The following is a 55,277-nucleotide window of genomic DNA, read 5'->3' as shown; positions in this document are numbered from 1 at the left end:
CGTCCCGCCCCAAGGCTTGAGCTTTCTTTCCAAAAAAGAGTTGGCCACCGCCAACTCTCCGATCTTGGCATGCAGATCCCTGACCTGATCCTCATCGATCACCGGCGCCTTGCGGCCACCGCGTTCAAAGACACCAGACGCGCCATCGAGCAGTGCGCGTTTCCATTGATTGATCATCGTCGGATGCACGCCGAACCGGCTGGCAAGCTCCGACACAGTCGCCTCGCCTTTCAGCGCCTCAAGTGCCACCTTCGCCTTAAACTCAGGCGCGTGCTGCTTTCGTTTCGACATCGTCGATCTCCTTCGGGATGAAGATCAGCAGACAGCAAATCCGAGCTTATGCCAGTGTCCAGTTTTCGGGGACTACCTCACAGGTCCCGCCGCCGTTCGACCTTGGCTAATTGGACAAGGCTAGCAGACAGGAGCAGAGCTGCGTTGAACGGATGAAAGGCGAGTGGCACAGGCTTGGCCTCCGCCGCCAGTGCGAGTTGCACTCCGTAGAGGGCCAAGATCACACCGGCCCACCAGCCAAAACCCCTCAGACGTCGAATGACGATCGCCCCGACCATTCCGATCAGCACTGGAATGGCCAGCAGTCCACCAAGCATACCATGCAGGTCCCAGAATCGTGGATCCTGAAACATGGCTCCTCCGGCGATGAGAAACTGCGCGCCAATGCCGGCCGGAAGCATCCAAGCCGCAAGCGTGAACCAGACCGGCGTGCCGTGTTTCAGATCACAAAGCGTGTCATGCCATTTCATCATCGTCTAAACCTCCACCAGAGCAGTGGAGGCAATCCAGCATTCCAGTGCTCCCAAATAGTCGGCTGCTGCGACGTCACGCTCGGCCGGGGTCAGCTCATCGGCTTCGTAAAGCAGAAACGGTTCCGCCATGACCAGTCCGCAGCGGTTGGCGGTAGCCCAGAGTGGAGCAAGAAGATCCCTCAGCGGCATCAGGTTCGCACCACCCCTTTGATACGAGCTGGCCCTGTTCCCCGCCGTGGCGGCGATCATCAACGGCTTGCCACGCAAATGCCGCCCCTCCTGATCGAAGGCCAGATAGACCATCCGTGTCAGGACCACGTCCATCCACTCCTTCAGCAACGGAGGCGTAGAATACCATTGTAGGGGAAACTGAAGGACAATTCGGTCGGCAGCCAGCAGCAAGGCGGCTTGTGCCGCTGTATCCGGAAAGGCGTTCGGCCCTTCTGATCGCGTCGCGGTCATGTCGATGACGGTAACGCCCGGCACCGTGGCGGCTGCACGCACCAGCGCCGCATTTGCATGCGAGCGCGCCAAATCAGGATGAAAGACAAGCACAAGGGTCGTGGTCATGTTTACCTCAAGAGTTCGAGAATGGCGCGATCATGGCGCAAGGCAAAAAATCACTCCAATCGATTTACGATATGGTCTATTATCACCGTCATGAATTTAAGATCCATCGACCTCAATTTGCTGGTGATTCTGGAAGCGCTACTCGACGAAGCGCATGTCGGCCGTGCTGCAGATCGTGTGGGGCTGTCGCAACCTGCGGCCTCCGCAGCACTGCAACGCTGCCGTCACCTGTTCGACGATCCGCTGCTGGTACGTGGACGCGGCGCCATGCACCTGACCCCCAAAGCGCAATCGCTGCGTGACCCGCTCAAGTCTGCTCTCGCGGCGATCGGGCAGCTGGTCGATCCCCCCAACACTCCGATCGCGCAGATCTGCGCAACTCTACGCATCACGATGGCGGATTATCCTGCCGCTCTGCTGACAACTGTTTTGCAAGCCAGGCTGGCTGAGACCGCTCCAGGGATAGATCTGGTGATCCAACCCTGGCAGGGCGGCCGCTTGGCCCGCGCGGCTCTGATCGACGGGACTACAGATATGGCGCTGTCGGTTTTCCCCGGGGACGATCCCGACATCTGTCGCACAGAGATCCTGCACGAGCATTATGTGATCGCACTGCGCACCGGGCATCCGGCCATCAACGGCTTTGACATCGCCCGTTGGCTGGAATGGCCGCATATCGTCGTTTCGGGGAAGGGTGAGGCGCGCAGCCCGCTGGACCTGCAGTTCGCTGAGCGGGGTCTCAGTCGCCGTGTCGGGATGGTAGTTCCGGCCTTCGGCATGGTCCCGGAACTGCTGCGCCAGTCTGACCGGATCGCAATGCTACCGTCGCGCGTGGCAGAGGCGGCGCCGGGGCTGGTCATGCTGCCACCGCCGATCCCGGTCGCGGGTTTCACCCTGCATCTTGCCTGGCACCGGAGGCGGGCAGGGGACCGCGCCCTGCGCCATGTCGCGGCCCTGCTTGCTGCCCAGTCCATCGACGCGGCCGCTTGCTGAATCAGAGGTAATTGGCACGCGCTGGTTCCCGGCTGACGCCTAATCCATGGAAGTGACGTCGAGACCAGTCCAACGAGCCGCGAAGGCCCACTGCTCAGCCGTCTGCGCGATCTGCATGGTCAATGGCGTGCCCTGCCCGTGGCCCGCGCCGGTAGCGACTCGCAACAGATGCGGCCGATCGCCGATATCTGCATCTTGAAGGGCCGCTGTGTATTTGAATGAATGGGCCGGAACGACGCGGTTGTCGGTGTCAGCGGTGGTGACAAGGATCGCGGGATAGTCCGCGCCCTCGCGGATCGTGTGCAGGGGCGAGTAGGCCAGAAGGGTGCGGAACTGATCCTCGACGGCGGGACTGCCGTATTCCTCGATCCACATCGCTCCGCCGGTGAAGCGGTCGAACCGCAGCATGTCCATCACCCCCACGTCGGGCAGGACGGCGGCGAAGAGGTCGGGCCGCTGGTTGGCGACCGCCGCGACCAGAAGCCCGCCGTTCGACTGCCCCTGGATGGCCAGCCCGTCCGGCGCGGTGATGCCTTCGGCGATCAGATACTCGCCCGCCGCAATAAAGTCGTCGAACACGTTCTGCTTCTGCTCGCGCCGCCCGGCATGGTGCCAGGCACTGCCATACTCCCCGCCGCCACGGATGTTAGCTACTGCATAGACGCCGCCTTGTTCGACCCAGGCAATCGCTGCGGGCAGGTAAAACGGGACCATGCTAATGCCGTACCCGCCATAGCCGGTCAACATCGTCGGGGCGGCACCCGTCACGTCGGCGCGGCGGATGACGAACATCGGGATTCGGGTGCCGTCGGCCGAGGCGTAAAAGCGCTGCTCGACCATGACATCGTCGAGCGTCACCGGCAGGTTCGAATCTTCCCAAGGCGTCACGCGGCTCTCGGCCACATCCAGACGAAAGACCGTGGGCGGAACGTCGTGGCTGGTGAACAGGAAGTAGGCGTCGTTCCGGCCGGGCTCGCCGTGGAACAATGCCGCCGTCCCGGCACCGGGCAGGTCCACCGACCCGTCGGGCGTGCCGTCCAGGCGGAACCGCTCCAGTTCCATCTTGGCATCGACCATGTAGTTCAGCACGATCCGATTGCCCAGAATACCCGTGCCGTGGCGCAGTACGGCGTCGGGGCGCTCGGGAATTAGTTCTGCGAAGGCGGGCTCGGGATCGGCCAAATCAATGCTCATCACTCGGCCGCGCGGCGCGCCCATTTGCGTCGAGAAGATCAGCCGCGTGCCCTCTGTGCCCACCAGCGCCCATTGATCGTCATGGCTTTCGACTAGGGTCAGCGGCTGCCCGCCGTCCTGTGACAGGTCCGTCACTGTCACGGCCACGCCGCCCGCCAGAGCCGAGGTGTAGATCACCAGAAAGCGCCCGTCGGCCGAAACGGTCGCTGTATGCAGCAGCGGCTTTTCCGACGCTCCGCCATGGACCAGCCGATCGTCCGACTGCGGTGTTCCGAGCCGGTGGAAGTAGACCGCGTGATCGCGTACTGCTTCGTTGAAGGAGGCGCCCTTCTCTCCGGCGGGGAAGCGCGAGTAGTAGAACCCTGAGCCGTCGCCGGACCAGGCGATCGTCGTGAAGCGCGCCCATTCGACATGATCGTCAAGAACCTCCCCGGTGACGGTGTCGATCACGCGGATGCTGCGCCAGTCCGAGCCGTCCACCTGCACCGCATAGGCCACGAAATCACCGTCGGGCGACACGTCCCATTCGGCCAAGGCCTTCGTGCCATCGCCTGTCCAAGTGTTGGGGTCCAAAAGCACGCTTTCGGAGCCGTCGTCCCCCTCGCGTACGATAAGGCGCGGCTGGTCATCACCCGCGCTTTGACGCTGGAAGATGTATCGCTCGCCGCGCCGGACGGGCGGCATCACAGTGTCGTGCTGGTTCAACAGGGCCAGCCGCTGTTCAAAGATCGACCGGCCAGACAGCGTCTCCAGATAGGACGACGCGACGGCGTTTTGCGCATCGATCCATTCGGCGACAGTGGAATCCTCTCGTGGGTCGGCCTCAAGCCAGCGGAAGGGATCCGCGATCTGAACGCCGAACAGCGTTTCGACATCGTCGGTCCGGGGGGTCTCGGGATAGGTCAAGCGCATCTCCTCAGCTGCGGACGCCGTGACGGCGGACAATATCAACGCGACAGCCGCGCTACGAATCGCACGGATCGACCAAGGCTGGGCAATGGGCAACACCGACATGCCGCGTCCGCCGGGCGGGCATGCGGTGCCGCCTGTCAGATGAGGTTTCACTTCGCTTCTCCTTAGGGATTGTCTCGGTCGCCCTGCGGATGATCGGCATCCGCAGGGCTGTCGTTCGCATAGCGAGGGAATTAGGGGCGCGGTCCGCATTCGCGGCGCGACGGATCGCGCTGGCAGCGCTGGTCGCGCGCCCGGTCGCTCATGATTTGGGCGTTCAGAGCGGTCTCGCTGACCATGTTCTGCCGGTAGAGGCTTTCCGTAGAACTCTGTTCGGATACGCATCCGGCCAGAAGACCGGCCGCGAGCAGGGCGACGCTGACACCCCTGGAACCGCCACGCGACCGGAGGGAGAGAATTTTACGCATTTCGATAGCCTTCATGTCATTGCCATTTTCACGCAGACGGGTCGCATTCGCGCCGCCTGCGTCGCGGAACCTCTGCGCCATAAAGGTTGTGCGAACATGGCGTCGCTAAGCAGGGACGACAAAAAATCCGCTTACTTGAGAGCGTGGGTTTCAGTCACATTCCCAAGGCCCAGTTCCACCCGGACGATGGTTCCGCGGCCTGGCGCCGCACGGATCGTCACGCGACCGTCATGCCGGGCCACGACCTCGGCCACCAAGTTGAGGCCGAGACCGCTGCCGCCACCCTGCGGACGCAGCCTGTAGAACGGCTCGAAAACACGTTCGCGTTGATCGGCGGGGATGCCTGGACCATCATCCTCTACCTCCAAGACCCGACCCATCACGCGCAGCACAACATGGCGCCCTCCGTGATCGAGCGCGTTCCGAAGCAGATTCATCAGCACCCGCTCCAAGGCGGCCGCATCGCCGAGGCATGTCTCGCGTGACCCGACCTTGACCTCCATCGTCCGCCCTCCGGCGATGGCAAGGGGCGCCAGATCCGCGACGACACCGCGAGCAAGGGCCGCCAAATCGACCGGGGCAGGGGTGCCGCCCTGTGCCATCCGCGTCAGATCCAACAGCTGTTCAGTCAGGATCGTCAGACGCTGAATATCGTCACCCAAGGCCCGCACGGCAGGGTCTCCGGCATTCTCGACCTTGGCCTGCAGCACTGCGATGGGCGTGCGTAACTCGTGTGAGGCCATCGATATGAACCGCTGCTGGCGCTCATGCCCTTCGTCCAGCCGCCGCAGGGCATCATTCATCGCCCGTACCAAGGGTGCGATTTCGCGTGGGACATGGGCCTCGCTCAGACGCCTGCCGCGGCGGTCGGGGTCGATCCGTTCGGCTTCGAGCGCGATCCGTGCGATGCCCGTCAATGCGCGTCTCACAATCCAGGGCGTGATCGCGAAAGAGGTCAGAGACAGCAGCAAGATGATCGGCAGGAAAACCACCGTGGACGCCAGAAGCACGATCAGGTTCAGCTCCAACAGCGGACCGTGCCCTAGAATGGTCAGCGCCCCGATATCTGCTGTCTCTCGCCGCAGAATCGCGGTCATCGGATGGGGCGGCGTACGGTCGCGCAGCTGTGCGAAGGACAGACCTGCCAGCCGCCCCCGGAACGCCTCGAAGACCGGGGGCACCGCCCCAAAGTCGACGCTGTTTCCGGCATCGTCCTCTACCAGAAACCACAGCTGCGGCGCCTCGGTCTGCAATGCCGACAGCGCCTCGGTCTGGCGGATGACCAGCCCGCCGGCCGGGTCGCGGTCGATCGCGGCCGCAATGACAGGGGTTATCTTTTCGTCTGCATATGGTCCGCCGCTGTCAATACGCAGCGCGCCACCGATTAGTATCAGGACCGAGACCAGCAGTGTCACGAGATGGACGATCAGCGGATAGACGATCAGCGGCCGTTTGAGCGAGGGGCCGCGCATCACGCTACGGTGCGCAGCAGATAGCCGACCCCGCGGATGGCATGGATCTCGACCCCCGCATCCGCCTCACGCAAGCGTTTGCGCAAGCGCGACACGTGCGAATCCAGCGTGTTGGACTGGATCTCGTCGTCGAAGCCAAAGACCGCCTGCTCAAGCGCCTCGCGCATGACGGTGCGTCCGCGCCGACGGATCAGCGTCGCCAGGACGCGCAACTCACGTCGCGGCAGAATGATGGGCTGTCCGCCGATCTCGACCGTGTCATGGACAGGATCGAAGATCACTGCGCCCGCCCTGATCTTGTCGTCCTGCACCTGCGCGGGACGACGCCGCACGGCGCGGATGCGGGCCAGCATTTCGTCCAGGGCAAAGGGTTTAACAAGGTAGTCGTCTGCGCCCTGATCCAGCCCTGTCACGCGATCTTCGACCTCGCCAAGGGCACTGAGGATGATAACATGGATGCCAGGGTTGCCAGTGCGCAGGTCCGGCAGCAGCGTCAGTCCGTCCCCGTCCGGCAAACTCCGGTCAAGTAGTGCGAGATCGTAATCAACCATCGCCGCGGCCTCCCGTGCGGTTGCAATGCAGTCGAGCTGATCGACCACGAAACGCTCGCGTTGCAGGAACCCCGCCAGCATTGCGGCAAGCCCTGCCTCGTCTTCCACAAGCATGATGCGCATGATGCCTCCTGGCCGATGCTGGAGATGAGCCCCTGGACTTGATTTTAACCCGGCAGGGTGACGATGACGGGACCGCGTCGGGTGGCTATGACAGTATGCTCATATTGCACGACCGGCGCGGCCGGGCTGGCATAAAGCGTCCAATCGTCATCCACTCCCTGCACGGCCCAAGTACCGCCCCGGGACAGGAAGGGCTCGACGGTCAGGACCAGGCCGTCATGGATCTTGCGCCTGTCGTGCTTGGTTGGCCAGGTTGGCACTTCCTGCGGGGCCTCATGAAGTGCTCTGCCGATGCCGTGGCTGGCCAGGTTGCGGATCAGCGTGTATCCGCGTCGTGCGGCAAACGCGCCCACGGCATTGCCGATCCCCGCCAGTGGCTTGCCATGCCCGACCTGCGCGATGCCGATCTGCGTGGCACGGCGCCCGTCGCGGCACAGCCGGTCGAGCGATGGCGGCACCGCGCCAAGCATGAAAGTCGCTCCCGTATCTGCAAAATAGCCGTCAAGCGAAGCTGAAACATCGATGTTGACCAGATCGCCCTTGGACAGACTGCGCGCGCCCGGAACGCCATGAGCGATCTCCTCGTTTACGCTGATGCAGCTGTCGCCGGGAAATCCATATGTGGCACGTGGAGCAGAGACCGCCCCTTCACGGTCCAGGAGTTCGCGCCCGATTTTGTCCAGTTCCCGGGTTGTCATGCCGGGCTCCATTTTCGCAGCCATGGACTGCATGGTGTTTGCCACGATACGGCCGATCTTGCGCAGACCGTCCAGTTCATCCTGATGTGTGATCGTCATGTTTGACCTTTTGGACTGAGAGTGCCCTGCCAACAGCAGAGTTGTTCTGGTTCGGCAATAGGATGATGACGCGGGGCTAGAGGAACGTGGTATCGCATGAGCTTCGGAAATGCCGGGGTCACTCCGCGCCATCCAGCGCGTTTGCCACGAAGCGGGCGACGTCGCGGGAGAGCTCTCGGTCTTCTGGAGAGCCGCCGAATCCTCCGTGGGGACATCGCCTCGAAGACATGCAACTCGGTCGGAGCGCCCGCTTCGTGCTGGATCCGGTGCAGCCGAACTGCATTTGACAACACTAGATCCCGCGTGCCGGTCTGAATAAAGCTCGGCGGAAAATCCGCCGAGAAAGTGCCGAAAAGCGGCGAGAGACGTGGATGCGTCAGGTCGGCACCGGCGGCGTAGAGAAGGTTTGGCGGCATAAGCGGATCGGGAAGGTTGAAGTCGATGCCTTGGTTGGTTTGGAAACTGTCTCCCGACTCGGTCAGGTCGATCTCAGGAGACAAAAACACAAGCGCCGCAGGCAGCGGCAGCCCTTCACCGCGCGCCCGCAAGACTGTGGCTAGCGCCAGGTTGCCGCCTGCGGAACGCCCGCCAATCACCACCCCGCGATTGTCGCATCCGGCAAGCACGTGCCGATAGGCAGCGAAGCAGTCGTCCAATGCGGCAGGATAGGGATACTCGGGCAGCATCCGGTAATCGACCCCGTCACAGCGCGCGCCATGGAGGCTAGCCGCGGCACAGGCCGCCATGCGGCAGGCCTCACCCCCACCAAAGACGAAGGCACCGCCGTGGATATCGATATAGACGGCATCGTTTGTTACCAGGTTCGGGGGCATTGCGATATGAACCGTGCCTGTCCCGACCTGGACTGTCCGCAGGTCTGCAAGGTTTTTCGAACCCTGCGTCGCCAGCGCCGCCCGATAAGCGGTATCTGCTTGCAACCGTAGGGCGCGCTTGGCCGCGTGATCCTCCGGTTTCGGCAGGACATGTGCCGCATTTGCCGGAATACCGTTGTTCAAGGCGGCGCGCAGCCGCGCCTGTGCTTCGGTACTGATCGAACAGGGCAAGGGGATTACAAGTTGCCCAAGCCTGATCCCATTTACAGATTGTTCCGTCGCCAGTTTTCTCAATGCTTGCTCCATGAGGATTGGTCACACAGATGGTCGGTACCCGGTTGCGTAGCTTGGGGTCACCCCATATCAGATCAGCGGTGTCGCTTTACGTTGGCGTTTTAAGTTACGCATTGGTGGCCACCAAGCCACAAATTCCATAGCGTTGGATTAGCTGATCTTATGGGGCAGTCAGCGCAGATGTTATAGCCAAGCAGGTGCGACGCCACAGTTCGTTTCAACATGTCATGCTGGCGCAATGTAGTGACGCCAAGAGGCTTTATGCCCATGCCTCGGCAGGTGGGGTGACAGCAAGTGTGGCTGGCCATCCCTTGAGACTAAGAGAAAATGAACGATCGTGACTGTCAAAAGCGCACCATGCCCCAACCATTACAACAAATTGGCCCAAGTCCGGTCATGAAACGATATCCTTTGTCTGTTCTCGCCATCATGGGGACGGGATTCTGGTCGTTCGTCGCCGCCGCTGCCGAAGCTACCGAGCCTTGGGACGCTAGTGCATACTGGACATTGGCCTACCCACTGTCGCTCATGGCCGCCGTGGTCGTCAGCTTCGGTATGGAACGACGCGCATGGATGGTTGGGCTGGTTTTGACGATGAGCCAGCTGCCGGTGATGCTCGTCCTTGGGTTGGCGGGATCCATGACCGCTTTCGGCCTGGTGTTCCTGATCACACTGGCTGCTCCTGCAATGGTCGTCTCGGCGCTGTCCGGTTGGTTGGCTCGATCTTGGTGCAGCTGACATGCTCCGCACACTGCGATAGCCAACAGTCGCGCCCGGCAATGGAAGGTGCGGCGTTACGCTCATTCGTCATTGAGCAGCAGCAGTTGGGCGGATGGTGATTTCAGTCGTATCGACACTGGCCGGAGCTTCGATCAGGTGGCGGACCGCGCGGGCAATATCGGCCGGCTGCAAGGCGATGGCGCGATAGCCCCGCATCATGGACCGGGTTTCTGGATGGGTGATCGTGTATGCCAGATCGCTTTTCACCACACCGGGATTCACGCGGGACACACGGATCGTGTTGGTTTCCTGACGCAGACCGTCCGAGATTGCCCGAACGGCAAACTTGGTGGCGCAATAGACTGACGCCGTCGGCAGGGACTGCAATGCCCCGATCGAGCAGCAGCACCTTGGCCTCTGCTCCGGCTAATTCTCGTGCCAGCCCTTGGCCGATTCCCCCCGACGCCCCGGTAATCAAGATGACTTTGTCCATGATACATCTTCCTTCTGTGGTCTGTTGCACCTGAAGGATGGACGCATTGCCGGCGGTTGAGTATTGCCTGCCTTATGGACGCAATGGTTAGTAGCGCTGGACAATGGACCTGAATCTCTTGCCCATTCTGCTGGCCGTTGCCGACGAAGGGAGCTTTCGCGCCCCGGCCGATCGGTTGGGCGTAACGCGATCTGCCGTCAGCCAAGGCATGCGCCGTCTTGAGGATTCGCTCGGCCAGCAGCTGGTGGCGCGAACTACTCGTTCCGTCAGGCTGACCGAGGCCGGAGAGCGGCCGGTGGGCGCGGTACGAGGCCCTGTAGCGGTGATCCAGGATGCACTTGAGGCGCGTGACGATGTGCCCCGTGGCCGGTTGCGGTTGGCCGTGACGTCGATCGCCGAGCCGTTCCTCTCGGGCCCGCTGCTGGCGCGCTTTGCAGAGGCCTGTCCCGAAGTGATCGTGGATGTGACTGTGACGGATGAGGAACTCGACATCGTCGCCCATGGTTTTGATGCCGGCATCCGGTTGGGCGAAGTCATCGAGCGGGACATGATCGCTGTTTCAATAGGTGGACGCCAACGAGAGATTGCAGTGGTGACATCAAGCTATCTTGCGCGTCATGGTACGCCCGCACACCCACGTGACCTTCTAACCCATCGTCGCATTGGCTGGCGTCCCACCCCGACGACGGCACGTTGGCGGTGGGAGTTCGTCGAAAATGATCGGCCCTTTGATGTTGCGGTCAGGCCCGGCGTAACGACCAACGACCTCCGCCTGATGCTGCGCATTGCCTTGGCAGATGGGGGCATCACCTTTGGCCCATGGGACTGTTTCCAGGCGCATATCGAGACCGGCGCGCTGGTGCCATTGCTTAAGCCCTACCTGCCCGACTTTCCGGGGTATCTCCTCTATTATCCCCAACGCCGTCACATGGCTCCAAAGCTGCGTACCCTGGTAACACATTTGCGTCGCTGGCGGTCATCGCCGCCAGCCGCAATCATTTGATCGAAGGAGCGGCCTTTGGTGATGCGACACGCTCGACGAAGCCCACGACCGCCCGCACAACGCCTGGAGCAATGGGCATATCAGGGTCTGCATAAGTGGAAAGATTTTCTGCGAGATCATCTGAGGGCACGACCTTTAGCACATGGTTCACGTCAGCGAGCACGGACAGCTCAGCATAGGGGGCCGCATTGGCAAGATGGCGGGCATCGCGCTCACCGACCTGAAGGTCGCGCGCCCCTTGGACAATGAGGACAGGAGCCCGAACCTTGGAGATCAGTACAGCCGGATCATACCTGAACGCATCGATAAGGAAACCTTGCACCTGCGGAGCAAACAGCAGTTGCAACGCGGGATCAAGCGATGCGGCGTCAACCCGTTCACCTCGCTCCAATGACAGGAACGCCGCCTCGGCTTGCTCCAGAAGGGCGGTATTGGCAGGATTGTCACGCAGTTGCTGGCGCATGATATCGGCCAATGGGCGACCCGGCGCGCTGACAAGCACTAACCCGCAGGGAATTGGAAAACGCGTCATCGCAGCAAGCGCGACCAGGCCGCCTTCGCTATGGCCCAGAGGTATCACGCAACGCTTGCCGCTCTCCGTCGGAAGTCGCGTGCGGATCGCCGTCGCCCAAGCCAGCACGTCGTCGCCGTAATCGGCGATTGTCACTGAGTTGACATTGTCCACAGCGTCAACTGAAGCAAACATGCCGCGCTTGTCGATGCGCACAGAAGCGACCCCGTTTTGGGCCAAAGCCTCTGCAAGCATCGCGTAAGACGCCGCCGAAATACCGAGGGGCGAATTCCCGTCACGGTCAGTTGGTCCGGAGCCTGGCACGATCAGTACCACCGGGGTATCGTCGGTGAGTGCCAGTTCCGGCAGAGTCAAAGTGCCAGTGAGTGCGCCCTTCGGGCCCGAAGCCGTGATTTGGTGCTGAATTGGCAAACCGTATCCTCCATTTTCAGCTCTTCCCACATCGGATGAAGCCAAAAGCACACCATAGAACAGTGTCGTTGTCCAAACGGTCAATTGACCATACGGATCTACTCTCTCCCGCCACATAACTTGGTTTGCAGGGTAATGCTTCTCTCGAACGCTCATTCACAACGAGCAAACTCCATATCAGTGAACTGCTGACCATCTCCTCTATCCCTAAACGGTATACCAAGATGGCATATGCTTTTGCTTGGCCTGCTGACCGATTGTGATGCTGCTGAAGGTCACGACTTCTTACGCTTTCAATTTCAACCATCTGATAGCGTTTTCGAATAGCTTGAACGTTTTTCATCGAGCGACGCTGTCCATCCGGCGCCTTACATCCGCCTCGATCTGAGACAGGCGCAGGGTGCTAAACTTGTCCAGAATGGCATCTTTGGCTGTTTCGATCGCCCCCTTGATAGTGGCATTCACGGATTGCTCGACCAGACATGCGGGGCTGGGTTTCGAAAAACCGAAGGCAAACAGGTCCGGCTCGTCCAGGGAACGATAGACATCCAGAACCGTGATCTCGTCTGTCCGTTTCGTAATCCGCCAGCCACCGCCATGTCCACGCTCGGCATCGACATAGCCGCCGTCGCGCAGCCCAGCCATGATCCGTCGCACCACCACCGCGTTCGATCCCAGCATCACCGCGATCTGTTGCGAGGTCATGGGTGCCTCCGTCTGCGCCATGTGCAGAAGCACATGCAGTAGACGGGAGAGGCGGGTGTCTTGGCGCATCAGCAATCCTCAGCTTGTGTAACTTTACCTATTACATTATTACTTTGCCGCGCGCTATCAAGATACTGATGAAGTTACATGAGTTTGAAGTCATGCAAGATACGGATCGCGCACCACACGCGCGAGGCTTTACCGCTTTGCTGCTGGGTATGGCGCTGACCATCGTCGACGTGCCGATGTTCGCCATCGCGATGCCCGGCATCGGTGCTGATCTGGGGTTAAGCACACAGGACTTGGCACTGATCGCCGGATGCTATCCGCTGGTCGTGGCGATGCTGCTGCTTCCGGCAGGGCGTGCGGGCGACTGGTTCGGGCGCCGCCGGATGTTCCTTGCCGGAGGACTGCTATTCTTGTTCGGGGCGGTGCTGTCAGCTGTTGCCTCGGGGCCCTTGTCCCTTGGCGGTGCGCGGATGCTGCAGGGGGCAGGCGGCGCTGCACTGGCCCCGCAGGCCATGGCGATGATCCCGCGCCTGTTTCTACCGGCATATCAATCCAGGGCCTTTGAAAGGTTTGCCATGACGGCGTCGCTTGCTTCAGTCTGCGGCCCACTCGTTGCAGGCATTCTGCTGGTTCTGTCACCCGTTTGGCTCGGCTGGCGGACAATCTTTCTGACCGAGGCGTTCATCGTACTCTTGGTCATGCTGATGACTACTCGGCAGCTAGCCCCCGACAAAACGGAGTCAGCAACGTCAAGCAGCTTCGCCGAAGTCATTAGTTTTGCGACACTTATCCTCTGTCTGGTTGCGCCGCTTTACGTCGGCCCTGCCTTCAGTTGGCCTGTCCCTACTGTCGTGATGCTGGTTGCGGCATTTCCCTGCGCCGCATTGTTCGCGCGACTGTCAGCAAGGGCCGGGCAGGGATCGCTAGTCCCCTTTGGGCTTTTGCGGCTGCCATCACTCCGTTGGAGCTTGGCATTCGTCTTTCTTGCTGTCTCAGCGCCGCCGGGCTTTTTCGTGATCCTGTCGCTGATGCTTCAAAGCGGGTTGGCGCTGAGTGCACTGCAGACGGGGCTCGTGACGGCAGGCTTTCCTGCAGGTGTGGTGATCGGCTCCTGGATCTCAGGGCGCGTCTCACTGCAGCCGCTGGCACGCGTGGCGCTCGGCGTCGGGCTGTTGTGCGCCAGCTTCGTGCTGATGCACTTTCTTTTGCCGCAAGTGACGGCAGGGCGCCTTATGCCATTGCGCATGGGGATGATAGGGGCCGGGTTGTCCATGGGCCTGACCGTCACATCGGTGATGCAGCTTGGCATGTCAGGCCTGCCAAGGGACCTTACCGGTTCGGGCGCCGGTACCATCCAGACCATGCAGCAGGTCAGCATGGCGGCCTCCATCGCGCTCAGTTTCGCTATCTATGGCACCATGCTGACGACACGCCCGGCGGTCGAAGCCGCCGCTGCGATGCTGTGGCTGCAGATCGCCTCTACGGGGGCAGCCACGCTTCTGGCAGGGGCCTTGCTGTGCTTTCCCATATTTCGTGATCGAAAGGTCCACACATGACGACCGACCCCACCCAAGATCCGGCGTCGTTCTGGGAGGAGTTCTATCTCACCCGGCGCACATCCTCGAATGGCAGGGTGACCGGTGCCCTTCAGCAGATTGCTGCAGGCCTGACGCCTGGTACGTCCCTCGACCTCGGGGCCTCGCATGGCGATGACGTGATCTGGCTGGCCCGGCATGGGTGGACTGCACTGGGATGCGACATCTCTGCCGTCGCCGTCGAACGGGCACGCATCCGCGCGGCTGAGCTTGGCTTGGCAGAGCAGGCGGCGTTCCAGTGCTGCGACCTGTCGTTGGCAATGCCCGACGGCCCGTTCGACCTTGTCACCGCATTGTACCTCCAATCGCCGGTGACATTGCAGCGTGCGCTCATCCTGGGACAGGCGGTGGCGCGGCTGCGCCCGGGCGGACATCTGCTCATCGTCTCACATGCCGCACCACCCCCATGGACCCCCAAGGCGACACCATCGACCGTATTTCCCTCGCTGGACGATGAACTAGTGTCCATCGCGACCTCTGATGTACCCTTCGACGTCATCGAGGCGCGTGTTGTCATGCGGAGTGCCAAAGGGCCTGACGGACAGCCGGCGTCCCTGAAGGACAACTTGGTGCTGGTTCGCAGATCCCAGACCTGATGCGCTAGCCTTGCCTCGCGGACGGAACGGCACTTGCAGGCTTCTAAAGTGTAATGTTATCACTCATCGAATCGCAAGGGCATTCCGTGCAGCGTAAACCATCATCCAGTCCGCTTTCAGTGATCGAACTGAACGATCTGACCGTGGGCTATGGCAGCCATGCGGCGATCCATCACCTGACGGGGGATTTCGCACGGGGGTCTCTGACGGCGATCGTCGGTCCAAACGGGTCGGGCAAATCAACGCTCCTTAAGGCGATCGCCGGGCTTCTGGCGCCAATGGCTGGCACCTGCACGGCCGGGCGCCGGACGATGGCGTATCTTCCGCAGCTCTCGGAACTCGACCGTGGCTTCCCTGCGCGGGTCCGCGATCTTGTGGCGCTTGGGCTTTGGCAAAGGCGCGGCCTACTGGGCAGGCACCGCGAGGCCGACCGGGATCGAATCGCCGTAGCGCTTGCCGAGGTCGGGCTGGAGGGGTTCGACAAGCGTCCGCTCGACACGCTTTCCGGGGGACAGCTGCAACAGACCATGTTCGCGCGTGTCCTGGTTCAGGATGCACAGCTGATCCTGCTGGATGAGCCGTTCAACGCCATCGACGAAAAGACCATCCGCGATCTGACCGCCCTGATCGCTCGCTGGCATGCCGAGGGGCGCACGGTCCTGATCGTCGCCCATGATCTGGCACTGGTGCGCGCGCATTTCCCGCAAGCGCTGCTTCTTGCCAGACGCGCCGTGGCTTGGGGCCCGACCGAAAGGGTTCTGACTGACACCAACCTCGCCCGCGCCCGCAGCTTTCAAGAGGCCTGGGACGAGGCCGCCCCCTGGTGCGCACCCCAAGGTGCATGGCGGGCCGCGTGATGTGGGAACTGCTGGTCGCACCCTTCACCGAATTCGCCTTCATGCAACGCGCTCTGGCAGGGGCCCTGATGCTGTCGCTGTCGGCCTGCCCAGTGGGCGTCTTTCTGATGCTGCGCCGGATGAGCCTGACCGGGGATGCGATGGCCCATGCGATCCTGCCCGGCGCAGCGGCGGGCTTCCTGATCTACGGGCTGGAGATCTGGCCGATGACCCTGGGCGGGCTGGTGCCGGGCGCGGCGGTGGCCGTGGGCGCGGGCGCCGTCGCCCGGCTGACGGTCCAGCACGAGGACGCATCGATGGCGGCCTTCTACCTGATCTCGCTGTCGGTGGGGGTCGTGATGGTGTCCTTACGCGGCTCCAGTGTCGATCTGATGCACGTGCTATTCGGCACGGTGCTGGCGCTGGACGATGCGGCGATCGTGCTGATCGCTCTTGTGCTGGTGGTCACGACTCTCGCCTTTGGCTTGCTGTGGCGAGCGCTGGTGGCGGAATGCCTTGACCCGCTGTTCCTGCGCTCTGTCTCGGGGATGGGCACCGTGGTGCATTTCGGGTTCCTGGCGCTGGTCGTTCTGAACCTTGTCGCGGGATTCCAGGCGCTTGGCACGCTGCTGGCGGTCGGGCTGATGATCCTGCCCGCGGCGGCCGCGCGGTTCTGGACGCAATCGGTTCTGGCGATGGTGGCCCTTGCCGTGGCGATCGGGGCGGTGGCCTCGGCCTCGGGGCTGCTGCTGTCCTATCATCTGTCGCTGCCCTCGGGACCGTCGATCACACTGTCGGCGGGGGCGGCCTATCTTGCATCGGTGGTGGCCGGGCCGCGCGGCCTCGTGGTGCCGCGCCTGCCGCGGCGGCGCCACCGGGCCGCATGACCCAAGAAAAGGAATAACCATGATCTTTCGATCCCTTGCGGCCCTCTTGCTGAGCGCTGCCGCTGTGCAGGCCGAACCGCCGCAGGTCGTGGCGACCTTTTCGATCATCGGCGACCTGGCGGCACAGGTGGGCGGCGACCGCATCGACCTGCAGGTGCTGGTCGGCCCTGATGCTGACGCCCATGTCTACGAGCCGCGCCCACGCGACGCGATGGCGGTGGCGAGGGCCGATGTGGTGCTGACCAACGGGCTGGAGCTGGAAGGATTTGTCGACCGGCTGATCGCGGCCAGCGGCACCGACGCCGCCATCTTTGCCCTCACCGACGGCGCGAATGTCCTGGAGGACCCGGCGGGCGGGCATTACCATTACGTCGGCGAGCAGGCGATCTGGCATGCGGGCGCGTATGATCCCCATGCCTGGCAATCGGTGCCCAACGCACAGGCCTATGTTGCAACCATCGCGGATGCCTTTTGCGCTGCGGATGCAGATGGGTGCGAGGGCTATCGCGCCAATGCCGCCAGCTATGCCCTACAGCTCGATGCTCTGGACGCCGAAATCCGCGGGGCCGTGGAAGCGCTGCCTCAGGATCGCCGCACAGTCGTCGTGGCTCACAATGCCTTCCGGTATTTCGAGGAGGAATACGGCATCGTCTTTCTGTCGCCACAAGGCGTCAGCACTGAGTCCGAGGCCTCGGCCGCCGATGTCGCGGGCCTGATCCGCGAGATCCGGTACGCCAAGGCCGGCGCGATCTTTGCCGAGAACATTTCGGACACGCGGCTTCTAGCAACTGTATCTCTCACGCGATCGCAGGCGTCCATTTCTGACGGCTTTTACACAGGGAATTGGCTAGGTTCGCGGTCAGCTGCTCGACCGACATATCGCGCGCGATCAGGACGATACGGCTGGTGCTGTCATCTGCGGGCTAGTGTTTCAGCGGCACGGGGGGCTCCAGAATATGCTGGACGCCGTGCATGACGAACGGAACCTGGCCGCCTTCGATGTGCACGATGGCCTTCAGGCGCAGGATGGAGTCGCCCTGAATGCCAACCAGCATGTCAAGCCAGAAATCAAACACCGGGGCCGGGATCGGCGCGTCGATGGTGATCGATGCGGTGACGATGTTGCTGTCGCGGGCATGGTGCGTGGCGGTCGACGGAAACCCCGGCAGCGCGGCGGCAACTGACCTGGGCGCGAGGCCGGACAACCCGGCCAGCGGATCGGGCTTCATCCCCAGCCATTCCAGCGCTGCCGCACTGTCGCCGCTTGTGCGTCCTGCATTCAGGTCAAACAGGCATCCCGATGCGACGCGTCCGCGTTCGGCGCGGATGCGCGGGGCGCGGGCGTTCAGCGCGTTCAGCTGCGCGGTCAGCATGTCAATCTGCGGGCCGGTTGCCAGATCCGTCTTGGTCAGGACGATCCGGTCGGCCATGGCCACCTGGGCCTGCGCCTCGGCGTGCCGTTCCAGCGTCGCGGCACCCAGGACCGCGTCCACTGCGGTCACGATGCCGTCCAGTGAAAAGGTACGGGAGACGTCCGGCTCCATCATCAGCGTGTGATGGATCGGGCCGGGATCGGCCAGGCCCGTGGTCTCGATCACCACGCGGTCAAAGCTTAGATCACCCCGCGACCGGCGGGCGTGCAGGTCTGTCAGCGTGCGCGCCAGATCGCTGCGGATCGTGCAGCAGATGCAGCCGGACTTCATCAGGATCACGTCCTCGGCGCTGGCCTCGATCAGGTCGTGATCGAGGCCAGCCTCTCCGAACTTGTTGACGATGACGGCGATGCGGCCTGCGGTGGCATCGCTCAGCAGGTGATTGAGCAGCGTCGTCTAGCCAGCGCCCAGAAAGCCGGTCAGCAGGGTGACAGGGATGCGGTCGGTCATGGTTGCAGGGCCTTTCCGGGCATGATTGGTTGGCAGGGGAGGTGACGCGGATGAACCTGTCGGCGCAGATCAAGGACAAGGCTGTCGCCTTGTGGCATTTCCAGCGAGTGAGGCGGCTGGTGCGCCAGCAGCCGGGTGTGCCGTTGCAGGTCATCGTGTCGGTGGCCGAGATCCCTTGTGAGGACCCCGCCTGTTCGGGACCGGCCACCCAGATCACCGTGCTGGGTCTGGATCTTGTGCGGCGGATCATGGTGATCCACCGCCCAGTAGCCGAAGTCACCGAAGCAGAAATCGGATCAGCGCTCCAACGTCTGTAACCGGCGCCCAGCCTTGCGACCGGGCGCCGTCAGATCAGTGGACGACACCGCTGCCGCCAGCAACGGCGATATTGTAGGGTGTGCCGTCCACCTCGATCGTACCGAGTTCGGACAGATCTTCCGTCGAAATGCGTCGGATCAGACCCGCGTTCGGATCGGTCACCACGATCTCGTTCCCAGCCATGGCGATGCGGGGACGCGGGTCGTTCCAGTCATCGTCCATCGAGTAGGGCGCCGTCACCTTTGCAGAAGCGGCCACCTCTCCGGCCAGCATGTCGATGCGGTGCAGGCTGCCGTCCTCGGTCAGGACATAGGCATGGGCGGGCTGCACCGGGTCCAGTACGAAATCCACGCGGCGGAAGGGCAGGGCGATGCGGCTGAAATGCGGCTCATCGACCGGATCGATGACGACCAGTCCGTCGGGGCCGTGATTGCCCAGAAACATCTGGATCGCGTTGGATCCCAGAATGGTCCCGGTGGTCACGTCCTGCGGCAGCTCGGCGGGGTATTCCAGCATGTCATAGACGGGGCCATCCGATCCGGTTGTGACCGTCAGCACGCCCTCTTTGCAGCCCGCAACCAGATAGGCGCCCGAGAACGCCTCGCCATGGATGCCGGTGCAGGTGGCCAGATCGCCGGTGGCCGTGCCTTCCGCGTCGAACGCCTGCAATCCGAGGCGCGGAACGGACGCATCGCCCGTGACTTGCTCGTCCGAGGCAACGGTGGACAGCCAGGCATCACCCATAGGCGTGACAAAGCCGTGATGCGCGCGCGCCTGCGGGAAACGTTGGGGGTCGATCTCGCCGCGCGCCAGCGCCGCGCTTTCGATCACTTCCGCATAGCCGCCCCTGTCATAGTTGATGACGATCTGGCCGTCGTGATCGATCAGATGGAAGGGGCGGGGGCCGGTCAGGACGGTGTCGATGGCGGTCGGTTCGGTCACCGCAATGTCGGCGTGATCACCGTGATCCTCGAAGGAGATCCCGCTGTCAAAGAAATGCACGGCATCATCGTTTGACTGGACGGCGGCAACGACTGTGCCGTTTGCAATCGGAAACAGCTTGGTCTGGCCGGTCGTCTGAAAGCTCCAGCGATTGTCAGGGTCCGCCAGGTCGATGGCCGTGACCTGACCATTTGCGTGATCGCCGACGAACAGGCGATAGAGCGTTACGTCACCCTCGTGCTCATGGTCGTGGCTATCCTGTGCCATTGCGGTACTGGCCAGCATCAGGGCCAGCGTGCTGGCACCAGTGAAGGTTCGGATCATGGGTCGTCTCCTGTGGTTGGAAAGAGTCATTCGGCCAGCGCTGCGGTGATTGCCCGCGCGTTGTGGCGCATCATCGACAGATAGTCGGGCGCGGGACCATCCGGCCCCGACAGCGCGTCGGAATAAAGTGTGCCAGCCAGTGGCAGATCCGTCTCGGCGGCTATGCGGTCCAGCAGGCGCGTGTCCGAGATGTTCTCGGCAAAGATCGCGCCAGCCTTCTGGTCGCGGATCTCGCGGATCAGGCCCGCGACATCGGCTGCGGATGCTTCGGATTCTGTGCTGACGCCTTGTGGAGACAGGAAAGTCACGCCGTACTCGGTCTCAAAATAACGAAAGGCGTTATGGGCCACGACGACGGTGCGGCGATCTGCAGGCACGGCCTCCACAGCGGTGCGGATCTCTGCGTCCAGCATATCGAGTTCGGCGTTGTAGCGATCGGCATTGCCGCGGTAGGTATCGCAGCCCATGGCATCGGCGGTGCAGAAGGCGTCAGCGATGCTCGCAACATAGGCGCGGGCGTTGGGCACTGATTGCCAGGCATGAGGGTCATGGGCGCCCGCATGCCAGATCGCCTGATCGCCTTCGTAATGGTAATGGCCTCCTGCCGGGTCCTCCAGAACCTCGGCACGCTCAGTCAGAGTGACGACGGCCGCGTCGGTGCCGCTGGCAGCGATCAGGCGGTCTAGAAACCCTTCGAAACCGAGACCGTTGGTCAGGACCACATCGGCCCGTGCCAGCGCCATCGCATCCGCCGGACGCGGCTCGTAGACATGGGCGTCAGCATCGGAGCCAACCAGGGTATGCAGGGTAATCCGATCGCCGCCGACTTGCTGCGCCAGATCGCCAATGATCGAAAACGTCGCCACCACGTCTCGTGGTTCGGCCTGCGCGGCGGCGGCGGTGATGGCGAGGGCTGCGAAACTGCGCAGGATCATCGGGGTTCCTTTCATGGAGTCAGGCCGTGCGGTGGCTGCGGCGCGGCAGGCGGGGCACCAGCAATCCGCGCGGCGCGAAGATGACCGACAGCAGATAAGCCGCCCCGGCCGAGAGGGTGATCGCCGGCCCCGAGGGCAGCGACAGGTGATAAGAGAGCAGCAGTCCGCTGGCCGAGGACAGCGCCCCGATGCCGACCGCCAGCGCCACCATGGGCAGCACAGATTGCGTCCAGAACCGGGCGGCGGCGGCGGGCAGGATCATGAGGCCGACCGACAGCAACGTGCCAAGCGCCTGAAACCCTGCGACCAGGTTCAGCACGACCAGCCCCAGGAACGCGAAATGCACCACGGTCCCCCATCCCGAGACGGAGCGTAGAAACAGCGGGTCCAGACATTCCGCTACCAGCGCGCGCCACAGCACACAAAAGGCCAGCGCGGTCACCGCCAGCACCAGCCCGATCAGCAGCAGCGCCGCATCGTCCAGCGCCAGCACGGTCCCAAACAGAACATGCATCAGATCGACGCTGGAGCCACGAAGGCTGACCATCACCACGCCGACCGACAGCGAGATCAGATAGAAGGCCGCCATAGAGGCATCCTCGTGCTGGACGGTCAGGCGTGCGACCGCGCCCGCGCCGAGGGCTACCAGCGCGCCGGCGATCAGCCCGCCGAGCGTCATGGGCCAGATTTCCAGTCCAAAGATCAGAAACCCCGCCGCAGCACCGGGCAGGATGGCATGGGCCATGGCATCGCCCGTCAGGCTCATCCGGCGCAGCGTCAGAAAGACACCGACTGGACAGGCCGACAGCGACAGCATCAGCGCCCCGGCCAGCGCCCGCTGCATGAAGGCGAATTCGGTGAAAGGGGTAACAAGCAGCGTCCACATCATGCGGCCCGCCACTGACCTTCAGGGGCGCACCATGGGGCGGCCTCGTCCCACGCTTCCTGGAAGCTGCGGGCGCGGGCGATATTGGCGTCAGTCAGCACAGTGGCGGTGTCGCCCCAGGCCACTGCGCTGCGCGCCAGTAGCAGCGTCTGAGGGAAATGGGCCCTGACCAGCGACAGATCATGGGCAACGGTGACGACAGTCCGCCCCTCGGCATGCCAATGCCCGATCAACGCGAGTAGGTCGCGGATGGTCTTGTCGTCGATGGCGTTGAAGGGTTCGTCCAGCAGGATGAGGTCCGCATCCTGCACCAGCACACGGGCAAACAATGTCCGCTGCAACTGGCCGCCAGACAGCGTGTCCAGGGGCCGCGTGGCGAACCCGTCCAGCCCGACCTGCGCCAACGCGGCGGTGACCCGGTCCCGGTCCTGCGCCCGATGCCGCCCTAGCAACCCGCGCCGCTGCCAAAGTCCAAGTGCCACCAGATCGACCACCCGTGCGGGAAAGGCGCGGTCCAGCTCCGACAGCTGCGGCAGATAGGCCAGGGCCCTCCCCGGTTGTCTGTGGCAAGACCCACTCATCGGGGCCAGCAGGTGAGCAATGGTCTTGAGCAGCGTGGATTTACCAGATCCGTTCGGCCCGACGATCGCGGTCAGCGACCCGCGTGCAAACCCGCCGTTGAGATGGTGGATCGCTGCATGGCTGGCATAGCCGGCAGTCAGATCGGTCAGTTCTACGACCATCTCGTTCTGTCCTGCCACGCTGCGCCCCATCTGATCTTCCCCTAATAGTAAATGTGATTACGTAACATTTTGCGCGGGTGCAAGGCGATCGTGCCGGACAATCAGTGGCGCCTGCTCATGATCCAGATGAAGAAGATGCCGCCCGTCAGCCCGGTGACAACGCCGATGGGAATATCCTCGGGGGCCATGGCGACACGGGCCAGTGCGTCGGCGCCGATCAGGAAGACCGCACCGGAGAAGGCGGAGCCCGGCAGTACGCGGGCATTGTCGCCGCCGACGACCATGCGCACCAGATGCGGCATCATCAGCCCGACAAAGCCGATCAGCCCGGAAAAGGCGACCATGACCCCAGTGATCATTGCGGCCACCACGAAGACGGTCAGGCGAAAACGCCCCACCTCCAGCCCCAGGCTTGCGGCGGTCTCGTCGCCAAGGCTCATGGCGTTCAGGCGATCCGCCTGCGCCCAAAGCCACAGGCCGCAGGGCAGCAGCACGGCCAACGGCCACAGCAGATGCGACCACTGTGCCAGTCCAAGCCCGCCCAGCATCCAGAAGAGGACCGTATGGGTCGCACGCGGATCGCCAAGAAAGATCAGGATATTAGCGCAGGCCATGATGACGAAGCTGACAGCTACCCCGGTCAGCACCAGCCGGTCGGCGCTGTGCGCCCCTGCCAGATGCGCCACGCCCAGCACCATTGCCGTGGCAATCAGCGCGCCGCCAAAGGCCATCAGCGGCACCGTCAGTGGGCCCAAGAACATCCCCAGATGCAGCAGCGCCGCGATCGCCCCGAACGCTCCGCCCGAAGAGATGCCCAGCAGATGCGGATCGGCCAGCGGGTTGCGCGTGACCGATTGCAGCGCGGCGCCGACCAGCCCGAGCCCTGCGCCGACCAGTCCGGCAAGAATGACCCGCGGCAAGCGGATCTGCCAGATGATGCTGGCATGCCCCGCCCCGACGTCATGGGCAATCAGCCCCGGCAACAGTCGGTCCAGCACTACGGCACCCACGCTGGACAGCGGCACGGCCACCGCCCCCACCGATACTGCGACTCCGATCGACAGGATCAGTACGACTGCCAAAATGCCGCCCAGCCCAAGTCGGGGCCAGAGGCGATGCGCCGACAAGGGGGCGGTACTATCAGTCATGGCTCAGTCCTGTGCAAAGGCGTGGACCAACGTCTCGACCGCGCTGATGTTACGGGGACCGGGCGTGGCCTCGACATAGTCCAGCACCACGAAACGGTCGTTCCTGACCGCGTCGATCTCCGCCAGAGCCGGGCTGGTCTTCATGAAGTCAATCTTTTGCCCGGCCGTCACGTCGCCATAATTCACGATCACGACCACCTGCGGATTGCGGTCAATCACCGGCTCCCATCCGATCTCGGCCCAGCTCTTGTCCAGATCGTCCATGATGTTGCGCCCTCCCGCGGCCTCGATCAGGGCGGTGGGCATTGCATGGGCGCCGGCGGTAAAGGGCGTCTCTTGTCCGCTGTCATAGACGAAGACGCGCAAAGGGGTAGCGCGGTCCACGCCCGCGGTCAGCGCAGATAATTCGTCGCGCCAGCCAGCGATCAGCGCCTCGGCCCGGTCCTCGACGCCGAAGATGCGGCCCAGATTGGCGATATCGGTATACAGGTCCTCCATGCTGGCGCGGGGACGAGGGCCCAGATGGATGCAGCTTTCCGTCAGCTCATAGACCTGAATGCCAAAGGGGGTCAGGGTGTCGGGCGTGACCTCGCCGCCGACCTTCATTCCGTAATTCCAGCCCGCGAAAAAGAAATCAGCCTCAGCCCCGGCCAGCACCTCCTTGGAGGGATATTTTTCAGAAAGTTCGGGTAGTTCGGCCACCCCCTCACGCATCTGTTCGTCCAGCGTTTTCCACCCCGAAATGCCGGTATAGCCGACCATCCGGTCGCGCAGGCCCAGGACCAGCATCATCTCGGTCAGGTTGTCGTCGTTCGACACCGCGCGAGCCGGGGGGGCGTCGAACGTTACCTGCCGGTCGCAGCTTTGAACAGTCACGGGATGGGCCAGTGCGGGGGCGGCGGACAGCAGCAGCGCGGCAAGGGGCAGGCGGATCATCGGGGCGGTCCTTTTCAAGGTCGTCACAGATGAAAGGCGAAGCGGGGTGCGGGCCCCGAACGGTCGATGCGCGCGCCCACCCGAAAGGCCCGGGCCAGCACGGGTTCGGTCAGCGCCTGATCGGGCGGGCCGTCGGCCAGGATACGACCCCGATCCAGCACCAGCACGCGTTCAGCGAATTCGGCGGCCAGCGTCAGGTCGTGCAGCGTGGCAATCACCGTCAGGCCCAGCCCACGCAACAATTCCAGCAGTTCCAACTGGTGACGGATATCCAGATGGTTCGTCGGCTCGTCCAGCACGATCACCTGCGGCTGCTGGGCGAGCGCGCGGGCGACCATGACCCTCTGCCGTTCGCCGCCCGACAGGGTGTCGAAAGCGCGATCGGCCAGCGCTGTCAGGTCCATACGCTGCATGGCGTCGGCCACGATGCAGGCGTCCTGCGCGTCGGGCGAAGACAGGGACACCGCCCAGCCCCGCCGATGCGGCAAGCGGCCCAGAGCTACGATCTGACGGGCCGACAGCGCGAAATCGGTGGGCTGTTCTTGCAGCACGGTGGCCAGATCGCGGGCCACAGCCTGGGCGGGAGTGGACCACAAGTCGCGCCCCATCAGCTGCACGATGCCCTGTCGCGGCGCGTGATGGCGATAGATCAGCCGCAGCAGCGACGATTTGCCCGCGCCGTTCGCGCCACAGATCGCCATGATCTGCCCTGCCGGTACGGCAAAGCCGATCCCGGACAGGATGTCCGGGCCACGCGCCGGCCCCCAGCTGACATTGCAAAGCTCTACTGCGGGCGTCATGGGGCAACTACTGAGGCGGGAGTACGCGCCAGCGTGGCGGGGCGCAAAGGGGTCGGGCAATCCGATCCTTTGCACCAGCCGTCGGGCAGGGCGGGATACAGACGGGCAAACGCGATCAGCGCGTCAAGCGGTCCGACAGGGGGCAGGTCCCCGAAATACCACAGCGCCTTGCCCTTCGCGCGAAACGCCAATGTAGAGGGCCGGTCGCATCCGCCAAGACAGGCCGAGCCTGCGTCCTCAAGGTCTCGTGTCAGCCCCGCCGCCGCAATCGCCACGCGCAAGCAGCGCATGAGGGTCGCGCCGGTGCCGTCCGGCTTGCGTGCTTTGCAGACAAGGATCTGACGCGGCGCCGATTGCACCACAGTATAGGCAGGCACGGCCACCAGCGGGCGCAGGGGGGTATCCATCGTCATGGTTGACGCGGCGAAGGAACACGGCCGAGGCTGACCCAAGGAAAAGTGCGTGCAGCACAGACGGACATAAATGCCTCATAGGGAAAGCTCTGACCGCAACCAATTATGTTATACTATAACATAACGCAAGCAGCGTTATGTCCGAAATCCAGTTGAGGCATTGTCGCCCAATGCAAACACGCTATAATGTGATGATATTACATATATCGGCCACTACCTGCCGAAGCAGAAAGGCTCAGCATGAACTCTCAAGTCCCCGTGACGGTCCTGACAGGATTTCTTGGCGCCGGAAAAACAACCCTGCTGAACCGGATCCTGACCGAGCAGCATGGGCAAAAATACGCCGTGATCGTCAACGAGTTTGGTGAGACCGGCATCGACAATGAGCTGGTCGTCGATGCTGATGAAGAGATCTTCGAGATGAACAACGGCTGCATCTGTTGCACCGTGCGCGGGGATCTGATCCGGATTTTGGCTGGTTTGATGAAACGCCGTGATCTGGACGGCATCCTGATCGAAACAACCGGCATGGCCGATCCGGCCCCCGTGGCGCAGACCTTCTATGTCGATCAGGACGTGGCAGCGAAGACGCGGCTGGACGCGATCGTCACGGTTGTCGATGCCGTTAATCTGGCAACGCATCTGAATGAGGCGCATGAGGCCGCAGAGCAGATCGCCTTTGCCGACGTGATCCTGCTGAACAAGGTCGATCTGGTCGACGCTGCTGCGCTGGCAGCGGTCGAGGCGCGGATCAAGTCGATCAATCCCTATGCGCGCATCGTGAGGACGGAACGCTGCGGGGTGGCGTTGGATCAGGTGTTGGGCCTCGATGCCTTCAAGCTGGATCGAGTGTTGGAAATCGAGCCGGATTTTCTCGATGAGGATCACACGCATGAGCATGAGGAGGACATCACCTCGATCTCGCTGCGCCTTGATCAGCCGCTGGAGCCGGTGTTGTTCAATGCCTGGTTCTCGCGCTTGCTGCAGCAGAAGGGGCAGGACATCTTGCGCTCCAAGGGCATTCTCCATTTTGCAGGCGAGGATCAGCGCTTCGTCATTCAGGGCGTGCATATAGGGCGTGCATATGCTGATGGACAGCAGTCTCCTGGGGCCGTGGCCGGAAGGGCCGCGTCAATCCAAGCTGGTCTTCATTGGCCGCAATCTGGACAGCATGGATCTGCGCGAGGGGTTCGAGGCGTGTAGGGTGCTATGACGACCGGACTTATCGAGGCGACTTCGATCGAGGCTCGAGCACAGATCGTAGAGACCGGACAGGTGATCGTCGCGGCCTTCAGCGGCGCCCACGCCGTCCATTCGCTGTGGGGCGACGGGCAGATGCGGGTGTTTCACCCCGACAAGCCCGTCGAGACGCAGCTCCTGCACAAAGGTTCGATCCTCTGCGCAGCCCGCGTCGGCGCATCGCTGCTGACCGGTGGCGATGATGGTTCAGTGGTTTTGACGACAGAAGACGGCTTCCGACAGCTGACCCAGTTCCCGCGCAAATGGGTGGACAGCATTGCAGGGTCGGAAAATGGTCTTTGGGCGTGTTCGGTGGGCAAGCAAGTGCATCTGCACGAGCCGGATGGACGTCAGGATGTGCTGGAGCATCCCTCGACCGTCGGCGGACTGGCATTTGATCGCAAAGGCCGAAGACTGGCCGTTGCGCATTATGGGGGCGTCACGATCTGGACGCACGAGAAGCGCCGCTGGAAAGCATCTTCCTTGAAATGGGCCGGCAGCCATGTCGCCGTGACATGGTCCCCTGACGACCGCTTCGTGGTCACGGCGATGCAGGAAAACGCCCTGCATGGCTGGAGGATCCGCGACAAGGCGGAGCTGCGGATGACGGGCTATCCGGCCAAGGTCAAAGGCTGGAGCTGGACTGGTGCCCGTCCCTGGCTGGCCACGACCGGCGCGGACAGTGCAATCCTATGGGCGTTCGACGGTGCAAACGGCCCCATGAACCGGGCACCCCTGCAGATATGCGACCATGAAAAAACCCTGGTGACGGCCATTTTGGGTCTGCCCGGGCAGGATATGGCGATTGCGGGTTTTGCAGATGGTCGGATCATGGTCTCGGACGCCAACGAGGATGCTATCGCGAAGTTCATCAAGCAGCTGCCGGGCCCTGCGATCGAAGGGCTTGCTGTGGCCACGGATCAAGGATGGTTGTTCGCCGCGGATGCGAACGGTCGGGTTCATTGGATGAAGCTTGGCTGAGGCGTCAGCCGGCACGGGTTACCTCGATCGTCAGGTGCGACAGATCCGGAATATGCGCCAGTCGGGACCGATAAGTCGCGGCGTCGCGAGGCGCCTGGCTTTCTATCGACAGGATGGCGCCGTGATGGCCCGGTCCAAGCTGCCAGACATGCAGATCGACAATCCTGTCAGTGTCGGTCTCGATGGCTGCACGGATCTCGTCGGGCAGGTCCTCGTCCTCGGGGATATAATCCAGAAGCACCTGGCCGGTGTCCCGGATCAGCCCCCAGGACCAGCGCGCGATGACCAGCCCCCCGACGATGCCCATCAGAGGGTCCATCCAGAGCCAACCGAACTGGCGTCCGAGGACCAGTGCCACGATGGCCAGAACCGATGTCAGGGCATCCGCCAGCACGTGCAGATAGGCAGCACGCAGGTTGTTGTCCCGATGACCATGCCCATGACTGTGATCGTGGCCATGATGGTGCCCGTGCGCATGTGAGTGGCCATGGTGGTGTCCATGATCGTCGCGAAGCAGCCACGCGCAGCCCAGATTAACGATCAGGCCAACTACCGCGACCGTGATTGCCTGTCCGAAGCTGATCGCCACCGGATCGATCAGGCGCTTCACGCTTTCCCACCCGATCAGCAGGGCGATCAAAGCCAGTATTACGGCGCTGCCAAAGCCCGCGAGATCACCAAGCTTACCTGTCCCGAAGGTAAACCGGCGGTCATCGGCCCTGCGCCGCGCGAACCGATAGGCCAAAGCGGCAATCAGCAAAGCCGCCGCATGGGTCGCCATGTGCCATCCATCCGCCACCAGCGCCATCGAACCAAAAACGGTCCCCGCCGTGACCTCGATGACCATCATCGCGCTGGTGATCGCAATCACGGCCCAGGTCCGACGCTCATTGCGGTGATGGTCCAGACCGAGAAAGACGTGATCATGCGGGGCTGCAAAGCGGCAGACGTCAGTCATTTGAGATAGGTCCGGATGACCCCGATCAGTTCGCCTGCGGCCTTGGCTCGCTCGGCATCCTTGTCCGTGTCGGGATCCGCGACATGCCCACGAATATGCTCCTCTATCAGTTCGAGCGTCAGCCCTGAAGTTGCGCCACGAATGGACGCCACGAGGTTCAGAACCTCGGCGCATGGGGCGTCAGCGTCCAGCATGCGCTCCACTGCATCCATCTGGCCTCTCAGGCGTCGTATCCGGGCCAGCAAGGCAGACTTGTTCTTGATCGTATGTGTCATAGAGGTAGGGGTATCCCCTATCAGGCAAGCTGGCAAGTGAGGCGGGCTATCCCGATTGACATAATCGCTCTATCATTCTATGGAACGTTGTAATGAAAATCGGTATGGCTGCCCCTGACGCAAACCAGTTGGATCTGGCAGCGACGATGTTCTCGGCCCTTGCCGAGCCGTCACGCCTGCGTTTGCTGCTCTCCTTGACGGAAAAAGAGGCGTCGGTGTCCGAGTTGTCTGCCGCCACGGGGGACAAGCTGTCCACCGTCTCTGCGCGGCTTGGCGTTCTCCATAAGGCCCGACTGGTCGCCCGCCGCCGGGATGGCAAGTCGATCATCTACAGCCTGGCGGATCACCACGTCCTGAGCCTTGTCTCGAACGCCGTTGATCATGCTTGCGAAGACCATTGAACCGAACAGGAGCCACCATGGCACATGACTGCACCATCCATCACGACCATCCTCATCAGCATGGCAAGGATTGCGGTCATACCGCGATGTGCCATGGCGATCATGTCGATTACCTGCATGACGGTCATCTGCATCACCCGCATCAAAATCATGTCGACGAGCATGTGATTGAGGTCAGCGCCACCAATCCCGATACCTGCACCAGCGGCTGCACCGGCCATGATGCCGATCACGTCCACGGTCCCGATTGCGGGCACGAGGCTGTGCCACATGGCCATCATACCGATTATCTGGTTAACGGACGCCTGCATCATCCGCATGGCGATCATTGCGATGATCACGGCCCGGTCGAGGTCATCGCTGCCTGACATCGGGCTGGCACCGGGCCAACGGCGCGATCAGCGTGAGTGGTCAGGCTATCAAGAGGTCACCTCCACGGCGCTGAACGTGATCTTCAAGGAGCAGGGCGTTGGTCCGGTGCAGCTGTGATTGCAGTGTGTCGTGCTAGAAAGGTCGGTGCGGTCTCTTTTTGCCGCAAGCATCAATGGACAATCTGGCGCAGAAACTCCTGCGTTCTTGGATTGGCGGGGGCGGTGAAGAACTGTTCAGGCGGCGCGGTTTCGATGACCTGCCCCTCGGCCATAAAGATCACGCGGTCCGCGACACGCCGGGCAAAGCCCATCTCATGTGTGACGACGACCATCGTCATGCCGTCCTCAGCCAGCGAAATCATGGTTTCCAGCACCTCTCCGATCATCTCGGGGTCCAGCGCGCTGGTCGGCTCGTCGAACAACATGATCCGCGGGGACATGCACAGCGCGCGGGCGATAGCTACGCGCTGCTGCTGACCGCCCGAAAGTTGGCCGGGATATTTGTCGGCTTGCTCGGGGATGCGGACCCGATCCAGATAGCGGCGCGCCTGAGCGACGGCCTCAGCCCGCGGCGTCCGCCGCGCAAGGATCTGTGGCAGGGCGCAGTTTTGCAGAACGGTCAGATGCGGAAACAGATTGAAATGCTGAAACACCATACCGACATCGCGTCGCACCGCGTCTAGATTCTTCAGATCGTCGTTCAGTTCGACCTGACCCACCCGGATCGTGCCGGACTGATACTCTTCCAGCCGGTTCAGGCAGCGGATCAGGGTGGATTTGCCCGACCCCGAGGGACCGCAGATGACTATCCGCTCTCCCTCCGCGACCGACAGGTCGATGTCGCGCAGGGCGTGATAGGCACCATACCACTTGTTCAGCGCGGTGACGGTAATGGCGGGGGTCATGCATAGCTCCTTGCCTTGACGCGGCGTTCAAGCCAGCGGGCATAAATCGAGATGGAAAAGCAGATCGCGAAATAGAGGGCCGCGACGAACAGATAGGTTTCAGTAAAAGGGGCCGGCCATGCTGGATCCCCCGCCGCTGCGCGGCCTGCGCCCAGCATGTCGAAGACGCCCACGATCATCACCAGTGAGGTGTTCTTGACCATCACGATGGCGGTGTTGGTCAGTGGCGGAATGACCTTCTGGATGGCCTGCGGCAGGATGATGTTCCCGATCATCTTCCAATAGGGGATTCCCAGTGCGCGCGCGGCCTCGGCCTGTCCCGGTCCCAGGCCCTGCAGCCCGCCACGCAGGACCTCGGCCAGATAAGCGGCGGCAAAGATCGTCAGCGCGGCGACTGTCCGGCCCAGCTTGTCGATGGTCCATCCGGCGGGCAGCAGCAGGGGCAGCAGGATCGCCGCCACGAACAGCAAACCGACCAGCGGCAGGCCGCGCACCAGCTCGATCACGCAGACCGACATGGCCTTGACGACCGGCAGGTCTGATTGCCGGCCGAGCGCCAGCATCACCGCCAGCGGAAAGCCAAGGCCAAGCGAGACCACCGCCAGCAGCAGCGTGACGGGCAGTCCACCCCATTTCGCCGTCTGCACCGGAGCCAGCCCCAGTATGCCCCCGCGCATCAGCAGCAGTATGACGGCGATGGCGGCCGCCCATACCAGAGCCAGACGGATGTTCCACAGCCTGGGCGACAGAGAGGCCAGCACCATCGCCACGATCAGGCCGATGACGACGACCGGGCGCCATTGCTGGTCGGGCGGATAAATCCCGAACAGGATCAGCCGGGCCTTGTCGTGCAGATAGGCCCAGCAGGCGCCACCGGCGCGGCAGGCATCTTGGCCCTCGGAGCCGCTCCAGACCGCGTCGAGGACTGCCCAGTTGAAGGCGGGTAGCAGAAGGACGACCATGCCAAGCGTGCAGAGCGTGATCACTGCCGAGACGGCATCGCCCAACAGCAACTTCAGGATGGGCCGGTGGGGCACCGGCGGCGCGGGACGGGGGGAAATCATGACATGATCCATCATCGCACCACGATCGCCATGCGGGCATTATACCAGTTCATCAGAAGCGACACCGACAGTGAGATGGTCAGAAACACGCCCAGCATGATGACAAGGCTCTCGATCGCCTGACCCGTCTGTTTGATGACGGTGTTCACGACCAGTCCCAGTTCCGGGTACCCGACGGCGAGGGCCAGCGTCGTGTTCTTGACGGTGGACAGATATTGCGAGGTCAGGGGCGGGATGATAATCCGCAGCGCCTGCGGCAGGATGATCCGGCGCAGCGTGATGCGGTCGGTCAGGCCGAGCGCCCGTCCCGCCTCCCATTGCCCGCGCGACACGGCCTCGATGCCGCCGCGGATGATCTCGCCGATAAAGGCGGCGGTGTAGAGGACAAGGCCCAGCATCAGCGCGGTGAATTCGGGCGACAGGCGGGCGCCTCCGGTGAAGCTGAAGCCTCGCTGCTCGGGCATGTCCAGTTGCGCGCCGCCGAGAATGAGAACGGCGACAAAGGCCAGAAGGGCTGCGATCCACCGGAACCGGGGCGCGATCAGTAGCGCCCCGACCGCCGCCGCAATGGCCAGCACCAAAGGCATGGCCGCAACCGTCGGCACGAACACGCCCCGCTGGCTGAGAAACACCCCTGGCAGCGGTTGCCAGGCATCGCGCGGGGCCGGAAAGGCGGACGTGGCCAGCGCATACCAGAACAGCAGTTGCACGATCAGCGGCAGGTTGCGCATGATGGTGACATAGCCGCCCGCCAGTCCCGACAGCAGCGGATGATCCGACCGACCGGCCAGGCCCACGCCCAGCCCCAACACGGTCGCACCGATGATCGCCAGCGCCGAGATCCACAGCGTGTTGCCCAGACCCACGACATAAGCCCACAGAAAGCTGTCCTGCGGCGTATAAGGCAGCACGCTTTCAGAAATGGGGAACCGCGCCCCGCGTTCCAGAAAGTCAAACCCCACGCGAATGCCGCGGGCCTGAAGGTTCTGGACCGTGTTGTTCGCGATCCAGGCGATCACCGCTGCGACGACAATCAGCAGGGCGATCTGGATCAGACCGCCCCGCACCCGCCGGTCATGCCATAAACGTCCCATGGCTTACTGGAAGGTCAGCGGGAACATCAGCCCACCGTCGCGATAGAGGGCATTGGCGCCCCGCTCCAGTTTCAATGGGCTGTCCTTGCCCAGGTTGCGGTCGAACATCTCGGCGTAGTTGCCGACCTCGCGCACGATGTTGGCCGCGAAATCGTCCTCCAGCCCAAGGGCCGCGCCATTGCCGGGCTCGGTCCCCAGAAAGCGGCGAATGCGGGCATCCCCGCTGTCCGCGAACTCGTCGATATTCTCCGAAGTGATGCCCAGCAGCTCTGCCGTCTTCATCGCCTCGATCGACCATGTGACGATGTCCAGCCATTGATCGTCGCCATGGCGCACCGCCGGTGTCAGTGCATCCATATAGGGTGTCGCGGGGAAGATAATGTAATCATCGGGGCTCGATGCCTGCGTCGCCCGAACCGAGGCCAGCGCCGCAGCGTCGGTGATCAGCGCGTCACAGCGGCCCGAAAAGAACGCCTGCCGCGTGGCCGAGGTGTTGTCGAAAACGACCGGCTCCAGTTCCAGCTCCAGATTGGCCGAAACGTCGGCAACCACCACCTCGGTCGTCGATCCGGTCTGCACGCAGACGGCGGCACCAGCCATGTCCTCGACCCGGGTGATGCCCAGTTCAGCAGGCACCATGAAACCGGTAAATTCGTAGTAAGTGGGGCTGGCAAAGTTGATGCCATTGCCGTCGCGCTGCAGGGTCCAGGTCAGCGTGCGGGGCAGCATGTCGATCTCGCCGGTCTGCAAGGCAGGGATGCGTTGCTGGCCCGACAGCGGCACGAAATCGACTGCATTTTTGTCGCCAAAGATCGCCACCGCCACGGCGCGACATGTCTCCACATCGAGGCCCCGCCAGTAGCCCTCGCTGTCGGGGGCGCCAAAGCCAACGGTGCCTTGGCTTGCGCCGCAGATCAGGCGTCCGCGCTCCCGCACAGTGTCCAGGGTGGTTGCGTGGGCGGCAGCCGTCGATGCGGTCATCGCAATTGCGGCAATAACACAGGTTTTCATGGATAGCCTCGCTGTTGGTTCGGGACGTTCAAGCGTCCGCTTGGTTGGTCAGGATGGAAAAGAAAGCGTTCAGGTCGGCTTGCAGATCGGCCGGATCCTCCAGGCCGATCTGCAGCCGCAGGATCGTCTTGTCGTTGCGGGGATGGCCATTCGCGCGGGTGATGGTCATCGGTGCCATCAAGCTGCGTGTGCCGCCCCAGCTGGCGCCGATGGCAAAGACCTGCAGTGCGTCCAGCGCCGCGTTCAGGCGACTGGCATCGGGCAGGACCACGCTGAAGACGCCGCTGGCCCCGGCAAAGTCACGACACCACAGATCGTGACCGGGGCAGGAGGGCAGGGCGGGGTGCAGCACCTCGCCCAGATTGCGGGCCGCCAGATCCTGCGCGATGTCCAGCGCGATGCGGCCCTGATGAGCCATGCGAACGGCCATTGTCTCGATCCCCCGCAGGGCAAGTGCAACGGCATCGGCGGGGACCCCAAGCCCCAGAAACCGCATCTGATCGCGCAGCCGCTGCCGCAGGTCGCTGTCATTGACCGACACCGACCCCATTAGCAGATCGGAATGCCCGCCTACATATTTTGTCAGCGCTTGCATCGACAGATCGACGCCATGGGCCAGCGGCTTGAACAGCAGAGGCGTGGCCCAGGTGTTGTCGATGCCCGTCAGGATCCCCCGGTCGCGGGCCAGCGCGACGATAGCGGGCAAGTCTTGGACCTCCATCGTGGTCGAGCCGGGCGATTCCATCCAGATCAGCCGCACGCTGTCGTCGATCTGCGCGGCCAGATCCGATCCGTCCGGGCGATAGATGCGATGATGAATACCCAAGGGAGCCAGAAAATTGCGGCAAAATCCGAGAACGGGCGGATAGGCGCTATCAGGGATCAGCACCGTGTCGCCGGGACGCAGGGCTGCAAGGAAACATACCGCGATGGCGGTCTGACCAGAGGGCAGCAGGACCGTATGCTTTGCACCCTCCAGCGCGCTCAGTTGCGCCTCCAGTACTCGGTTTGTGGGCGTGCCATGCAGGCCGTAGGAGTAGCTATCCAGATCGCGCTGCCCTCGTGTTGCATAGGCAGCGGCGTCTTCGAACACGATCGTGGAAGCCCGATGTGTCGGAACAGTCAGGCTGGCATAGCCATCCTCGGAGACGGTCGGATGGATAGGGCAGAGAGTAGCGTCGCGCATCTTCGGATCCTGCATTCGTGATGCGACAAGACAAACGCGAAGCTGCCCACTAAAACAACTGATAGGAGCGCATATCTCTATGTGAAAAGGTAATAGGATGAAGTTCAGACAGCTGGAGGCCTATTATACCGTCATGATCTCTGGTTCGACGGTCCGGGCCGCCGAACTGCTGCAGGTGACCCAACCCGCCATAAGCCGCAGTATCGCTGAGCTGGAAGCATCGTTGCGCTTTCAGCTGTTCAACAGGGTGCGTGGCAGGCTGGTCCCGACCCCCGAAGGCCAGCTGTTCTTCCGCGAGGTCAGCGAGAGCTTTAAGGGGCTGGACCGACTCCGCGCCGCAGCGGCATCAATCCGGGAGTACGGGTCGGGGGTGATCCGCATCGGTACCCTGTCCGCGCTAGCGGCGACAATGGTGCCTCGTGCCGTCCAGCGCTTCCGCCTGAAGCACCCTAAAGTGCCCATCACCCTACAAGTTGCAGGATCAGCTATGATCCGCAACATGGTCGCAGAGGGGCAGCTGGATCTGGGTTTGGCTGCCGACGAAATCGACCTTTCAGGGGTGGACGCCCAGCTCTTCGCCAGCTTTGCGGGTGTGATCGCGATGCCTGTAGATCATCCGCTGACGCGCCTAATCTCGGTCACACCGGCCGATCTGATGGGAGTGCCACTGATCGGCCTGACACCCGAAGACCGGGCGCGGCACAGGTTTGATCAGGCGATGGCCGATGCCGGAGCCGAACCGGACTACATCATCGAAACCCCTAACTCGTCGACGATCTGCGCGCTGGCGATGTCGGGCGACGCGGTGGGACTGGTGAACCCACTGTCTACCGAAGGTTTTGTCGAGCGCGGGCTGATCTTGCGACCTTTCCTTCCCAAGGTCGCCTTCCGCACCTATCTGCTCTTTAGACCGGATGATCAGCGAGCGGTATTGGTTCAAAGCTTTACTGACGAATTGTTCGGCGTGCGCAACACGTTGAAGACCAGGCAGAGCTGAAAGCAGGAGCCGGCAAATACACCTAGTTCTAGCTGCAGGATTTCAGTGCCAGAACATTCATCCATTATTCCGGGCTGGCATGGATGTGCGGTGATAAGGCCGCATATGGAACAGGTTCTGTCTCATAGGCTGGAATGCTGAGCGTTCACGGGCGAGTGGCGGCGTCGGAGTTCTCCCAAGCGATCTGCTCAGCGCCATTCGGAAAACAATAGTTAGTGCATCAGGCACACTCGTTTGCGCTCCAGAAAATTCGGACGCAGGACGCGTTTCAGGGCAATACCGGCGCTCACCCCTGCCGCACGCCTATAACTGACGTTTGGCAAGGGGACCATTCATGCGTCTTAAATCAAATCGTTAATTCCATGAAAACAATATTTGATCGGGATGTTGGCCCTCACTGATCACTGAAGTTGCTCCACGACCTTAGCTGCGGGTGGCAATGAGGGCTTGCATCATTGCGACCTCTTCCTCGGTCAGGTCGGTCAGGGGCGCGCGGACATGGCCGGTTTCGAACCCGCGCAAGGCTACGCCCGCCTTGACGGCGGCAACCGCATAGCCCGCCTTGCGGTCACGGATCGCGGCGAAGGGGTAATAGAAATCGCGCAGCAGGGCCTCGCAGGCGGCATCCTCTCCGGCCTTGAAGGCGCGGTGAAATTCCAAGGCGGTTTCAGGGACAAAGTTGAACACGGCCGAGGAATAGGTGGCCATCCCGGCACCGCGATAGGCCTGCGCGAATAGCTCGTGCGTGGGCATGCCGCCGATATAGGAAAACCGATCGCCCATCAGCGCGGTGACTCGGCGCACCGTGTCGATGTCGCCGGTGCCGTCCTTGAAGCCGATCAGGTTCGGGCATTCCTCGGCCAGCCGGGCCAGTGCCTCGACCGACATGCGCGACTGGCCGCGATTGTAGAAGATCACGCCCATCTTCGTGGCGTTGCAGACCTGACGGACGCGGTCGACGATGCCATCCTGCGGCGCCTCGGTCAGGTAATGTGGCAACAGCAGGATGCCGTCGCCGCCCGCCGCCTCGATCTCGCGCGCCAGATCGCATGCCATGCGCACGCCGTATCCGCAGCCCGCGATCACCGGCGCGTCGCCCGCCATCGCGCGGGTGGCGCGGACCACATCGACGATTTCCGAGGGCGACAGCGAAAACATCTCGCCGGTGCCGCCCGCGACGATCAGGCCCGCCACGGGGTATTGTGAGAGCCATTCCAGGTGGGCCTGAAAGGGTTTGGGGGCGAAGTTGTCCGCAGCGTCGAACGGCGTGACGGGAAAGGACAGCAGGCCGTGGCGGATGATCTCGCGCAGCTCATGGGGGGGGATCATGGAAGTCTCCTTTGGAATGCGTCAGGCCAGATCGGCGGACAACAGATTGGAGGGGATGTTCTGAAAACAGACAGGACGCAGAAAGCGACGGATCGACATGGTACCGACCGAGGTCGCACCGAAATTGGTCGAGGCCGGATAGGGGCCGCCATGGACCATCGCATCAGCCACCTCGACGCCGGTCGGAAAGCCGTTGACCAGCACCCGGCCAGCCTTGCGTTCCAGAACCTGCAACAGGCGCCGGGCCAGCTCGCTGTCGCCGTCATCCATGTGCAGCGTGGCTGTCAGCTGGCCCCGAAGGGCGCGGGCCAGATCCAGCATCTGGTCAGGATCTTCGACCCGGACAATAAGGCCTGCGGGGCCGAACACCTCTTCGGCCAGCGTCGTGTCGCACTGATATGCCCTGGCATCTATCTGCCACAGGTTGGGCCGCGCCTCGCGTCCTTCGCCGGGATTGGTCAGCACGGACCGGGCGCGGCTAGACAGATGCGCCACGCCCTCGTGATAGGCGGTGGCGATCCCCCGGCTCAGCATGACCTGTGGTCCGGTGTCAGCCAGGGCGTCACGGGCTGCGGTGACAAAGGCGTCGCCGTCCGCGTCTGCCGGGACGAATGCAATGCCCGGATTGGTACAAAACTGTCCGGCCCCCATTGTCAGCGAGGCGGCCCATGCGGCGCCGATCCCGGCGCCCCGGGCAGCGACCGCTTGCGGCAGAACGAACATCGGGTTGACAGATCCCAGCTCGCCGAAGAAGGGGATCGGCTCGGGCCGTGCGGCGCAGAGGTCGAACAATGCGCGCCCCCCCGCCAAGGATCCCGTGAACCCGACGGCCTGGATCAGCGGATGGGTGACCAGCGCATGGCCCACATCGCGCCGTCCGCCCTGGATCAGACTGAAGACCCCTTTTGGCATGCCGGTCTGGTGAATGGCGGCGAGGACGGCCTCAGCGATGATTTCGCCGGTTCCGGGATGGGCGCTGTGGCCCTTGACCACCACCGGGCAGCCCGCTGCGAGCGCTGCCGCGGTGTCCCCTCCGGCGGTCGAGAATGCCAATGGAAAGTTCGACGCCCCGAACACCGCGACCGGCCCGATGGGCCGCTGGATCATCCGCAACTCGGGACGGGGCGCGGGCTTTCGATCGGGCAGGGCAGGGTCTGTGCGGTGGTCCAGATACTCGCCCTTGCGCAGATGATCGGCAAACATGCGCAGCTGGCCGGTCGTGCGGCTGCGCTCTCCCTCCAGCCGTGCTGCAGGCAGGCCGGTTTCAGAGGTTCCGACGGCTGTAATCGCCTTGGCGCGGACCTCGATCTGCTCGGCAATGGCTTCGAGGAACGCGGCGCGGTCGGCACGGTTGATATAGGCATATGTTTCGAAGGCCGCTTCGGCAGCGATGCATGCACGCTCCACCAAGGCAACGGTCCCGGTCGCATAGGCAAAGGCGGGGCCCGTCGCAGGGTCCGATGTGAAGGTGCCATCCGCCCCCACCCATGCGCCCGCGATCAGGTGCTGTCCGTGCGGAGCGCTCATCACGCTGTTGGTGTCCATGAATAGTCCTCTGAATGATTGATGTCCGGAAGGGATAGTGGCGCGTGAAATGAGAAAAATACTAATATTTTAGTCTAGCGTATGCGTCAAGCCGCCCCGATCAAAAGTTGGGCATTTTATTGTATACGCTTCGTCGCTGGCATGCCCGATCGCTCCCGCACTCGGGCCGAGTCTTGAACGGGTCAGAAGGTCCGACAGTATCAGGTGAAGAAATCGGGGTATTTCGCCCGCAGGTCGGGCGCGTTCGTCACGGTCTGGCTCAGATGCGCGCGCATTGCGGCCATCGCCTTGTCCTCATCACCCGACAGGATGGCGGCGACGATGTCCTTGTGGCCGTCCAGAATGTGACGGATCTTGGCGTCGTCATGGGGCTGCATCTTGCGCATCCGCCCAAGGTGGCCGGACCGCGCATTGACGAGCTGATGCAGGCGCTGATGACCCAGCCCGGCGAACAGGGCGCGGTGAAAGCTGTCGTCCAGTTCCTGAAAGACGCGCAGCTGATCGGGGTCGCCCGCGATCGCTTCCTGCATGCGGATGATCGCCATGGCATCCGACATCGTGGCCCTGGAGGGTTGACGCGCCAGCTGGCGCACCACTTCGGTTTCCAGCGCGACCCGCATGAAATGCGCCTCGAAGATCTGAGCGAGGTCGATCTTGCTGACGACGGTCTTCGATTGCGGATGGACGTGCAGCAGACCGTCCTGTTCAATGCGCTGCAAGGCCTCGCGCAGCGGCGTCTGGCTGACACCATATTCCGCCGCCAGTTCGGCCCGCAACAAAACCGTGCCCGGCGGCAGATCCAGAGAAACGATCCGCCGCCGCAGATCGTCGTATAGTTGCGAGGCGACATTGCCATGCACCGCGATCCCTGCTGTTCCGGGCAGACTGGCCGGTATCTCGCGCGCCTTGCTCATGATGTCTCACTTTGTCGAAGAGGCTTGCTGCCGGTTGTACGAAATGACGGCCTTGGAAACTGCCCGAAACAGCTATTTCAGTCCGCGCTTCCGGGGTCAAAGTGAAAATCCGTGGTCATGCGGTCGATCATTGTGGCAATCTCGCGTTTGTCCAGCGCCGACAGAACGGGTCCGGGCATGCGCATGGCCGAACAGTTCAGCGCCCCGCGTTGACGCATGACCTCTTTGCGGATCGCGATCCCCCATTCGCCCTGGGCCTCGTAGCGCAAAAGGGGCAGGTGGCGGTCAAACAGATCATGTGCTGCCGATGGATCGCCGGCGGCAAAAAGATCATGCACGCCCGACAGCATCTCTGGAAAGGAAAAGCCTGCCATCGGCCCGTCCGCGCCACGCGCCAGTTCCTGAGGAAGATACAGGCCGTTATTGCCGGTCAGGATCCGCACGCGGTGACCCAGTTCGTCGCGAAGCCGGGTGATCTTGGTGACGCTTGGAAGATCCTCTTCTTTGATGACACCGATCTGCGGAAATGCGTCCACCAGCCGGCGCATCAGCGGCGGCGACATTCTAACCCCGGAATGAACCGGGAAATCCTGCAGGACGGTCGGGGTATCTTCGATGCGTGCGAAGACGGCATCGAAGTACCGCATCAGATCCTCGTCCGTCTGTATCCCGCGCGGTGGGCAGATCATCACGGCATCGGCGCCTTCCGTCATCGCATCCCGCGCAACGGTCACCAGTTGGGCCAGGCTTGCACTGGACACGCCGACGATGATCCGATGACCATCTGCGACCTGGATGAACCGGCTGGCGACCTGAACCGCTTCGTCCGCAGTCAGCTTGGCCTGCTCTCCGCTGACACCCAGGATCGTCAGGCCCCGTGCGCCATGGCCGTAATAGAAAGCCGAGAGGGTGTCGATGCTGTCCAGATCCAGCGCGCCATCGGCGTGAAACGGGGTCTGGGCGACGACATGCAGTCCGGTGCAATCCTTCAGTGACGATCTGGCCAATGTGCATTCCTTGTGTCATTTCGTGCGGCTCACGCGGTGACGTGGCTATTCTTGTGCCTTTTGACCCTGCGCACGGATCTGGGACAGGGTGGCGCCTGACGACAGGGCCTCGGGGTCCAGACGCAATTCGATGATCGCCAGCGTGCCCGATGCCCGGGCCCGCGCGAAGGCTGCCGGGAAATCCGCCGTGTCGTGGACGACTTCGCCCGATCCGCCATAGGCCCGCGCCAGTGCCGCGAAATCGGGGTTGGCCAGGGCGGTACCCGAGACGCGGCCCGGGTAATGTCGCTCCTGGTGCATCCGGATGGTCCCGTATTGGCCGTTATTGGCGACGATGACGATCGGGGCCGCGCCATATTGCACCGCTGTGGACATCTCGTTCAGGGTCATCTGGAAACAGCCGTCGCCCGCCAGACAGACGACCGTCCGCTCCGGATGTTCGATGGCCGCCGACACGGCGGCCGGAAAGCCGTATCCCATGCTGCCGGAGGTCGGAGCCAACTGGGTGAAGGGCTGCTTGTAGACGAAATAGCGATGCAGGAACGCTGCATAATTGCCCGCGCCATTGGTCAGGATGGAATCCTCGGGCAGGTTGTCGGACAGCCAGCGGACGATCTGTTCCATCTTGACGCGACCGGGGGTTTCCTTCGGGGCGATCCAGGCCTCGTATTCCAAGCGGGCGGCGGCGGTCCAGTCATTCCAGACGATGGCGCCCGGCGCGGTCCGCGCCAGGGCCGCCAGCATGTCCGCCGCGGAGGCCACGATTCCAACATCGGGACGATAGACGCGGCCCAGCTCTGACGCGTCGGGATAGACATGCACGATGGTCTTGCCGGGGTTCGCCGGATCGATCAGATCGTATCCCCGGGTCATGCTGTCGCCCAGCCTGCCGCCGATCATCACAAGGCAGTCGGCATCCGCCAGACGCGCGCCCAGTTTGGGGTTCATGCCGATGCCTAGATCGCCGACATAGTTTGGATGGCGGTTGTCCAGATGGCATTGCCTGCGAAAGGGGACAGCGACCGGCAGGTTCCAGCCTTGGGCAAAGCGCGCCAGATCATCGGATGCCTGCTGGTCCCACAACGTGCCACCTACCATCAGCAGCGGTCGCCGTGCCCGGCCCAGGGCCGTCGTCACGGCATCGAGTTGCGCGGTGCCGGCGGTGCCCGGGACCGGCGCCAACGCGGCGATATCGGGAACCGCGGCGCGGGAGGACAGCATATCTTCGGGGAGGGCCAGCACCACGGGGCCGGGACGCCCCGACATCGCCACATGGAACGCACGCGAGATATATTCGGGCAGGCGGTCGATCTGATCTATTTCTGCCACCCATTTGGCCAGCGGACCGAACATTGCGCGGTAATCGACCTCTTGAAACGCTTCCCGGTCGCGATGGGCGCGGTCGATCTGACCGACGAACAGGATCATCGGCGTCGAATCCTGCCGCGCCACATGCACCCCCGCAGACGCGTTGGTCGCACCCGGTCCTCTGGTCACAAAGCAAATGCCGGGCCGGCCGGTCAGCTTTCCATGCGCCTCTGCCATCATCGCGGCGCTGCCTTCCTGACGGCAGACAATGTTTTCTATCGACGCATCATGCAGGGCATCCAGCGCCGCCAGAAAGCTTTCGCCGGGCACGGAAAAGACGCGGCTGACGCCCTGAATCTTCAGTTGGTCGATCAGAATTTGTCCGCCATGGCGCATGATGCGTCTTTCCTTTTGAGCGGGCGCGGGTGAACCGGTATAGGAGGCACCGCGCCGGGTGGGGATGCTCCGGCCCCTTGTGGGGCCGGGCCGTTATGCTGCGGGCAGGGATTTCGGCTTGCGGATCACGATCATGTAGACGAAGGCCGCCGTCAGAAGCAGGAAGAATAGACTGTCAGGGCTGGTCAGAAAGATCAGCGGATTATTGTCGGACAGCGACATGGCGCGCCTGAAATATTGTTCCAGATCCGGTCCCAGAATAAAGCCCAGCAGCATCGCCACGGTCGAATAGTTCTGGCGCCGCATATAGAAGGCCAGAATGCCCAGCACCAGCGACAGCGACATCTGAAAGACCGACAGCGTGGCGACATAGCTGCCCACCAGCGCCACCACCGCGATCCCGCTGTAGAGCAGCCCCCGAGAGATGGTGACCATCTTCAGAAACAGCGGTCCCAAAAGATACAGCGTCAGCGGAATCAGGATCAGCGCGCTGACGATCAGTGCCGCAAACATCGGCGAGATCAGATCGGCTTGATTTTCCAGCAGCCGCGCGCCGGGCTGCAGACCGTTGATGACCAGCACCCCCAGCACGATCGCCGTGGTCGGATCGCCGGGAATGCCAAACATCAGCATGGGCACGAAGGCGCCGCCGCACATGGCATTGTTGGCCGTCTCTGCCGCCGCGATCCCCTCGCGGCTGCCCTGACCGTATTCCTCGGGCTTGCGGGATGACCGGCGCGCTTCGATATAGGACACGAAGGCGGCCATCGACCCGCCCGCACCGGGCAGGATGCCGATCAGATAGCCGATGACGGTGCTTTTCAGATAGACCCAGATCCCGATCTCGCGGACCTCGGACCACAGCGGGATAAAGTCGCGCCGGGTGATCCTGATGCTGTTCACCGCCTGCAGATCGATCTGCTTTTCCAGACGCCAGTTCTGCGCCTGCACCAGAATTTCGCTGATCGCAAAGGCGCCGATCACCAGCGGCATCAGATCGATCCCCTCGATCAGGTTTTCGGTGCCGAAGGTGAACCGGGGGACGGAAAGCAGTTCATCAATGCCGATGGTGGCGATCATCAGGCCCAGCAGCATGGCGATGGCGGCTTTCGTCAGGTTGCCCTTTTCGACGATGACAATGACGATGAGGGCGAACAGGATCAGCGAGAACTTTCCCGGCGTCTGGATCAGCAGCGACACCTTGGCCGCGATCGGCATGAAGGCCATCAGCAGCACGGCACCAAGCGTTCCGCCGATCATCGATCCCAATGCGGCATGACCAAGGGCGTTCGCGCCCTTGCCGCGCTTCATCAGCTTGTTGCCGTCCAGCGCGGTCATCATCGAGGACGGCGCGCCGGGAATGTTGATGGTAATCGCGGTGATCGAACCGGAATACATCCCCGACATGAAAATCGAGGCGCACATGATCAGCGCGGGCACGACATCGATCTGATAGGTCACCGGCAGCAGCAGCGCGATGGCCAGAACGGATGTCAGGCCCGGCATCGCCCCGAAGAACGTGCCCACCAGAAATCCGCCCACCAGCATGGCAAAGTTCAGCGGGTCGGCCAGGGCCGCAAATCCGTTGAAATAGCTCAGGAACGTGTCCATCAGATGACCCCGAACAACTGCGGCAGGCGCACGCCGAAGATGACCGCATAAAGAATGTAAAAGGTTGCCGTCACCACCAGCGCATACAGCGCGAATGCCACCGGCTGCGCGGTCCTGAATTCAAAGATCACGAACAGGGCCGACACGAAAAGCAACGTCGACAGGCCGTATCCCAAGGGCTGGAACAGAAGGATATAGGCGCCGGTCGCCAGCATCACCCAGAGTGGCCGCAGGATGTCGCCCGGCTGATCGGGACTGGCATCATGCCGGAGCTGGCGCACCAGAACGACCAGCAGCAGCGCATACATCAATGCCGAGGCTGCGACGGGCATGGCGCGCGGCCCTTGCCAGAACGCCCCGCTCTGTCCGCGAATTGCAAAGGTCTGGGCCAGATAAATCGTCGTCAGCACCAGAAAAAATGCCGGCAGGGCAAATTCCATCGTCAGAAGCCTGTGGCGACCGGTCATGTGCGTCTCCATGCGAAAGGGGGCGCGTCGGGCAGCGGCCCGACGCGCAAGGCGGGATGGGTCCGGTTACTTGGACAAGACGCCCGCCTCGACCAACGCATCCATCTGGCCGAACAGCTCGGTCTGCGTCTCTTCCGCCCAGGCCGTCACCTCGGCGCTGCCCAGCCAATCGGGGGTGACGCCGACATTGGCGACCCAGTCCTGGAATTCGGCGCTGTCATAAGCCGCCTGATAGGCCGCCTCGATCTTTGCCACGACTTCGTCGGGGGTGTCTGCGGGAGCCGCCATGACGATGAAGCTACCAATCTGCAGATCGACGCCCAGATCTGTGGCCAGCGGCACATCGGGATAAGTCGGATTGGCCGTGGAGGAGAATTCTGCCAGGCCGATCACCGTGTCGTCTTCCAGAAGGTTGGCAAAATCGCCAAGCGACGTGACAGCACCCTCGGCCTCGCCCGACAGGATCGCCTCTTTCTGCGGACCCGCGCCGCCGGGATAGGACACGGTCTTGAATTTGGTGCCGGACAGCTGTTCCAGCTGCAACAGCGCCAGATGCACCCGACCGCCGATATTCTGGATCGCGATGCGGATGGTGTCCGGCGATTCCTTGGCGGCCGCGATCAGCGCGTCCAGCGTTTGATACTCCGAATCCGAATTGATGACGACCGAGTCGGGTTCGCTGGTGATGCGGGCAATCAGCTTGAGCTTGTCCATATCATAGCCGGGCAGCATCTCCTGCCACGGGATGGTGACGATGCTGTCATAGGTCAGCGCCACAATGGTATGACCATCCGGCTCGGCGCGCATGACCTGATTGACGCCGGTTGCGCTGATGCCGCCGTCGATATTCTCGACATACATCGTGCCGCCCATTTCCGCCTCGGCCAACAAGGTCAGCTTTCGCACGATTGCATCCGTGCCGCCGCCCGCGCCCCATGGCACGACGACGCGGATGTCCTGTTCAGGGTAATCGGCCATCGCCGCCATGGGCGTGGCTGCCATTGCGCAGCTGGCCGCAAGGGCCATCAGGGTTGTGGAATTCATATCGATCCTCCTCCGTTTCGATCCGGTGCGTTCAGCAGGTGGTCGGATCGACCGCCGGTGCTGATCACCACCCAGCCTGTCCGCCGATCTCCCTCCGGCAGCCAGACTGGTTCAGGCCAAGTCATATATATTAATACTTGTGCAGGAAAGGAAATAATGAGAGCGTCGCCGGAATTCCTGGATCCCGAGCAAAAGGCCTTTGACATGATCTATGATCACCGCACCTATACCTGCCGTCCCGGCACGATCAAAAAGCAGATGGCCTTGTATGCAGAGCATGGCTGGCCGACGCAGCGCCGCCATCTGGGCGAGCCGGTTGTCTTCGCCGCGACCGAGACGGGGAACGTGAACGCCTATATCCACATCTGGGCGTATCAGAATGCCGCTGATCGCGAAGCACGCCGGCAGAACCTGCAGCAGGATCCGGCATGGACCGCCTATCTGAAAATGAGTGCCGAGGCGGGAAATCTGATTTCTCAGGTGAACTGCCTCCTAACACCGGCGCCGTTCTTTCCGGGCTAATCCTGGCTCCCTTGGATCAGGACAGCCCGCCCCCCGGATCATCAGAAGATTTGCCATGCCCCGCCCGCCTGTATAAGACATGTTGGACAGGTAAAGGGAACGCGATGACCAGACCCAAGGAACGGCTGTCCGCGAAAGTGGCGGATGCCTTGCGCCACGAGATTGTCGAAGGCCGGGTCAAGCCCGGCGATCGCCTGCCCTCGGAGTCGCGACTGACCGAGATTCACGGCGTCAGCCGCACCGTCGTGCGCGAGGCCATCGCCACCCTGTCCTTCGAGGGGCTGGTCGAGGCGCGCAAGGGCGCGGGCGTCTTTGCGCAAGAGGCGCGGGGCGGCCCCTTCGTCAATCTGGATGCGGGGCGCGTGTCCTCGATCATCGAGCTGCTGGAGCTGCGCATCGCGGTCGAGGTGGAAAGCGCGGCCTTTGCAGCCTTGCGCCGCAGCCCGCAGCAGGAAGAACGGATCGCCGTCGCGCATCGTGCGGTCATCGACTGTCTGGCCGCCGGCAAGCCGACCCGCGATCTGGATTTCGACTTTCACCTGGCCATCGCGCAGGCCACCAACAACCCCCGCTTTGCCGAGTTTCTGTCGTTGGTCCGGCTTGGGATCATCCCGCGAGGCAAACTGCAGACCGGTCAGGACGATGTGCGCCCCCGCGACTACAACATCCATCTGCAAGGCGAACACGAGGCGATCTGCCGCGCCATCTTTGCCAGCGATGAAAGTGCCGCGCGCGAGGCGATGCGGACCCATCTGAGGGGCAGCCTTGCCCGGTATCGGGCACTTCTGCACGAAACCAATCATACAGCTTCTTGACAGGTGTAGAACAACTTTCCTATGGTCCCCGGTAACCAGCGGAGGACCAGATGATCATCACAGACGTGCAGGTGCGCCATTTTCTCAGCACCACGCGGCGGCATTCCGACAGTGCGGGTCATGCGCATCCCGGTCCGCCGCATCAGGTCAAGACCTCGATCCTGACGATCCGGACCGAGGACGGGCATGAAGGGCACAGTTTCACCGTGCCCGAAATCGTCCGACCCCACCTGATAGACAAGTTCGTGCGCACGGTCCTGATCGGGCAGGATCACCGCGACCGCGAACGGCTGTGGCAGGATCTGGCGCATTGGCAGCGCGGATCGGCGGCGCAGCTCAGCGATCGCACGCTGGCCGCCGTCGATGTGGCGCTGTGGGATCTGGCCGGGCGCACGCTGAACCAGCCGGTCTATAAGCTGATCGGCGCCTATCGGGACAAGGTGCGGGCCTATGGCTCGATCATGTGCGGGGACGAACTGGCGGGGGGGCTGGCCACACCCGAGGATTACGGCCGCTTTGCCGAGACACTGGTCGCGCGCGGCTATACCGGGATCAAGCTGCACACATGGATGCCGCCGGTCAGCTGGGCCCCGGATGTGCGCATGGACCTCAAGGCCTGCGCGGCGGTGCGCGAGGCGGTCGGTCCCGACATCCATCTGATGATCGACGCGTTCCACTGGTATTCGCGCGTCGATGCGCTGGAACTGGGCCGGGGCCTGGAAAAGCTGGGCTTCGACTGGATCGAAGAGCCTTTGGACGAACAATCCATGTCCTCCTACAAATGGCTGTCGGACAACCTGGACATTCCTGTGGTCGGCCCCGAAAGCGCGGGCGGCAAGCATTGGCACCGGGCCGAATGGGTCCGTCACGGCGCTTGCGACATCCTGCGGACCGGGGTGAACGATGTCGGCGGCATCACACCCGCGCTGAAGACGATGCGCATGGCCGAAAGCTTTGGCATGGATTGCGAGGTGCATGGCAACACGGCGATGAACCTTGCGGTCTGTGCCGCCTCGCGCAATTGCCGCTGGTATGAACGCGGGCTGTTGCATCCGTTTCTGGAATACGATGACGGGTTCGATTACCTCAACCAGCTGTCCGATCCGATGGATGCGCAAGGCTGGGTCCATGTGCCCGACCGCCCCGGTATCGGCGAGGATATCAATTTCGACTTTATCGAAAACAACCGCGTCAGCTGAGAAAGGCGATGGCCTGCTGCTGAACCTCTGGCGGGCACAGATGCCCGCCGGGAAATATCTCTGCATCCAGCCGCCCGCCCCAGATGCGGCGCAGATGGTCGAAGGCCGGGGTCACAGCCGAAAGGGGCAGATGCCGGTCGGCATCACCCGACCGCAGGAACAGAGGCTTTGGCGCCCCCGCCATCGCCAGGTCGGGCAGGTCGGCCAGCCCGCTCAGGGACGGATGCAGCATCCAGAACGCCGCCTGCCCGGCGCTGATCGGCGCCTGCAGCCGCAGCAGTTCCCGCCGCCATGCCATCCACGACATCGCAACCGCCGCCGTGACATGATCGCTGACGGCCAGCGCCTGCCATGCCCGGAAGGCGCCAAAGGAAAATCCCCATGCGGCAAGGCCGAGCCGCGCCTCGGGGCGGGTGGCAATCCATGCGGCGATATCGCGATCCTCGCCTGCGACCAGCCCGGCAAGGCTGGTGCCCAACCCCATCGCCGTGCAGGCCAGCGCCTGCTGATCGCCCGGCATCTGCCGGTCCGCCCAGCCCAAGGCATCAAAGCAAAAGACCGGATGCCCCGCCGCGACCAGCCGCTGTGCCGGAGGTCCACCATAGAACCCCTGCGGGTCGGCGACCATCTTGCGCCAGCCCAGATCGAACCGCCCGCCATGATCGTGCAGCATCAGCACTGCGCAGCCGGTGATGCGATCCGGAACCAGCACCACCCCCGCCGCCCGCTTGCCGCTGGCGAAATGCAGGGTGCCGTTCTTAAACTTGGTAACAAGATCGGGCGCGGGCAGCGCCGCCGCCCATGCTGCGCGAATGCGGGCCTGCGCGTCCGGCGCGCCATATGCCAGCGGCAAGGCAGCATTCAGCCGCCGCCGCCAGTCGGGCGGCCAGCTTTCGGGCGCACCGTCACATGGCGCGGTCATAGGCAATCGACGCCTCGATCAGTTCGCGGGCATAGGGGTGTCGGGCCTGTTCGTCGGGGATGCCGGTCAGGGCGCCGCGTGTCAGGGTCTCGGCCAGCTGGCCCTTTTGCATGACGGCAAAGCGGTCGCACATGTGATCCACCACCGCCAGATCATGGCTGACCATGATATAGGTGAACCCCCGCCGTTTCTGCAGATCGGAGAGCAGGTTCAGGATCTCGGCCTGAACGGACACGTCCAGGGCACTGGTCGGCTCGTCCAGCAGCAGGATCTCGGGTTCCAGGATCAGGGCGCGGGCGATCGCCACGCGCTGGCGCTGGCCGCCCGACAGCTGATGGGGAAAGCGGTCCAGAAAATCCAGCGGCAGTCCGACATCGGTCATCGTGCGGGCAATCCGCGCCTCCCGGTCGGGGATGGCGTGAATGCGCAGCGGCTCGGACAGGGTGGTGCGGACCGACTGGCGCGGGTGCAGCGATCCGTAAGGATCCTGAAACACCATCTGCACCGTCCGGCAGCGCCGGGTCAGGGGCATGGCGCGCAGGTCTTCGTCGCCGATCCGAACCTCGCCCTGCCATGCCGACATCAGCAGCGACAGGCAGCGCAGGATCGTGGATTTGCCCGAACCGCTTTCGCCGACAAGGCCAAAGCACTCCCCCGCCCGCACATCGAAACTGATCCGGTCGAGGATCTGGGCCTGCCCAAGCGTGATGGACAAGTCGCGGACGTGGATGGGGTTCATGACGGCTCCTGGGCCCATTCGGGGCGGCGTTGCAGGACCGGCAGCGGGCGGCGCGGCCCGCCGATGCGGGGCTGGGCGGCCAGCAGGCCCTGGGTATAGGGATGCTGCGCGCGGTCCAGATCAGCGGCAGCCAAGCTTTCGACCACCCGGCCCGCATACATGATCAGCACCCGGTCGCAGAAATTGCGCACGAGGTTCAGGTCGTGGCTGATGACGATCAGCCCGATCCCCCGATCGCGCACCAGCGTGTCCAGAATCGACAGCACCTGCATCCGCACCGTCACATCCAGCGCGCTGGTCGGTTCATCCGCGATCACCAGCTGCGGGTCGGTCAGCAGCATCATGGCGATCATGACCCGCTGGCCCATCCCGCCCGAGACCTGATGCGGATACATGTCATAGACCCGTTCGGGATCGCGGATCGACACGCTTTCCAGCATCTCCAGCGCGCGGGCCTTTGCGTCGCGATGCGGGGCGCGGTTATGGGCCAGCCATGCCTCGGCCACCTGATCGCCGACCTTGCGGATCGGGTTCAGCGAGAATTTGGGATCCTGCAGGATCATCGACATCCGCTTGCCGCGAATGCCCAGCATCTGCCGTTCAGATGCGGCCAACAGGTCCACGTCCTGAAATCGCATCCGGTCGGCGGTGATGTCGGCGCTGTCCAGCAGCTTCAGCAGCGCCCGGCCCACGGTGGATTTGCCCGATCCGCTTTCGCCGACGATGCCCAACCGTTCCTGCCCCAGCTGGAACGAGACGCGGTTGACCGCAGGCGAGGGGGCGCCGCGATAGGCGACGGACAGGTTCTGAACATCCAGGATCACGCTCATGTCACCTCCGGTTCATCTGTTTGGGGTCAAGTGCGTCGCGCAAGCCGTCGCCGATCAGGTTGAAGGCCAGACTGACGCACAGGATCGCGATGCCGGGGAATGTCACCAGCCACCAGCTGTCGATCATGTAGCGCCGCCCTGTGGCGATCATCGCGCCCCATTCGGGCAGCGGCGGCTGTGCCCCAAGGCCCAGAAAGCCCAAGCCCGCCGCCGTCAGGATCACCGTCGCCATGTTCAGCGTCAGCCGGATCATGACCGAGGGCAGGCACATCGGCACGATGGATTTGCAGATGATGCGCAGGTCGGATGCGCCCTGAAGCCGGGCGGCGGACACGTAATCCTCGTTTCTGAAGGTCATCGTCTCGGCCCGGGCCAGCCGTGCGACCGGCGGCCATGATGTCAGGGCGATCGCAATGATCGCATTGCGCAGGTTCGGGCCAAGGGCCGCGACGAAGGCCAGCGACAGGATCAGGCTGGGGAAGGACAGAAAGATGTCGGTGATGCGCATCATCACCGTGTCGATGCGCCCGCCGTAATAGCCCGCGACGGTGCCCACGGCCAGACCGATGGGGCCCACCACGATCGTCACCAGCGCGATGATCGACAGGGTGATGCGGCTGCCCCAGACAAGGCGGCTCCAGATATCGCGGCCCAGCTCGTCCGTGCCGAACCAGTTGCGGGCCGAGGGCGGGGCCAGCGTGTTCGTCAGATCCTGCGCATAGGGCGCATGGGTCGCCAGCAGTGGCGCCGCGATGGCCATCACCACCAGCAAGGTAATGACCACCAGACCGAACACGGAGGTCGGCTGGCGCATCAGAAAGCGCAGGATGCGGCCCGAAGGGGCAATGGCCGCAAAGGGCAGGCTGCTGGCCTTGGGCAAATCGTCGCTCATCATCAACGCGTCCTCGGATCAAAGACGCGATAGAGCACGTCGGACAAAAGGTTCAGCGCGATGAAGATCACGCCCACCAGCAGCACACAGGTCATCACCGCATTCATGTCGCCGGTCATCAGGTTCGAGGTCAGGTATTGCCCGAAGCCCGGCCAGGAAAACACCGTCTCGATCAGCACCGCCCCCTCCAGCAGGGCGCCGTATGCCAGCGCCACGATGGTCACCAGCTGCACCCGGATGTTCAGGAAGGCATGGCGCCAGATCGTCTGGCGCCGGGACAGCCCCTTGACGCGCGCGGTGGTGATGTATTCCTGATTGATCTGGTCCAGCATGAAGCTGCGGGTCATCCGGGTGATATAGGCGGATGAGGAATAGCCCAGCAGACTGGCGGGCAGGATCAGGTGGTTCAGCGCCGACCACACCACATCCCATTCCCGGGCCAGCATCGCGTCGATGACGATGAAATTCGTCACCGGTGGCACCAGGCCGATGTAATAATCGCTGATCCGCCCGCCGCCGCCGACCCAGCCAAGCGCGGCGTAAAAGATCAGCAGCGCGATCATCCCCGTCCAGAAAATCGGCATCGAATGGCCCATCAGGCTGAAGATGCGGATCACATGGTCCGGCCAGCGGTCCTTCTTGACCGCTGCCAGCACGCCCAGGGGAATGCCCAGACCCGCGCCGATCAGGATGGCCAGCGTCGCCAGCTCCAGCGTGGCGGGCATCACCGCCATGATGTCGTTGATGACCGGCTGTCCGGTGCGGATCGAGGTGCCGAAATCCCCGGTCAGCACGTCGCGCAGATACATCATGAACTGCACCGGCAGGGGCCGATCAAAGCCCAGCTGGGTATAGACCTGCATATAGGTGTCCTGCGTCGCCTCTTCGCCGACGATGGCACGAACCGGGTCGGCAGGCATCAGCCGCCCGATCGCAAAGGTCAGGACCAGCAGGCCTAGCAGCGTGACGGCGATGGTGCCCAGTTGCCGGGCGAACCCGGTCATGCGCGATGTGGGTTGCATGCGTGGCCCTCTGTTCCTGGTTGCGGACGCTTCAGCGGGTCTTGCTGACGGTGGCCAGATCGGTCGACCACGAGGGGTTCAAAACGAACCCTTCCAGATCATCGCGATAGGCGACCGAGGTCACCACCTCGGAGAATGGGATGATCGGGGCGACCACCTCTTCGATGCGGTTCTGGATGTCGGCATACAACTGTCGGCGGGCCTCATCATCGGCCTCGGCGGCTGCGGCGTCGATTATTGCGTTCAGGTCCGGGTCGCTGAAGCTGGTGCGCCAGCCCTGAAAATTGCTCAGCCGCGCCTCGTCCGAATTGTCGGGGTTATAGATCAGCGCGCGCATGTTGCTGTCGGGATCAGGCAATTGCCCGCCGCCCCCACGCCCGACGATCATCTCGAAATTGCGTTCGCGCATGGCGCCATAGATCTGTTCGCCCGACCCGGTGATGACCTCGGCGCGCACGCCCCCCTCGGCCAGCGACCCCTGCAGTGCGGTCGCAAGGTTCAGGAACGGATCGTCCGACAGCGCCCGCAGGGTGACGTCGATGCCGTCGGGATAACCTGCCTCGGCCAGCAGCGCCTTGGCTTTTTCTGGGTCCAGCGTATAGCCGGGATCGTCCAGCAGGCCAAAGAACCCGCCCGAGATGGGCCGCTGATGCATTTCGCCGAAATAGGGCAGGATCGCGTCGTTCATGCCCTGATAATCAATCAGATAACGCATTGCTTCGCGCAGTTTGGGGTTCTGGAACCGCTCATCCGCCATCGACATGGCCAGATAGTAAAAACCGGCCGACGGGGTTGTCTGAATGTCCACGCCTTCGGTTGCCTCCAGCGCGGCCAGATCGGCGGGCGCCAGCTGGAAGGCGATGTCCAGATCGTGGTGATCCAGCTGCAGGCGCTGGCTTTGCGATTCCGTGATGTGGCGCCAGATGATCCGGCGCATGGCCGGGGGTTCGCCCCAGAAATTGTCGTTGCGGGTCAGAAGGACCAGATTGTTCGACTGCCATTGCTGCAAGGCAAAACCCGCCGACCCGGCCGAATTCTGCGCCAGCCAGGCAGCGCCCCAATCGCCGTCCACCTCGTGTTCGGCCACCAGAGCCTGATCGATGATCGATCCGGGGCCGACGATGCCAAGCGTGGCGACGATCAGCTGCGGGTTGACCTTTTGCGGCAGGGTGACGACGACGGTGCGGTCATCGGGGGCGGTAAAGGCAGCCTCGGCCCCCTCGGCGGTAAAGCCATAGGTTTTCAGAAAGCTGGCCTGCGCAAGGTTCAGCGCCAGCAGGCGGCGGAACGACCAGACCACATCCTCGGCCCGGACCGGGTTGCCCGAGGCGAAACTGGCGCCCTCGCGCAGCGTGAAGGTGATCGACATGGCGTCGGGCGCGACCACCCAGCTTTCGGCCAGATCGGGCTGGACCGTCGTGCGGTCCACCGGGTCCAACTGGACCAACCCGTCATACACGTTGGCCAGAACCTGCACGGTTTCCTTGCCGGTGATCGCGGCAGGGTCCAGCGTCAGGATATTGGTCATGGAAAAACCAACCACCAGCTGGTCGTCGGGCGTCTCCGCCCATGCTACAGGGGCCGACAGGGCCAAGGCCGCAGCCGAGACGGTGGCGATCAGGCGCAGGCGCGCGGGTCCGGTCATCAAATCCTCCCATGTTTGCTGATCACCCGATCCTCCCGAGATGTCATACAGCATGGGCAATATGTTATACACCAAGGTGGGTTGTCAACGCTTTTACGCCCTGATCTAGCCTGTGATGCAAAGCTTATAGCGAAAAAGGGGGCCACTTCTGGAGCCCATTCTCAAATAGCAGGGTCGTGCTGGATGACCGTTCCCTTACGTGGCCCGACCCCTTGGTTTAGATTTCGCGCCTGAGCCAAGTGCCATGGCAGACAAACCCGTGACGCCGGTCTGGCGGCACTTCCTTGTCGGACAGGGGGGCTCAGAGCAAAGCTTTCAGTATGGAGCGCGTGCCAAGGTGGGCAACTTCAATCAGCGGAGATGGTATCCCGGCAAGTTGGACCTGTCCCGGTTCTATTCCGGTCGGGTGCTCATTTTAGGCGGCCCTCTGTTCGAAGGCCACGGGTGATTTCCAGCCGAGGGCTGAGTGTTTGCGGCGCGGGTTGTAGAAGCCGTTGATGTAT

General features: G+C 63.0%; 59 protein-coding genes and 2 pseudogenes (1 of these 61 running past the window's edge). 18 read left to right on the top strand and 43 right to left on the bottom strand.

Annotated elements, in window-relative coordinates; all coding sequences use genetic code 11:
* The 3 genes from EG885_RS09490 to EG885_RS09480 all read right to left on the bottom strand — a co-directional run.
* A protein-coding gene (locus EG885_RS09490; RefSeq protein ID WP_242679587.1) for an IS3 family transposase occupies positions 1-291 on the bottom strand; the annotation gives its coding sequence in 2 pieces (ribosomal slippage) (positions 1-39 and positions 39-291; 1,155 coding nt in all) (it extends 863 nt beyond the left edge of the window).
* Positions 292-368: 77 nt separating this feature from the next.
* Positions 369-764 carry a DUF6220 domain-containing protein gene (locus EG885_RS09485; RefSeq protein WP_131574232.1) on the bottom strand — a complete coding sequence of 132 codons (396 nt, stop codon included), beginning with the start codon at positions 762-764 and terminating at the stop codon, positions 369-371.
* Positions 765-767: 3 nt separating this feature from the next.
* Entirely contained in the window at positions 768-1,334 is a 567-nt protein-coding gene (locus EG885_RS09480) for an NAD(P)H-dependent oxidoreductase (RefSeq protein ID WP_131574231.1), read from the bottom strand.
* Between the two features lie 21 nt (positions 1,335-1,355).
* On the opposite strand from EG885_RS09480, the gene EG885_RS09475 reads away from it, so the two are divergent.
* Entirely contained in the window at positions 1,356-2,327 is a 972-nt protein-coding gene (locus EG885_RS09475) for a LysR family transcriptional regulator (protein WP_242679586.1), read from the top strand.
* 39 nt (positions 2,328-2,366) lie between these two features.
* Here the strand turns inward: EG885_RS09475 and EG885_RS09470 are convergent, their stop codons facing one another.
* The 6 genes from EG885_RS09470 to EG885_RS09445 all read right to left on the bottom strand — a co-directional run bounded on the left by EG885_RS09470 (position 2,367) and on the right by EG885_RS09445 (position 8,982).
* A complete protein-coding gene (locus tag EG885_RS09470; RefSeq protein ID WP_242679585.1) occupies positions 2,367-4,586 on the bottom strand; it encodes a prolyl oligopeptidase family serine peptidase in 2,220 nt (739 codons plus the stop codon).
* Positions 4,587-4,666: 80 nt separating this feature from the next.
* Positions 4,667-4,915, bottom strand: coding sequence for a hypothetical protein (locus tag EG885_RS09465; protein WP_131574230.1), 249 nt, complete (start codon positions 4,913-4,915; stop codon positions 4,667-4,669).
* A 116-nt stretch (positions 4,916-5,031) separates the two neighbouring features.
* Complete coding sequence (locus EG885_RS09460; protein WP_242679589.1) at positions 5,032-6,372, bottom strand: sensor histidine kinase; 1,341 nt, start codon at positions 6,370-6,372, stop codon at positions 5,032-5,034.
* Positions 6,372-7,046 carry a response regulator gene (locus tag EG885_RS09455; protein WP_131574228.1) on the bottom strand — a complete coding sequence of 225 codons (675 nt, stop codon included), beginning with the start codon at positions 7,044-7,046 and terminating at the stop codon, positions 6,372-6,374. The genes EG885_RS09460 and EG885_RS09455 overlap by 1 nt, the downstream gene beginning before the upstream one ends.
* Positions 7,047-7,090: 44 nt before the next feature.
* On the bottom strand, positions 7,091-7,843 hold the full coding sequence (gene map / locus EG885_RS09450; protein ID WP_131574227.1) for a type I methionyl aminopeptidase: 753 nt from the start codon (positions 7,841-7,843) through the stop codon (positions 7,091-7,093).
* The gene (locus EG885_RS09445; RefSeq protein WP_207392245.1) at positions 7,840-8,982 is read right to left on the bottom strand and encodes an alpha/beta hydrolase; all 1,143 of its coding nucleotides are present in this window, start codon (positions 8,980-8,982) and stop codon (positions 7,840-7,842) included. Before EG885_RS09445 ends, map begins: the two co-directional genes overlap by 4 nt.
* Before the next feature lie 315 nt (positions 8,983-9,297).
* Between EG885_RS09445 and EG885_RS09440 the strand changes: the two genes are divergently transcribed.
* On the top strand, positions 9,298-9,708 hold the full coding sequence (locus EG885_RS09440; RefSeq protein ID WP_131574226.1) for a hypothetical protein: 411 nt from the start codon (positions 9,298-9,300) through the stop codon (positions 9,706-9,708).
* A 69-nt stretch (positions 9,709-9,777) separates the two neighbouring features.
* On the opposite strand, the gene EG885_RS09435 is transcribed toward EG885_RS09440, so the two are convergent.
* Together EG885_RS09435 and EG885_RS23290 are read right to left on the bottom strand one after the other, a co-directional pair.
* Complete coding sequence (locus EG885_RS09435) at positions 9,778-10,077, bottom strand: SDR family oxidoreductase (RefSeq protein WP_242679584.1); 300 nt, start codon at positions 10,075-10,077, stop codon at positions 9,778-9,780.
* A gap of 54 nt (positions 10,078-10,131) precedes the next feature.
* Positions 10,132-10,183, bottom strand: a pseudogene (locus EG885_RS23290) (hypothetical protein); the annotation flags it as partial.
* A gap of 103 nt (positions 10,184-10,286) precedes the next feature.
* Here EG885_RS23290 and EG885_RS09430 point away from each other — a divergent pair.
* Complete coding sequence (locus EG885_RS09430) at positions 10,287-11,186, top strand: LysR family transcriptional regulator (protein WP_131574225.1); 900 nt, start codon at positions 10,287-10,289, stop codon at positions 11,184-11,186.
* Here the strand turns inward: EG885_RS09430 and EG885_RS09425 are convergent.
* Complete coding sequence (locus EG885_RS09425) at positions 11,179-12,285, bottom strand: alpha/beta hydrolase (RefSeq protein WP_242679583.1); 1,107 nt, start codon at positions 12,283-12,285, stop codon at positions 11,179-11,181. The two genes, EG885_RS09430 and EG885_RS09425, sit on opposite strands and share 8 nt — an antisense overlap.
* 183 nt (positions 12,286-12,468) lie before the next feature.
* Complete coding sequence (locus EG885_RS09420) at positions 12,469-12,903, bottom strand: RrF2 family transcriptional regulator (RefSeq protein WP_131574224.1); 435 nt, start codon at positions 12,901-12,903, stop codon at positions 12,469-12,471.
* Between the two features lie 14 nt (positions 12,904-12,917).
* On the opposite strand from EG885_RS09420, the gene EG885_RS09415 reads away from it, so the two are divergent.
* The 5 genes from EG885_RS09415 to EG885_RS09395 all read left to right on the top strand — a co-directional run bounded on the left by EG885_RS09415 (position 12,918) and on the right by EG885_RS09395 (position 17,733).
* Positions 12,918-14,399, top strand: a complete 1,482-nt coding sequence (locus EG885_RS09415) for an MFS transporter (RefSeq protein ID WP_242679582.1) — start codon at positions 12,918-12,920, stop codon at positions 14,397-14,399.
* Positions 14,396-15,034, top strand: a complete 639-nt coding sequence (locus EG885_RS09410; protein WP_131574223.1) for a class I SAM-dependent methyltransferase — start codon at positions 14,396-14,398, stop codon at positions 15,032-15,034. Before EG885_RS09415 ends, EG885_RS09410 begins: the two co-directional genes overlap by 4 nt.
* Before the next feature lie 86 nt (positions 15,035-15,120).
* Positions 15,121-15,891 (top strand): zinc ABC transporter ATP-binding protein AztA, encoded by a 771-nt coding sequence (gene aztA, locus EG885_RS09405; protein ID WP_242679581.1) that lies wholly within the window; start codon positions 15,121-15,123, stop codon positions 15,889-15,891.
* Positions 15,858-16,757: a zinc ABC transporter permease AztB gene (gene aztB / locus EG885_RS09400; RefSeq protein ID WP_341352758.1), complete on the top strand. Its 900-nt coding sequence runs from the start codon at positions 15,858-15,860 to the stop codon at positions 16,755-16,757. The genes aztA (EG885_RS09405) and aztB (EG885_RS09400) overlap by 34 nt, the downstream gene beginning before the upstream one ends.
* Before the next feature lie 19 nt (positions 16,758-16,776).
* Positions 16,777-17,733 carry a metal ABC transporter solute-binding protein, Zn/Mn family gene (locus tag EG885_RS09395; RefSeq protein WP_131574221.1) on the top strand — a complete coding sequence of 319 codons (957 nt, stop codon included), beginning with the start codon at positions 16,777-16,779 and terminating at the stop codon, positions 17,731-17,733.
* Here EG885_RS09395 and EG885_RS09390 read toward each other — a convergent pair.
* Complete coding sequence (locus EG885_RS09390) at positions 17,681-18,532, bottom strand: CobW family GTP-binding protein (protein ID WP_242679588.1); 852 nt, start codon at positions 18,530-18,532, stop codon at positions 17,681-17,683. The two genes, EG885_RS09395 and EG885_RS09390, sit on opposite strands and share 53 nt — an antisense overlap.
* A gap of 158 nt (positions 18,533-18,690) precedes the next feature.
* Between EG885_RS09390 and EG885_RS09385 the strand changes: the two genes are divergently transcribed.
* Complete coding sequence (locus EG885_RS09385) at positions 18,691-18,957, top strand: hypothetical protein (RefSeq protein ID WP_131574219.1); 267 nt, start codon at positions 18,691-18,693, stop codon at positions 18,955-18,957.
* Between the two features lie 34 nt (positions 18,958-18,991).
* On the opposite strand, the gene EG885_RS09380 is transcribed toward EG885_RS09385, so the two are convergent.
* The 8 genes from EG885_RS09380 to EG885_RS09345 form a co-directional block, all read right to left on the bottom strand.
* On the bottom strand, positions 18,992-20,224 hold the full coding sequence (locus tag EG885_RS09380; protein ID WP_131574218.1) for a metallochaperone AztD: 1,233 nt from the start codon (positions 20,222-20,224) through the stop codon (positions 18,992-18,994).
* 26 nt (positions 20,225-20,250) lie between these two features.
* Positions 20,251-21,159 carry a zinc ABC transporter substrate-binding protein AztC gene (gene aztC, locus EG885_RS09375; protein WP_242679580.1) on the bottom strand — a complete coding sequence of 303 codons (909 nt, stop codon included), beginning with the start codon at positions 21,157-21,159 and terminating at the stop codon, positions 20,251-20,253.
* 19 nt (positions 21,160-21,178) lie between these two features.
* Entirely contained in the window at positions 21,179-22,048 is an 870-nt protein-coding gene (aztB, locus tag EG885_RS09370; RefSeq protein WP_207392244.1) for a zinc ABC transporter permease AztB, read from the bottom strand.
* Positions 22,045-22,818: a zinc ABC transporter ATP-binding protein AztA gene (gene aztA, locus EG885_RS09365; protein WP_207392243.1), complete on the bottom strand. Its 774-nt coding sequence runs from the start codon at positions 22,816-22,818 to the stop codon at positions 22,045-22,047. Before aztA (EG885_RS09365) ends, aztB (EG885_RS09370) begins: the two co-directional genes overlap by 4 nt.
* A gap of 71 nt (positions 22,819-22,889) precedes the next feature.
* Positions 22,890-23,936, bottom strand: a complete 1,047-nt coding sequence (locus EG885_RS09360) for a FecCD family ABC transporter permease (RefSeq protein ID WP_131574216.1) — start codon at positions 23,934-23,936, stop codon at positions 22,890-22,892.
* Between the two features lie 3 nt (positions 23,937-23,939).
* Positions 23,940-24,872 (bottom strand): ABC transporter substrate-binding protein, encoded by a 933-nt coding sequence (locus EG885_RS09355; RefSeq protein ID WP_131574215.1) that lies wholly within the window; start codon positions 24,870-24,872, stop codon positions 23,940-23,942.
* Positions 24,873-24,895: 23 nt separating this feature from the next.
* Entirely contained in the window at positions 24,896-25,672 is a 777-nt protein-coding gene (locus tag EG885_RS09350) for an ABC transporter ATP-binding protein (protein WP_131574214.1), read from the bottom strand.
* Entirely contained in the window at positions 25,669-26,085 is a 417-nt protein-coding gene (locus EG885_RS09345) for a DUF1636 family protein (RefSeq protein ID WP_131574213.1), read from the bottom strand. The genes EG885_RS09350 and EG885_RS09345 overlap by 4 nt, the downstream gene beginning before the upstream one ends.
* A 240-nt stretch (positions 26,086-26,325) precedes the next feature.
* On the opposite strand from EG885_RS09345, the pseudogene EG885_RS09340 reads away from it, so the two are divergent.
* From EG885_RS09340 to EG885_RS09335, 3 genes and pseudogenes are all read left to right on the top strand, one after another.
* Positions 26,326-27,096 (top strand): annotated as a pseudogene (locus EG885_RS09340) (CobW family GTP-binding protein); the annotation flags it as partial.
* 73 nt (positions 27,097-27,169) lie between these two features.
* Positions 27,170-27,298 (top strand): GTP-binding protein, encoded by a 129-nt coding sequence (locus EG885_RS23285; RefSeq protein ID WP_341352757.1) that lies wholly within the window; start codon positions 27,170-27,172, stop codon positions 27,296-27,298.
* Positions 27,295-28,305 (top strand): WD40 repeat domain-containing protein, encoded by a 1,011-nt coding sequence (locus EG885_RS09335; RefSeq protein WP_131574212.1) that lies wholly within the window; start codon positions 27,295-27,297, stop codon positions 28,303-28,305. The genes EG885_RS23285 and EG885_RS09335 overlap by 4 nt, the downstream gene beginning before the upstream one ends.
* Before the next feature lie 4 nt (positions 28,306-28,309).
* Here EG885_RS09335 and dmeF read toward each other — a convergent pair whose 3' ends face one another.
* The gene (dmeF, locus tag EG885_RS09330; RefSeq protein ID WP_131574211.1) at positions 28,310-29,263 is read right to left on the bottom strand and encodes a CDF family Co(II)/Ni(II) efflux transporter DmeF; all 954 of its coding nucleotides are present in this window, start codon (positions 29,261-29,263) and stop codon (positions 28,310-28,312) included.
* Entirely contained in the window at positions 29,260-29,538 is a 279-nt protein-coding gene (locus tag EG885_RS09325; RefSeq protein ID WP_131574210.1) for a metal/formaldehyde-sensitive transcriptional repressor, read from the bottom strand. The genes dmeF and EG885_RS09325 overlap by 4 nt, the downstream gene beginning before the upstream one ends.
* Before the next feature lie 92 nt (positions 29,539-29,630).
* Here EG885_RS09325 and EG885_RS23080 point away from each other — a divergent pair, with 92 nt between their 5' ends.
* Both EG885_RS23080 and EG885_RS23075 read left to right on the top strand, forming a co-directional pair.
* On the top strand, positions 29,631-29,939 hold the full coding sequence (locus EG885_RS23080; RefSeq protein WP_207392242.1) for an ArsR/SmtB family transcription factor: 309 nt from the start codon (positions 29,631-29,633) through the stop codon (positions 29,937-29,939).
* Positions 29,940-29,956: 17 nt separating this feature from the next.
* Positions 29,957-30,307, top strand: a complete 351-nt coding sequence (locus EG885_RS23075) for a hypothetical protein (RefSeq protein WP_207392241.1) — start codon at positions 29,957-29,959, stop codon at positions 30,305-30,307.
* A 173-nt stretch (positions 30,308-30,480) separates the two neighbouring features.
* On the opposite strand, the gene EG885_RS09310 is transcribed toward EG885_RS23075, so the two are convergent.
* From EG885_RS09310 to EG885_RS09290, 5 genes are read right to left on the bottom strand one after another with little or no spacing between them, the layout of a single operon-like run.
* The gene (locus tag EG885_RS09310; protein ID WP_131574208.1) at positions 30,481-31,215 is read right to left on the bottom strand and encodes an amino acid ABC transporter ATP-binding protein; all 735 of its coding nucleotides are present in this window, start codon (positions 31,213-31,215) and stop codon (positions 30,481-30,483) included.
* The gene (locus EG885_RS09305) at positions 31,212-32,279 is read right to left on the bottom strand and encodes an amino acid ABC transporter permease (RefSeq protein ID WP_207392240.1); all 1,068 of its coding nucleotides are present in this window, start codon (positions 32,277-32,279) and stop codon (positions 31,212-31,214) included. The genes EG885_RS09310 and EG885_RS09305 overlap by 4 nt, the downstream gene beginning before the upstream one ends.
* Positions 32,280-32,290: 11 nt before the next feature.
* Entirely contained in the window at positions 32,291-33,346 is a 1,056-nt protein-coding gene (locus tag EG885_RS09300) for an amino acid ABC transporter permease (RefSeq protein ID WP_242679578.1), read from the bottom strand.
* Positions 33,347-33,376: 30 nt separating this feature from the next.
* A complete protein-coding gene (locus EG885_RS09295) occupies positions 33,377-34,384 on the bottom strand; it encodes an amino acid ABC transporter substrate-binding protein (protein ID WP_131574206.1) in 1,008 nt (335 codons plus the stop codon).
* 28 nt (positions 34,385-34,412) lie between these two features.
* A complete protein-coding gene (locus EG885_RS09290; protein WP_131574205.1) occupies positions 34,413-35,570 on the bottom strand; it encodes a trans-sulfuration enzyme family protein in 1,158 nt (385 codons plus the stop codon).
* A 97-nt stretch (positions 35,571-35,667) separates the two neighbouring features.
* Here EG885_RS09290 and EG885_RS09285 point away from each other — a divergent pair, with 97 nt between their 5' ends.
* Positions 35,668-36,567 (top strand): LysR family transcriptional regulator, encoded by a 900-nt coding sequence (locus tag EG885_RS09285; protein WP_131574204.1) that lies wholly within the window; start codon positions 35,668-35,670, stop codon positions 36,565-36,567.
* A 423-nt stretch (positions 36,568-36,990) separates the two neighbouring features.
* Here the strand turns inward: EG885_RS09285 and EG885_RS09280 are convergent, their stop codons facing one another.
* The 8 genes from EG885_RS09280 to EG885_RS09245 all read right to left on the bottom strand — a co-directional run bounded on the left by EG885_RS09280 (position 36,991) and on the right by EG885_RS09245 (position 46,188).
* Positions 36,991-37,893, bottom strand: coding sequence for a 5-dehydro-4-deoxyglucarate dehydratase (locus tag EG885_RS09280; protein ID WP_207392247.1), 903 nt, complete (start codon positions 37,891-37,893; stop codon positions 36,991-36,993).
* Positions 37,894-37,917: 24 nt separating this feature from the next.
* Positions 37,918-39,441 carry an aldehyde dehydrogenase (NADP(+)) gene (locus tag EG885_RS09275; RefSeq protein ID WP_131574202.1) on the bottom strand — a complete coding sequence of 508 codons (1,524 nt, stop codon included), beginning with the start codon at positions 39,439-39,441 and terminating at the stop codon, positions 37,918-37,920.
* A gap of 200 nt (positions 39,442-39,641) precedes the next feature.
* The gene (locus EG885_RS09270) at positions 39,642-40,355 is read right to left on the bottom strand and encodes a GntR family transcriptional regulator (protein ID WP_131574201.1); all 714 of its coding nucleotides are present in this window, start codon (positions 40,353-40,355) and stop codon (positions 39,642-39,644) included.
* Between the two features lie 77 nt (positions 40,356-40,432).
* Complete coding sequence (locus EG885_RS09265; protein WP_131574200.1) at positions 40,433-41,362, bottom strand: dihydrodipicolinate synthase family protein; 930 nt, start codon at positions 41,360-41,362, stop codon at positions 40,433-40,435.
* 45 nt (positions 41,363-41,407) lie between these two features.
* Entirely contained in the window at positions 41,408-43,066 is a 1,659-nt protein-coding gene (locus EG885_RS09260; RefSeq protein WP_131574199.1) for a thiamine pyrophosphate-binding protein, read from the bottom strand.
* Between the two features lie 93 nt (positions 43,067-43,159).
* Complete coding sequence (locus EG885_RS09255) at positions 43,160-44,677, bottom strand: tripartite tricarboxylate transporter permease (RefSeq protein ID WP_131574198.1); 1,518 nt, start codon at positions 44,675-44,677, stop codon at positions 43,160-43,162.
* The gene (locus EG885_RS09250; RefSeq protein ID WP_165571092.1) at positions 44,677-45,117 is read right to left on the bottom strand and encodes a tripartite tricarboxylate transporter TctB family protein; all 441 of its coding nucleotides are present in this window, start codon (positions 45,115-45,117) and stop codon (positions 44,677-44,679) included. The genes EG885_RS09255 and EG885_RS09250 overlap by 1 nt, the downstream gene beginning before the upstream one ends.
* A 93-nt stretch (positions 45,118-45,210) precedes the next feature.
* On the bottom strand, positions 45,211-46,188 hold the full coding sequence (locus EG885_RS09245; RefSeq protein ID WP_131574196.1) for a Bug family tripartite tricarboxylate transporter substrate binding protein: 978 nt from the start codon (positions 46,186-46,188) through the stop codon (positions 45,211-45,213).
* Positions 46,189-46,245: 57 nt separating this feature from the next.
* Between EG885_RS09245 and EG885_RS09240 the strand changes: the two genes are divergently transcribed.
* The 3 genes from EG885_RS09240 to EG885_RS09230 all read left to right on the top strand — a co-directional run bounded on the left by EG885_RS09240 (position 46,246) and on the right by EG885_RS09230 (position 48,724).
* Positions 46,246-46,710, top strand: a complete 465-nt coding sequence (locus EG885_RS09240) for an NIPSNAP family protein (protein WP_242679577.1) — start codon at positions 46,246-46,248, stop codon at positions 46,708-46,710.
* Positions 46,711-46,814: 104 nt separating this feature from the next.
* Positions 46,815-47,525 carry a FadR/GntR family transcriptional regulator gene (locus EG885_RS09235; protein ID WP_131574195.1) on the top strand — a complete coding sequence of 237 codons (711 nt, stop codon included), beginning with the start codon at positions 46,815-46,817 and terminating at the stop codon, positions 47,523-47,525.
* 50 nt (positions 47,526-47,575) lie between these two features.
* Positions 47,576-48,724 carry a mandelate racemase family protein gene (locus EG885_RS09230; RefSeq protein WP_131574194.1) on the top strand — a complete coding sequence of 383 codons (1,149 nt, stop codon included), beginning with the start codon at positions 47,576-47,578 and terminating at the stop codon, positions 48,722-48,724.
* On the opposite strand, the gene EG885_RS09225 is transcribed toward EG885_RS09230, so the two are convergent.
* The 6 genes from EG885_RS09225 to EG885_RS09200 are packed head-to-tail and all read right to left on the bottom strand — an operon-like array spanning position 48,717 to position 54,774.
* The gene (locus tag EG885_RS09225; protein WP_131574193.1) at positions 48,717-49,646 is read right to left on the bottom strand and encodes a hypothetical protein; all 930 of its coding nucleotides are present in this window, start codon (positions 49,644-49,646) and stop codon (positions 48,717-48,719) included. The two genes, EG885_RS09230 and EG885_RS09225, sit on opposite strands and share 8 nt — an antisense overlap.
* The gene (locus EG885_RS09220) at positions 49,630-50,385 is read right to left on the bottom strand and encodes an ABC transporter ATP-binding protein (protein ID WP_131574192.1); all 756 of its coding nucleotides are present in this window, start codon (positions 50,383-50,385) and stop codon (positions 49,630-49,632) included. The genes EG885_RS09225 and EG885_RS09220 overlap by 17 nt, the downstream gene beginning before the upstream one ends.
* A complete protein-coding gene (locus EG885_RS09215) occupies positions 50,382-51,215 on the bottom strand; it encodes an ABC transporter ATP-binding protein (protein ID WP_131574191.1) in 834 nt (277 codons plus the stop codon). Before EG885_RS09215 ends, EG885_RS09220 begins: the two co-directional genes overlap by 4 nt.
* A gap of 1 nt (position 51,216) precedes the next feature.
* Positions 51,217-52,107, bottom strand: a complete 891-nt coding sequence (locus EG885_RS09210) for an ABC transporter permease (RefSeq protein WP_131574233.1) — start codon at positions 52,105-52,107, stop codon at positions 51,217-51,219.
* A gap of 2 nt (positions 52,108-52,109) precedes the next feature.
* Positions 52,110-53,129, bottom strand: a complete 1,020-nt coding sequence (locus EG885_RS09205) for an ABC transporter permease (RefSeq protein WP_131574190.1) — start codon at positions 53,127-53,129, stop codon at positions 52,110-52,112.
* A 31-nt stretch (positions 53,130-53,160) separates the two neighbouring features.
* Complete coding sequence (locus EG885_RS09200) at positions 53,161-54,774, bottom strand: ABC transporter substrate-binding protein (protein ID WP_131574189.1); 1,614 nt, start codon at positions 54,772-54,774, stop codon at positions 53,161-53,163.
* Between the last annotated feature and the right edge of the window lie 503 nt (positions 54,775-55,277).

Origin of the sequence: Paracoccus nototheniae, from assembly GCF_004335005.1 — a bacterium.
GTDB classification, from domain to species: Bacteria; Pseudomonadota; Alphaproteobacteria; order Rhodobacterales; family Rhodobacteraceae; genus Paracoccus; species Paracoccus nototheniae.
Note: the sequence above shows the minus strand (reverse complement) of the source record. Positions and strands in the feature narration are given on the sequence as shown.

Excerpts from the sequence above, each read along its gene's own strand:
- EG885_RS09485 (WP_131574232.1), bottom strand. The coding sequence starts at position 764 with ATGATGAAATGGCATGACACGCTTTGTGATCTGAAACACGGCACGCCG.
- EG885_RS09480 (WP_131574231.1), bottom strand. The coding sequence starts at position 1,334 with ATGACCACGACCCTTGTGCTTGTCTTTCATCCTGATTTGGCGCGCTCG.
- EG885_RS09475 (WP_242679586.1), top strand. The coding sequence starts at position 1,356 with ATGGCGCGATCATGGCGCAAGGCAAAAAATCACTCCAATCGATTTACG.
- EG885_RS09465 (WP_131574230.1), bottom strand. The coding sequence starts at position 4,915 with ATGAAGGCTATCGAAATGCGTAAAATTCTCTCCCTCCGGTCGCGTGGC.
- EG885_RS09460 (WP_242679589.1), bottom strand. The coding sequence starts at position 6,372 with ATGCGCGGCCCCTCGCTCAAACGGCCGCTGATCGTCTATCCGCTGATC.
- EG885_RS09455 (WP_131574228.1), bottom strand. The coding sequence starts at position 7,046 with ATGCGCATCATGCTTGTGGAAGACGAGGCAGGGCTTGCCGCAATGCTG.
- map (WP_131574227.1), bottom strand. The coding sequence starts at position 7,843 with ATGACGATCACACATCAGGATGAACTGGACGGTCTGCGCAAGATCGGC.
- EG885_RS09445 (WP_207392245.1), bottom strand. The coding sequence starts at position 8,982 with ATGGAGCAAGCATTGAGAAAACTGGCGACGGAACAATCTGTAAATGGG.
- EG885_RS09440 (WP_131574226.1), top strand. The coding sequence starts at position 9,298 with ATGAACGATCGTGACTGTCAAAAGCGCACCATGCCCCAACCATTACAA.
- EG885_RS09430 (WP_131574225.1), top strand. The coding sequence starts at position 10,287 with ATGGACCTGAATCTCTTGCCCATTCTGCTGGCCGTTGCCGACGAAGGG.
- EG885_RS09425 (WP_242679583.1), bottom strand. The coding sequence starts at position 12,285 with ATGAGCGTTCGAGAGAAGCATTACCCTGCAAACCAAGTTATGTGGCGG.
- EG885_RS09420 (WP_131574224.1), bottom strand. The coding sequence starts at position 12,903 with ATGCGCCAAGACACCCGCCTCTCCCGTCTACTGCATGTGCTTCTGCAC.
- EG885_RS09410 (WP_131574223.1), top strand. The coding sequence starts at position 14,396 with ATGACGACCGACCCCACCCAAGATCCGGCGTCGTTCTGGGAGGAGTTC.
- EG885_RS09395 (WP_131574221.1), top strand. The coding sequence starts at position 16,777 with ATGATCTTTCGATCCCTTGCGGCCCTCTTGCTGAGCGCTGCCGCTGTG.
- EG885_RS09385 (WP_131574219.1), top strand. The coding sequence starts at position 18,691 with ATGAACCTGTCGGCGCAGATCAAGGACAAGGCTGTCGCCTTGTGGCAT.
- EG885_RS09380 (WP_131574218.1), bottom strand. The coding sequence starts at position 20,224 with ATGATCCGAACCTTCACTGGTGCCAGCACGCTGGCCCTGATGCTGGCC.
- aztC (WP_242679580.1), bottom strand. The coding sequence starts at position 21,159 with ATGATCCTGCGCAGTTTCGCAGCCCTCGCCATCACCGCCGCCGCCGCG.
- aztB (WP_207392244.1), bottom strand. The coding sequence starts at position 22,048 with ATGATGTGGACGCTGCTTGTTACCCCTTTCACCGAATTCGCCTTCATG.
- aztA (WP_207392243.1), bottom strand. The coding sequence starts at position 22,818 with ATGGGGCGCAGCGTGGCAGGACAGAACGAGATGGTCGTAGAACTGACC.
- EG885_RS09360 (WP_131574216.1), bottom strand. The coding sequence starts at position 23,936 with ATGACTGATAGTACCGCCCCCTTGTCGGCGCATCGCCTCTGGCCCCGA.
- EG885_RS09355 (WP_131574215.1), bottom strand. The coding sequence starts at position 24,872 with ATGATCCGCCTGCCCCTTGCCGCGCTGCTGCTGTCCGCCGCCCCCGCA.
- EG885_RS09350 (WP_131574214.1), bottom strand. The coding sequence starts at position 25,672 with ATGACGCCCGCAGTAGAGCTTTGCAATGTCAGCTGGGGGCCGGCGCGT.
- EG885_RS09345 (WP_131574213.1), bottom strand. The coding sequence starts at position 26,085 with ATGACGATGGATACCCCCCTGCGCCCGCTGGTGGCCGTGCCTGCCTAT.
- EG885_RS23285 (WP_341352757.1), top strand. The coding sequence starts at position 27,170 with ATGCTGATGGACAGCAGTCTCCTGGGGCCGTGGCCGGAAGGGCCGCGT.
- EG885_RS09335 (WP_131574212.1), top strand. The coding sequence starts at position 27,295 with ATGACGACCGGACTTATCGAGGCGACTTCGATCGAGGCTCGAGCACAG.
- dmeF (WP_131574211.1), bottom strand. The coding sequence starts at position 29,263 with ATGACTGACGTCTGCCGCTTTGCAGCCCCGCATGATCACGTCTTTCTC.
- EG885_RS09325 (WP_131574210.1), bottom strand. The coding sequence starts at position 29,538 with ATGACACATACGATCAAGAACAAGTCTGCCTTGCTGGCCCGGATACGA.
- EG885_RS23080 (WP_207392242.1), top strand. The coding sequence starts at position 29,631 with ATGAAAATCGGTATGGCTGCCCCTGACGCAAACCAGTTGGATCTGGCA.
- EG885_RS23075 (WP_207392241.1), top strand. The coding sequence starts at position 29,957 with ATGGCACATGACTGCACCATCCATCACGACCATCCTCATCAGCATGGC.
- EG885_RS09310 (WP_131574208.1), bottom strand. The coding sequence starts at position 31,215 with ATGACCCCCGCCATTACCGTCACCGCGCTGAACAAGTGGTATGGTGCC.
- EG885_RS09305 (WP_207392240.1), bottom strand. The coding sequence starts at position 32,279 with ATGATTTCCCCCCGTCCCGCGCCGCCGGTGCCCCACCGGCCCATCCTG.
- EG885_RS09295 (WP_131574206.1), bottom strand. The coding sequence starts at position 34,384 with ATGAAAACCTGTGTTATTGCCGCAATTGCGATGACCGCATCGACGGCT.
- EG885_RS09290 (WP_131574205.1), bottom strand. The coding sequence starts at position 35,570 with ATGCGCGACGCTACTCTCTGCCCTATCCATCCGACCGTCTCCGAGGAT.
- EG885_RS09285 (WP_131574204.1), top strand. The coding sequence starts at position 35,668 with ATGAAGTTCAGACAGCTGGAGGCCTATTATACCGTCATGATCTCTGGT.
- EG885_RS09275 (WP_131574202.1), bottom strand. The coding sequence starts at position 39,441 with ATGGACACCAACAGCGTGATGAGCGCTCCGCACGGACAGCACCTGATC.
- EG885_RS09270 (WP_131574201.1), bottom strand. The coding sequence starts at position 40,355 with ATGAGCAAGGCGCGCGAGATACCGGCCAGTCTGCCCGGAACAGCAGGG.
- EG885_RS09260 (WP_131574199.1), bottom strand. The coding sequence starts at position 43,066 with ATGCGCCATGGCGGACAAATTCTGATCGACCAACTGAAGATTCAGGGC.
- EG885_RS09255 (WP_131574198.1), bottom strand. The coding sequence starts at position 44,677 with ATGGACACGTTCCTGAGCTATTTCAACGGATTTGCGGCCCTGGCCGAC.
- EG885_RS09250 (WP_165571092.1), bottom strand. The coding sequence starts at position 45,117 with ATGGAATTTGCCCTGCCGGCATTTTTTCTGGTGCTGACGACGATTTAT.
- EG885_RS09245 (WP_131574196.1), bottom strand. The coding sequence starts at position 46,188 with ATGAATTCCACAACCCTGATGGCCCTTGCGGCCAGCTGCGCAATGGCA.
- EG885_RS09235 (WP_131574195.1), top strand. The coding sequence starts at position 46,815 with ATGACCAGACCCAAGGAACGGCTGTCCGCGAAAGTGGCGGATGCCTTG.
- EG885_RS09230 (WP_131574194.1), top strand. The coding sequence starts at position 47,576 with ATGATCATCACAGACGTGCAGGTGCGCCATTTTCTCAGCACCACGCGG.
- EG885_RS09225 (WP_131574193.1), bottom strand. The coding sequence starts at position 49,646 with ATGACCGCGCCATGTGACGGTGCGCCCGAAAGCTGGCCGCCCGACTGG.
- EG885_RS09220 (WP_131574192.1), bottom strand. The coding sequence starts at position 50,385 with ATGAACCCCATCCACGTCCGCGACTTGTCCATCACGCTTGGGCAGGCC.
- EG885_RS09215 (WP_131574191.1), bottom strand. The coding sequence starts at position 51,215 with ATGAGCGTGATCCTGGATGTTCAGAACCTGTCCGTCGCCTATCGCGGC.
- EG885_RS09210 (WP_131574233.1), bottom strand. The coding sequence starts at position 52,107 with ATGAGCGACGATTTGCCCAAGGCCAGCAGCCTGCCCTTTGCGGCCATT.
- EG885_RS09205 (WP_131574190.1), bottom strand. The coding sequence starts at position 53,129 with ATGCAACCCACATCGCGCATGACCGGGTTCGCCCGGCAACTGGGCACC.
- EG885_RS09200 (WP_131574189.1), bottom strand. The coding sequence starts at position 54,774 with ATGACCGGACCCGCGCGCCTGCGCCTGATCGCCACCGTCTCGGCTGCG.